Origin of the sequence: Brevibacterium antiquum CNRZ 918 (assembly GCF_900169145.1) — a bacterium.
GTDB classification, from domain to species: Bacteria; Actinomycetota; Actinomycetes; order Actinomycetales; family Brevibacteriaceae; genus Brevibacterium; species Brevibacterium koreense.
In genome coordinates this window covers 1-57,671 of record NZ_FXZD01000003.1, presented here as the reverse complement: position 1 = coordinate 57,671, position 57,671 = coordinate 1, and the positions used below count along the sequence as shown (strand labels likewise).

Sequence of the window (57,671 nt, the reverse complement as noted above, 5' to 3'; positions counted from 1 at the left end):
CAGCCGCGCCGTCACCAAGCGTCACATTCTCGTTCATTGAAAATTGTCTCGCCTTGTGTCAGTGATCAGGGGCACACTGAGGGGACGAATACGGCAAGGAGGCCCAGGTGCCAGAACTACAGACCGACGTCGCGATCGTCGGAGCGGGCCCAGCAGGACTGCTGCTGGCCCACATGCTCCATAATGCGGGCATCGACTCAGTCGTCATCGACAATCGCAGCCGCGAGGACATCGCCCATACCCACCGGGCCGGCATTCTCGAAGCCGGTTCCGTGCGCATGCTCGAGGCCGAGGGCATCGAATCGCGCGTGCACACCGCCGGTCACCGGCACGACGGAATCGACATCCGCGTCGACGGCATCAGCCACTCCCTCGACTTCCCGGACCTGGTCGGTGAATCCGTGTGGCTCTACCCGCAGAACGAAATCTTCGTCGACCTCTCCGCAGCCCGGTCCCGCACCGGACGCCCCACCTTCTACTCGGTCACTGACACCCGCCTCGGCGATATCGAGACCGAGCGTCCCTGGGTATCTGCAACGACCGAAGACGGTGAGGAACTGAGAGTCGAGGCTCGTTACGTCGTCGGTGCCGACGGATCTCGCGGACCCAGCCGAGCCATGATCCCGGCCGACACCAAGCAGCGGTTCTTCCACGAATACCCCTTCGCCTGGTTCGGCATCCTCTGCGAGGCCCCGCCCAGTCACGAAGTCCTCATCTACTCCCGCTCCGAACGCGGTTTCGCGCTGATCTCCCAGCGCAGCGAGTCCGTCCAGCGCATGTACTTCCAGACCTCCCCCGACACCGAGGTGGCCGAGTGGTCGGATGAGCGCATCTGGTCAGAGCTGCAGGCCCGGGTCGACGGACCCGATGGCTTTGAACTGAAGACCGGACCGATCATCGACAAGAACATCCTGCCCTTCCGGTCTGCCGTGACCGAGCCGATGCAGCACGGTTCCCTGTTCCTCGCCGGCGACAGTGCGCACACGGTCCCACCGACCGGCGCGAAGGGCCTCAACCTCGCCTTCGCCGACGTGTCCCTGCTCGCCCCGGCACTGATCTCGGCCCTGCGGGACTCCGACGCCGAGGCGCTGGCCGGGTATTCGCAGACCGCGACGAAACGCGTGTGGAAGGCGCAGAACTTCTCCTACCAGATGACCCGGATGCTCCACTCGGATCCCAGCCAGGATGACTTCGAAGCTCGGCGCAGCCTCGGCGAGCTCAATTCGATCCTCGAATCCGAGCACGGCAGACGCTACCTCGCCGAGTGCTACACGGGGTGGCCGAAGGGCTGAGGTGATGTTCCCCCGACGAAGCGGGGACCACTGATATCTACGAATATTCAGACTGCCACGAATGTGCAGACTGCAGAGAGAAAGGTTCGACAATGGGTGCACAGAAGCGCTCCGGCCCGGACGATGCCGCCGAATCGCAGGCCACGCTGTCTGCCGAGATCGACGCGATCCACGCCGATCATGCTGGCACCGTCGCCGCCGGCAAGTCCCCCGAGACGCAGCCACGACTGAACTACCCGCCCTACCGCTCGTCACTGCTGCGCCACCCGACGAAGGACCTCCGGCACACTGACCCGGAGACCATCGAGCTCTGCTCCCCCGCCTTCGGCCACCGCGACTTAGCGAACCTCGAGTCCGATCTCACGCTTCAGGCCGGCGGCGAACCGATCGGCGAGCGCATCAAGGTCACGGGTCGTGTCCTCGACGGCAGCGGTCGACCCGTGCGCAACCAGCTCGTTGAGATCTGGCAGGCCAATTCCGCCGGACGCTACATCCACAAGCGTGACCAGCACCCGGCGCCGATCGACCCGAACTTCACGGGCGTCGGACGCACCCTGACCGGTGAGGACGGCTCGTACTCGTTCACGACGATCAAGCCGGGACCCTACCCGTGGAAGAACCACCACAATGCGTGGCGGCCGGCGCACATCCACTTCTCGCTCTTCGGCTCCGAATTCACCCAGCGCATGATCACCCAGATGTACTTCCCGAACGATCCGCTGTTCGCACTCGACCCGATCTATCAGTCGATCACGGATCCAAAGGCCCGCGACCGTCTCGTCGCGACTTACAACCACGACATCACCGAACACGAATTCCTCATGGGCTACAACTGGGACATCGTGCTCACCGGTGGCAACCGCACCTGGATGGAAGAAGAGGACGATGACTGAGCCAAGCTCCACCACCGATCTCACCGCGACACCGGGCCAGACCGTCGGGCCGTTCTACGGCTATGCGCTGCCGTGGCCTGGCGACAACGAACTCGTTCCCCCGGGCACGGCCAGTGCCGTACAGCTGCATGGATTCGTCTACGACGGAGCCGGAACTCCCGTTCCCGATGCGATCCTCGAGATCTGGCAGCCCGATGACAACGGCGTGATCTCCCGTGCGAACGGCTCCCTGCGCCGTGACGGCTTCACCTTCACCGGTTTCGGTCGCAACGCCGCCGATCCAGAGGGGCGCTTCGTCTTCTCGACAGTCAACCCCGGCGCCAGCGAGGCAGGCAAGGCACCGTTCATCAGTGTCGTCATCTTCGCCCGTGGGCTGTTGAACAGGCTCTTCACCAGGGTCTATCTCCCCGAGGACACCAAGGCACTCGCAGCCGATCCCCTGCTGTCCTCCCTCGAACCGGACGACAGAAATCGGCTCATCGCGACTCGTGGGGCTGACGGATCACTGCGTTTCGACATACGGTTGCAGGGTGAGGACGAGACTCCGTTCCTGCGGTTCCCCGGTCACGAGGCCTGAAACCAGCCACGAAGACTCGAGATATCGCGGCACAGCCCCGTCGTCGAATGCGACAATCGCCGTTGGAGAGGACCACACAATGACTGACACCGCTGCCCATACGCGCCTGCTGTTCGCCCCGGGCGATCTGCGAGGCGCCGAGGCCATCGACGACGTCGCACTCGTGTCCGCGCTCGGCGACGTGGAGTCCGCATGGGTCAATGCTCAGGCGCATGCCGGACTGATCTCCGCACATGCCCGCACCGAGGCGGTGACCGGGATCGAAGCGACCAGCCGGTCGCTGCTGGCCGACACCTCCGAACTCGAGGCTCTGGCCGCAGGCTCCGAACCGGGCGGCAACCCGGTCATCCCCTTCCTCCAAGCGGTCCGATCGCGGCTCGGACATGACGCCTCCCGTGCACTGCACAAGGGCCTGACCAGTCAGGACGTCATGGACTCTGCCCTCGGGCTGCTCATGTCCCGTGTCGCTCGCCAGACCCATGCGCGGCTCGACGTCATCGCCGAGTTGCTCGTCGATCTCTCCGACGCCCACGCCTCGACCATCTGTCTGGCCCGCACGCTGACCCAACCAGCGCTGCCGACGACCTTCGGGCTCAAGGTTGCGGCCTGGGCGGCAGAAGTCCAGGAGGTCCAGAGCCTCACTCCGCGCATCGACTATGTCCAGGTCGGGGGCGCGGCCGGAACCAGGGCCGCGATTCGGGAGTTCGCCGGGGCTGCGACCGAGACGCTGCTGCGTGAGTTCCACGTGCAGCTGCGCGGACCCGACGCCGCACTCGCCAGCATCCCCGTGCCCTGGCATACGGACCGCGTCCGGGTCCTCAACTGGGCCTCCCACCTCACCCAATGCGTGACCGTGGGCGCCTCGATCGCCCGTGATGTGCTCATCGGAACTCGCCCCGAGGTGGGCGAAATGGCCCTGGCGTCAACCGGTGGCTCTTCGGCGATGCCCCAGAAGCTCAACCCCACCTTGGCGGTGCTCCTCCACCGCAACGGCATGCGCGTTCCCGGGCTCATGGCAACGCTGACGTCGACCGCAGCAGAAGCGATCGAAGAGCGCTCCGACGGTGCCTGGCACGCCGAATGGCCGGCACTGTCCGAGCTCATGGGCCTGGCCGTGTCCTCCCTCAGCATGCTCCAGAGGATGATCGAGGGCCTCAGCGTCAACCCCGAAGCAATGCGAAACAACGTCAACGCTGCCAGTCCCGGCATCTTCGCTGAGAGACTCAGCATCTCCTTCGGCGAACGTCTGACGAAGGCGGAGATACAGGAGGTCATCGCCGACGGCGGTGACCCAGCGGCTGCGCTCAAGACGGCGCTGGACCAGCACCCCGTGAGCCAGGAAGGCACAGACGGTCAAGGCAGCACTGCCGACATCGACTTGGATGGGTTCTTCTCTCCGGAGAACTACCTCGGCGATGCCGAAGACATCCGCCTGGCCATCATCGCCACCATCAACGGACCCGAGCCCGTATCGCCGGGCCTCCTTCCCAACACCGCCAGAAAGTGACCTGACGTGGAACTCACCGCAACCGTCCTCGCCGCTCCGACTGTCCCCGTCCACTCGTACGCTCGAGTCCTCGTCGTCCTCCCCTCGCTGGGCACATCGGTGAGCGCGCTGTGGCAGTCGGCGGCGACTCACCTCGTCGGTGTGGCTCCGGAGACGACGGTCATCGGCATCGATCTGCCCGGCCACGGCCGTTCGGCACCGATCGACGTCCCCGCGGGGACGTCCGAGGTCCCACGGCTGACGATGAGCGATCTCGCCGAGGCGGTCCTGGCCACCATCGACCGCGTGCTGCCCGACGTGATCGGGTCCAGTGACCGAGACGATGCCCGAATTGTGCTGGCCGGCGACTCGATCGGCGCAGCCATCGCACTCCAGCTGGCCCTCGATCATGGCGATCGCTTCGATCGCGCCGCGGTGTTCTGCACCGGGGCGAAGATCGGTGAGGCCAATGCTTGGGAGGAGCGTGCGGAGGTCGTCGCGACCTCGGGCACGCCGACGCAGGTCATCGGTTCGGCCCAGCGCTGGTTCGGGGAGGGCTTCATAGATCGCGAACCCGAGGCATCGGCTGCACTGCTGCATTCGCTCCAGGATGCCGATCGGTTCTCCTATGCTGCGCTCTGCCACGCCCTGGCAACCTTCGACGTTCGCTCGCGACTGCCGGAGATCACTCTGCCGGTCCTCGCCGTTGCGGGGTCAGAGGATCAGCCGACCCCGCCGACCAAACTGGTGGAGATCGCCAACGGAGTCTCGGGCGCCCTGCTCGAGGTCATCGAGGGCGCCGCCCACCTCGTGCCGGCCGAAGCCCCCGCGGTCACCGCGGGACTGCTGCGTGACTTCATGGGTGGAAACGCCTTGGGTGGCAAGGGCACGGGCGAGCCGGACTCGGGCGCCGCCTCGGCGGATCTGCCCACCGCCTCCGGTCCACGCGACGCCAGTCGAGACGAGGTCCACGACGCGGGCATGACGGTGCGCCGACAGGTCCTCTCCGACGCCCACGTCGACCGGGCGAATGCGAAGGTCGATGACTTCACTGCCGACTTCCAGGACCTCATCACCCGCTATGCCTGGGGCGAGATCTGGACCCGTCCGGGCCTCGAGAAGCGCATGCGATCGGCGATCACGCTGACCGCAATGATCGCCGGCGGTCACGAGGCCGAACTCGCAATGCACGTCAAGGCCGCTGTGCGCAACGGCCTCAGCCGTGACGAGATCAAGGAAGTCCTGTTGCAATCGGCCATCTACTGCTCGGTGCCGAGTGCGAATACGGCGTTCTCGGTGGCCTCGCAGGCACTGAGGGAGATAGATGAGGAAGGCTGACGCCACATGAGTGACTCACCGATCCTGCGGGCGCTGTACGAATCGTCACATTGAGACTGCGGGGCTACCGGTTGCCGTCGATGAGCAATAGGCTTGACCGGTCGCGGTCAATAGCCCGGTCGCAGCTCCAACATCGGGCTTCTCCGCGGTCCCAATCTTTCATCCCCTACGAAGGGACTCCATGAGCGACGCTCCGGTGCCACGCCGAGTCTACAAATTCGCCGTCTTCGCCCTGGCGATCGGCGCATTCGCAATCGGTGTCACCGAGTTCGCCACCATGGGTCTGCTGCCCCACATCGCCCGCGAGCTCGGCATCACCGTGCCCCAGGCGGGCCACGCCGTGTCGTTCTACGCCATCGGCGTCGTCGTCGGCGCACCACTGATCACCACGATCGCCGCGCACATGGATCGCAAGAACCTGCTGCTGTGCCTCATGGGATTCTTCGCACTCGGCAATGTCGCCTCGATGCTCGCCCCCGACGCCACCCTGTTCAACATCGCCCGCTTCGCCAGCGGACTTCCTCACGGCGCCTACCTGGGCATCGGCGCCATCGTCGCCTCATCGCTCGCGCCCCCGAACCGTCGCGGTCGAGCGATGGCACGCGTCATGCTGGGGCTGACGATCGCGAACATCGTCGGCGTCCCCATCGCCACGGCACTGGGCAACCTGCTCGGCTGGCGCAGCGCTTATGCATTGGTCGCCGCGCTCGGGATCCTCACCGTCATCATGGTCGCGGTCGGCGTGCCCCGAGTGAAGCTCGGAGCTGCCCCGTCAGCCCGCGGCGAGATGCGGGCCCTGGCACGTCCGCAGATCATCCTCACCCTCGTCGCAGGCTCCGTGGGCTTCGGCGGCATGTTCGCCGTCTACACCTACATCGCCCCGACCATGACCGACATTGCCGGCGTACCCGAGACCGCGATCCCCTGGGTGCTGGCCGTCTACGGTCTCGGCATGACCGCCGGTTCCCTCATCGCGGGACCGCTGGTCGACAAATCCATCGAACGCTCGGGCATCGGCGGCATGATCCTCTCCGCCCTCGTGCTCTCCACCTTTGGTGCCTTCACCCATATCGCGGCCGTTGCGATCATCGCGCTCTTCTTCATCGGCATCGCCGGGTCGATGATCACGACCTCGCTGCAGATGCGTCTGCTGCGCGACTCCCACGACGCACCGAGTCTGTCGGCGGCAATGAACCATGCCGCATTCAACCTCGCCAATGCCCTCGGCGCCTGGCTCGGTGGCATCGTCATCACTGCGGGCCTGGGTTACCGCGCCCCCGCCTGGGTGGGAGTCGGCCTGTGCCTGGCCGGCCTCATCGTGCTCATCATCGCGATCGTCCTCCGCCGAGGCGGCACCTCGGAAACCTCGGGCCGGAACGCAGTCGAGGTCTGAGGCCCAGCAGCCTTCGCGAAACACAGGCACAATCGAACACGCTCCTCGGCAAAGACCATCCGATGGTGACCATTCTCCGTCGACGAAATACGATGGGGGCATGGATCACCCTGCGCGGCACCGCTATCGAGCCCTCACCCATCGTCCCGTGTCGGCAGTGGCGGTCCTCGCCGTCTTGGCCGTCCTCGCGCTGCTGGCCCTGACCGCGTGCGGATCTGCTGAGTCCGCTGACGATTCAGCGGGCTCGAACGCCGGAGCATCGGAATCGGCCGGCTCTTCCGCCTGCCAATACCCGGCCGATTCCGCACCAGCGGCGAAGGACGTCGAGCCTCCCAAGGAGTCTCCTCAGACCAGCGGCAAGGTCGCTGCCACAGTGTCAACGACTGCTGGTGATCTGTCCGTAAGCCTCGATGCCGACGGCGCACCCTGTACCGTGAATAGCTTCCTGTCCTTGGCTGATCAGAAGTACTTCGATGACACCGACTGCCACCGACTGACCACCGAGGGCATCTTCGTCCTCCAATGCGGTGACCCATCGGGCACTGGCAGCGGCGGACCCGGCTACACCTTCGCCGATGAGGTCGACGGCTCCGAGAAGTACCCGGCCGGCACATTAGCAATGGCCAACGCCGGCCCCGATACGAATGGATCGCAGTTCTTCGTCGTCTATGACGACAGCTCGCTGCCGCCGGACTACACCGTGTTCGGATCACTCGACGCAGCCAGCACGAAGTCCGTTGCCGACATCGCGGCCAAGGGCACAGAATCCGGTGCCAGCGATGGCGCCCCCAAGGAAGCAGTGACCATCACCGGCGTCACCGTCGAATAGGCGAAGGCTCGGACTCCTCAGGAATCAGAACATGCCCTAGGATCAGGATGAGGACAACCGGACCAGGGAGGATGACCATGGCACTTCCACCGCAGCTGCGGCCGTTGATCGGCACCTGGCGAGGCACCGGATCGGGGCACTACCCGACGATCGACGCCTTCAGCTACAGCGAAGAACTGGTGTTCAGCGACGTCGCCAAACCCTTCCTGGTCTACCAACAGCGCACCTGGTCGCCCGAGGGCAAGCCCATGCACATGGAAACGGGATTCCTGCGCAGCCCCACTGCAACGACCGTCGAATTCGTTCTGGCCCAACCGACCGGTCATGCCGAACTGGCCGAAGGCACTCTGTCGGCCGTTGAGGGCGGGCTCTTCCTCGACCTCCGGTCCCCACAGCTTCTCGTGAGCACCTCGGCGAAGACCGTAGAGGCAACCGCACGGACCTACCGAATCACGGACGACCGCCTGTCCGTCGACTTCTCCATGGCCGCAGTGGGTGTCGTGATGACCCACCATCTCCACTCGGACCTGGTCAAAGCCGAGGACTGACGAGTTCTCCGGGCAAGTGCCCCCACAATGAGACTCAACACTACGATTTGGCAACGACCGACGCAGTGGGCTCAGGGTAGTCACGTGTGTGACTTATAACACTGTACGATCTCTTTCAGACGTTGCTCAGAACTTCGGTTGGGCAGCGACACCTGTTACGTGACATCGATGTCACCGACTCTTCTGGAGGAACAATGAAACGACGCTTGACTATGGCCACGGTGGCCATCGGCGCCATGCTTGCCCTGTCCGCGTGCAGCGGCGGCGACGATTCGGAACCGGCAGCGACCGCCGAGGGCGGCGTGCCCCTTGTCAAAGAAGGCCAGCTGACTACCTGCACCCACCTGTCGTATCAACCGTTCCAGTTCGAAAAAGACGGAAAGGTCGTCGGCTTCGATGTCGACATCGTCGACGCCGTGGCAAAGAAGCTCGGCGTCGAGCAGGAGATTGTCAACGTCCCCTTCGAACCGATCACTGCTGGAGCCTCGTTTGCTCAGGATCAATGCGACGTTGCCGCGGCTGCCATGACCATCACCCCGGAGCGCGAAGAGGCCATCGACTTCTCCGATCCGTACTTCGCCGCCAATCAAGCGATTCTGACCAATGATGACAAAACAGCGAAGGATGCTGACGCGCTCAAGGGCTTCAAAATCGGCGCCCAAGCAGGCACCACCGGCCTCGACTATGCAACCGAGAACTTCAAGGACGCAGAAGTCATCACCTACGAGGACCTGCCACTGTCCCTCGAAGCTTTGAAGAACGGTCAAGCCGATGCTGTCATCAATGACAACGGAGTCCTCTACGACTACGCCGCGAACAATGACGGTTTCGCCGTCGGCTTCGACATTGACACCGGTGAGCACTACGGCATCGGCATGAAGAAGGGCAATGCCGAGATGAAGAAGGCCGTAGACGAGACACTCAAAGAGATCAAAGACAACGGCGAATACGACAAAATCTACGAGAAGTGGTTCGGCGACGCTCCCAAGTGATCGCTATTCGGGCGGTCGACCTCGGCTTTCTGGCCGGATCGGCCGCCCGTTGCCCTGAGCACATCCGTCACCGTACGCCACCACCGTTGAAGGACCCCACATGTCGACTACCCCAGAAAGGGAGGACGGTAGCCCGACCGGCTCGACCACTCCTCGCACCACCCCCAAAGCGAAGATGAGCAAACGGCAGAAGGCCAAGGTCTCGCGCGCCATCCAATACGCGATCCTCATCGTCATAGTCATAGTCGTCGCAGCTCTGGCCGACTGGCCCACACTCATCGACACCTTCGGCCGGGTCGACCTTGCGATCGGAATGTTTCCCGACGTCATCACCAAGGCCCTGAAGAACACCGTCATCTTCACCCTCCTCGGCTTCATTCTCGGCCTGGCGATCGCCATCGTGCTCGCCCTCATGCGTCTGTCTTCGGTCGGTGTCTACCGTTGGCTGGCCTTCGTCTACACCGAATTCTTCCGCGGACTGCCGGCCCTCGTCGTCTTCCTTGTCATGGGATTTGGACTGCCCCTGGCGTTCCGGGGCTTTAATCTGCCGCAGCTCGTCATCATCATGATCGCCCTCGCACTCGTGTCGTCGGCCTATATGGCCGAGACCATCCGTGCCGGCATCCAGGCTGTGCCGAAGGGGCAGGTTGAAGCGGCACGGTCATTGGGTATGTCGTCCTCACGGGCGATGGTCACGATCGTCCTGCCGCAGGCGATGCGCATCATCCTGCCGCCGCTGACCAATGAACTCATCCTGCTGACCAAGGACTCCTCGCTGGCCTACATCCTCGGTTCCTCGGTCGATGGACGTGAGCTGACCGCGCTGGCACGGGCAGAGATCGTCAACACAGCAAACCTCACTCCGTTCATCGTTGTCGCAGTCTGCTATCTCATCATCACGATCCCGCTGTCGTATCTGTCACGGGTCCTCGAACGCAAATACGGTTCCGCCGAGCCAGGAGTGAAGTAATGACCACCTCGATCATCTCGATCCAGAACCTCAAGAAGAGCTTCGGGTCGAATCAGGTCCTCACCGACATCAACCTCGAGGTCGACAAGGGCGAGGTCGTCTGCGTGGTCGGGCCCTCGGGCTCCGGCAAATCCACAATGCTGCGCTGCATCAACACCTTGGAGACGCCGACCGGCGGCTCGATCGTCGTCGATGGAATGGACATGACCGACCTTGACCTCGACATCGATGCCGCCCGGACTCGCATCGGCATGGTGTTCCAGTCCTTCAACCTCTTCGGGCATCTCACCGTGCGTGAGAATCTCACGGTGGCCCAGCTCAAGGTGCTGGGGCGCTCGAAGGCCGAGGCCGATCAGGTCGCCGAGGAGAACCTGGCGAAGGTGGGTCTGTCTGAGAAGATCGACGCCAAGCCTGCTTCTCTCTCCGGTGGGCAGCAGCAGCGCGTAGCCATCGCTCGGGCGTTGAGCATGGACCCCGACGTCATGCTCTTCGACGAGCCCACCTCCGCACTCGACCCCGAGACCGTGGGCGATGTCCTTCAGGTCATGCGCAACCTCGCCGAGGCGGGAATGACCATGGTCGTCGTCACTCACGAGATGGAGTTCGCCCGGCAGGTCGCCGATCGCGTCCTCTTCATGGACGGCGGATACGTCGTCGAATCCGGCCCGGCCAAGGAGGTCATCGGCAATCCGCAGGAGCAGCGGACGAAGGACTTCCTCGCCCGTGTGCTCAACCCGGGTCAGCTGGGATAGCTCAGTGAGCCCTGGTAGCTCAGCTTCGCCGAGGGGACCACTTAGCCTCGAAGGGCTACGCTATAGCCTCACCCATCAGTGATAAGTAGTCCGCTCGGCGAGGCGGCGCCGCTCGGCGAGCAAGCTGACTGAGCGACCCTCAGCTCTTCGCCTCGAGCACATCCTTGGGGAGGATGACCCGGTAGCCCAGGCGGGGGTCGTAGCCGTGGATCTCTCGGGTGTCGAGGGCGGACATGAAGTCGAGCACCTCGGCGGTGATGACCTGCCCGGGCACCAGCACCGGGAATCCCGGCGGGTAGGGGGTGACGAACCCGGCAGAGACCGGCACATCACCGGCTTCGACGCGGCGCCCCAGCTCTTCAGGGAGGACATGCTCGACGTTGCCGCGGCGCATTCCCGCGTAGTATGCCGTGCGCAGGTCACCGTCAGGCAGCTGCTTCGACGGATCCTCAGCCGGCACCTCGGCGGCATAGGCAGGAGCGAATGCGCTGAAGTCGGGCAGCGGCGGCATGATGACCGCCGGCTCGTTCAATGCCTCCTGGGCCTCGATCTCGTGTGGGTTGCTGAACTTCCCGGCGAGCTTGACGAGGACTTCGATGAGGTAGGCGATGGCCGAACGCGAGGTGCCGATGTTCGTCATGAACAGCACGGTGTTGCGGCTCGTCTTGTTGACCTGGATGCCGTAGCGGTCCATGAGGTGTTCGTGCTTGAATGTGTCCCCATCGACTCCGGTGCCGCTGATCTCGACGGTGATGCGGCTGGGATCGACGACGAATTCATCGCTCGCCCACGCCTTCCAGAAGGTTGCCAAGCCGTCACGCAACGGCATCGTCCGTTCGGTCTGGCGATACTGCTCGGGAATGAGGTCGGCGGCAGTGAGCACCTTGAAGGTCTTCTTCAGCAGCGGGTGACGCGAAACCGCGGAAGCCAGGCTCATCGCCAGGTCGAGCTGCTTTTGGACGAGCGCGAACCCTTCCATCTCGACCTGCCTGCGCCCCAGGTCCAAGGAAGCGAGGATCTGATAGTTCGGTGAGGTCGAGGTATGCGTCATGTAGGCCTCGTGGAATGCCTCTTCGGCGCCGTAAGCGAAGTCCTGATCGTAGACGTGGATCATCGATCCCTGCCGCAGAGCAGTCAGAGTCTTGTGCGTCGACTGGGTCGCATACACGCGGATCCGCGAATCCGGTGGCGGCAGCAGCGTCTCATTCAGCCACACCTCGTCGGATGCCGGCGCACCGGTCTCCTCATCGAAGAGACGCTTCTGCTGGTCCCGGTACGCCGTGGCGTGGGCGTCCGAGGCCAGCCGGTCCTCAAGGTGTTCGGCCGCGACCATGGCGGTGCGCTTGCGGGTGACCGGGTGGAAGCGGGCGAAGGCGAACCAGGCTTCGTCCCAGAGGAACACGAGGTCGTTCTTGATCGCCAGGCACTCGGCCATGACCTTCTCCGGATCGTAGACGATGCCGTCGAAGGTGCAGTTGGTCAGGGTGATCATCCGCACCTCGTCGAGGCGGCCGGCGGCCCGGTAGTCCAGCAGGAGCTGCTTGATCCGGTTGAGCGGCACGGCACCGTAGAAGGCGACGTCATTGAGCGGGTACGCCTCGAGGTACGCGGCTCTGGCGCCTGTGAGCATAAGCGCATGGTGGTGCGATTTATGGCAGTTGCGGTCGACCATGACGACCTCATCGGGTGCCACTACGGCCTGGTGGACGATCTTGTTCGCCGTCGACGTTCCGTTCGTGACGAAGTAGGTCCGCTTCGCACCGAAGGCTCGGGCAGCCAGAGACTGGGCCTTCTTGATGGTCCCGACCGGTGCGAGCAGTGAGTCCAGCTCACCCGAGGTGGCGCTGGTCTCTGCGAGCAGCAGGTTGAGCCCGTAGAAGTCGACGAAGTCGCTGATCCACTTCGAGCCCACGACCGAACCTCCGCGGGAGACCGGCAGGGCGTGGAACACACCGGCAGGCCGGCGCGCATGCTCCCGGATGGCGGTGAAGAACGGCGTGTCGTAGAGGTGCTGGACGCGGCGCAGCAGCGACAGGTGCAGTTCGAACTGGTCCTCACGGCGGAAGACGCGCCGGAACCGATGGGTCAGCGCACCGGCCAGGCTCTCGATGTGGGCGCCGGCCATGAGGTAGAGGTCGAGCTCCGGGCGCAGACCGGCCAGGGTGTCGGCCAGTCGCAGCACACGACGAACCGAGTTGAGCGGGCTCATCGGCGTCGTCGGGGAGGTCGCTGTGCCCTCGTGGGCGAGCGCGACTGTGCTGCGCAGGTCCCGGCTGAGCACCTGTCGGGTCCGGTCGGTGAACCCGGGGCGGATGACGCAGGCCAGCAGGTTCGGGTTCGTCAGTGCTGCGACGACCGCATCATCTGCGGTCGGGACGATGACGTAGTCGTAGATGAACTGGTCGGAGGTATTGCGCAGCTTGAGCAGGTCGGTGTGCAGCTCATCGCGGCCGCCTTCGGTGGTCTCATCGACGATGAGGACCTCGAACCGGGGGCGGGAATCCTGCCGGTCCTTGTGTTCGGCGCGCTCATCCTCATTGAGGTGCTCATCCTCGGCGACGTCTGGGACCGTTGTCCCACGCAGACGGTTGACCGCACGCGTGATCATGTCGTGAGCCCGATCGAACTCACCGTTGGAGAGCAGCTCGGCGATGTCCTCGACATAGCGCTGACCGAATCCGCCCCAGTACAGTTCGATCGTCTTCAGCGACCGCAGCGACCGCCAGACCTCACCGTCGGCAGCGATCATCGAGAAGTCCCCACCGCTGATGGCCAGGCGCTTGATCGCGAACTTCAGGTACTCCCAGGCATCCGATCGCAGCCGCCACGTGCTTGCCGGCATTCCCGGGTCACGTTCGAGTTTGGACTTCTGCGGACGAGACCGGAACCCACTCGCCGAAGCGTCAGAGTCCAATCGCTTGCGCGGTGCGCCTCCGGCGGCGGACGGCCCAGGCGTGAACGATGCCTGTCCCGAATATTCGTCGGAGTCGATGCCGGTCATACTTGAGCCTCCTGGCGATGAAGTATCTCGTAGTCGAGTGATCCCTGCGGAATCCGTTGTGCCAAGATCATACGGCCTTGCACAGCCAAATTGTTCGACAGTCCACCCACATGAGACAAAAGAATGATAAGCATGAAGCCATGGACAACTCCGCGCCACTCTCCGCCGGCCATCTCCTCGTCAAGGAGCTCGAAGCCCACGGTGTCCAGCGTTCCTACCTGGTCCCCGGCGAGTCCTACCTCGACGTGCTCGATGGCCTCCATGATTCGACTATCACCCCCATCGTCTGCCGTCAGGAGGGCGGGGCCGGCTACATGGCCGTCGCCGAGGGCCGCATGACCGGCATTCCCGGAATCGCCATGGTGACGCGTGGTCCGGGTGCCTCGAACGTCATGGTCTCCGTCCACACCGCCTACCAGGACGCCACACCCCTCGTCGTCTTCGTGGGCCTCATCCCCACCGCGCAGCGTGGTCGCGAATCCTTCCAGGAGTTCGATCTGGGCGGCTGGTTTTCCACGACGACGAAGAAGGTGCTGACCCTCGACGACCCGGATAAGGCCGCCGAGGTGGTCGCCGACGCCATGCACACCGCCGTGACCGGGCGGCCGGGACCCGTCGTCGTGGGCCTGCCCGAGGAAGTGCTTACTCAGGCGAGCGGCGGTCGGGTTCTGCCGCCCCGCACACACGGCTCCGCGGCGCCGTATGCCGGTGACGTCACCGAGCTGCGAGCCCGCATCCTGCAGGCCGATCGTCCCGTGCTCATCATCGGCGGCGAGGATTGGTCGCCGGCGACCTCACGAAGGATCGCGCAATGGTCGCACGACCGCGGCCTCGGCGTGATCGGGACCTTCCGCGCCTACGACGGCATCGACCACGACTCACCCAACTTCCTGGGTATTCTCGGCTTCGGTGCCTCCGCCGTGGCCAAGAGGACCTTCGCCGAGGCTGACCTGCACATCTTCCTCGGCTGTGTCCGCACCGATGTGGCCACCGACTCCTTCACGATCGGCACCGACGCGAAGACCGTCGTCATCGGCCCCGACGCCGACGCCCACGGGCATTTCGGCAGCCTCGACCAACACATCATCACCCCAGTCAACAGATTCGCCCAGGCACTGTTCACCGCCGACGGAAGTCGCGCGTACTCGGTGTCCTCCGACGGTTCCATCGACGAGCCCGCGGCCGGCGACGAGCACCTGACCTCGAATGACGAGCCGGTGTCGTTGCCCGATTGGATCCTCGATGCCCGCGTAGAACTCGAGGACTGGCGCTCACCGATCACCACCTCGGCGGACTCTGGCTCTGGTGCGGGTTCTGGCTCTGGTGCTGCCGGTGAGGGCTTCGTCGACATGGATGAGGCCTTCGTCCATGTGAAGGAGCTGCTGCCGGACAATGCGATCATCACCTACGGGGCCGGGAACTTCTCGGGCTGGGCTACCAGATTCCTGCCCACGCACGGCTTCCCCTCGGCGCTGGGGCCGCGGAACGGGTCGATGGGCTTCGGCCTCCCGGCTGCCGTTGCCGCTGGGCTCGTTCATCCCGAGCGGGCCGTGTTCTGCATCGCCGGGGATGGAGACTTCCTGATGAATGGTCAGGAGCTAGCGACCGCCGCGCAGTATGGGGTGAACCTCACCGTCGTCGTCAACGACAACTCCGTCTACGGAACGATCCGCGGCCATCAGGACCGCGAATATCCGGGCCGTGCGACGGCAACAGCCCTGCGCAGCCCGGACTTCGCTGCCCTGGCCACAGCCTTCGGCGGCCTCGGACTGACCGTCGAGCGCACAGAGGACTTCCGGGACGCCTTTGCCAAGGCTCTTGCGTATGAGGGCCCGGCCCTCGTCCGCTGCCTCACGGACCCCACGATCCGCGGAGCCCGGGTGTGAGCGCGCACGCCGTCCCCGGACTCGCCGCTGCCATGAAATACGACGCTGAACGCCGAACCCGACGCTGAAAAGGTGAACCAATGAACATCGACGCGATCTTCACCGATCTCGACGCCCACACGCTCGACCCGACGCGTCCGCGTGCGCAGAAGATCGGCGTCTTCGCCGGACGCATCATCGGCTTCGACGAGGAACTCGACGGCGTCAGCGCGGATCGGGTCGAGTCCTTAGGCGGGGCCACCGTTCTGCCGGGCTTCAATGACGTCCACTGCCACACCGCGTGGTTCGGACTCACCCTGGCATCGATCGACGTCACAGCACTGCCCGGCGGGCTGCCCGATGTCTACGCCGCACTCGAGCGGGCGGCCGCGACGACGCCGGCAGGCGAATGGATCAACGCCACCGGCTACGGCCACCGCGACTACGACGGGCAGTACCCGGAGCTGTCCCGCCTTGACGAGATCACCGGCGACCGCCCGCTGTTCATGCGCCAGACCTCCGGGCATGCCGCGATCGTCAACACCGAGGCGATGCGCCGTGCCGGCATCCTCGAGCCCGGGTTCGCCGACCCCGTCGGCGGCAAGGTCGTCACCGATTCTGCCGGCCACCCCACAGGACTGCTCGAGGAGACGGCGCAGGAGCTCGTGCAGAACCTCATCCGCCCCTACTCACTCGATACGATCGTCGAGGCCCTGGACCTGGCGACCGCGTACTACGCGAAGGAGGGCATCACCTCGTTCGGAGACTGCGGCATCGCCTACGGGTGGATCGGTCACTCCCCGATCGAAATCACCGCCTATCTGCGCGCCCGCGAAGAGGGCAAGCTGCGTGCCCGCGCCCAGCTTCTGCCGCAGGCTGACGGTCTCCACGAGATCGCTGCGAACTCCGCCGATGGCTTCGGAATCGGCCTCGATGCGGGAGTCCGCACCGGCCTCGGCGATGACCTCGTCGCGCTGGGACCGGTCAAGTTCTTCATGGACGGAGCGATGAGCGGAGAGACTGCGGCGCTGCGGGAGAACTACACGGGCAGGGATCACGCCGGATACCTCCAGGCCGATGCTGAGGTGCTGCGCAAGCAGATCCTCGACGCCTATGCCTCCGGCTGGTCAGTCGCCGTGCACGCGATCGGTGACGCCGCGGTGGATGCGGCCGTGGCGAACATCGTCGATGCCCAAGCCAGGTACGGTCGCCGGGCCGTTCCCAACCGGATCGAGCACGCTGGCCTCGTCCACGACGAGCATCTGCGCACTCTGGCCGACAACGGCATCGCCGTCACCCCGCAGGCGGCGTTCGCCGAGGCGATCGGCGACGGGATGAACGACTCGATGGGCCCCGAACGTCGACCGCTGCTCTACCGGGGGAAGTCCTTCGTCGATGCCGGCGTGCTGATGGCAGGCAGCTCGGATCGTCCCTGCGCCGATGGGAATGTGCTGCGCGGGATCGAAGCCTACGTGACCCGGGCGACCCGCGATGGCGACATCATGGGTTCGGCCGACGAGTGCCTCACCCCCGATGAGGCGATCGCCGCCTACACCTCGGTCGCGGCCGAGGCTTCCGGCCAGGGTGCGGACAAGGGAACGCTGACCCGCGGGAAGCTCGCGGACTTCGTGGCGCTGGGTGCTCACCCCGCCGAGGTGGCACCGACCGAGATCTCACAGATCCCGGTCCGCGCCACCGTCCTCGGCGGCAAGTTCACCCACGACGCCCGCTAAAACTACCTGACGGCGGCCCAGCAACCTCGCGCCAGGTTGCTGGGCCGCCGTCAGGTGCTTCTGGAGGGGATCAGCGGGAGAAGTCGAGGTCGGTGAGCACCTTCTCGAAGACACCCAAACCGGTTTCGAGATCTTCGTCGCTGATGTTGATGGGCGGGACCACGTGGAGGCGGTGGTAGTTGCTGAAGGGCACCACGCCGAGTTCTTTGAGAGAGGACACCACCGAGGCGACCTCGGGCGAGCCTCCGCCGTAGGGTGCCAGCGGCTCACGGGACTCCTTGTCCCAGACGAGCTCGATGGCCCAGAAGGCACCGACCCCGCGGACCTCACCAACGTGTTTCGAGTTCTCGGCGATCTGGCGCAGCCTGGGTCCGATGACCTCCTCACCGATGCGCTGGGCATGCTCGATCATGCCCTCGTCGTCCATTGCCTTCATCGTCGCCACTGCTGCTGCGCAGGCCAGTGGGTGGCCGGAGTAGGTCAGTCCGCCAGGATAGGCCTTCTGCGCGAATGAACCGTAGATCGCCTCATTCATGATCACTCCGCCCAAGGGCACATAGCCGGAGTTCACACCCTTGGCGAAGGTGATGATGTCGGGGACGACGTCGAAGTGTTCGAAGGCGAACCACTTGCCGCTGCGTCCGAATCCGGCCATCACCTCGTCGGCGATGTAGATGATCTCGTGCTTGTCGCACAGGGCGCGGACCCCCTGCATGTACTCACTGCCCGGCAGCATGATGCCGGCGGTGCCGGGAATGGTCTCGAGGATGATCGCGGCGATCGTCGACGGGCCCTCGAGCTCGATGGTGCGCTCGAGGTGACGCAGGGCGCGCTCAGTCTCCTCTGCCTCTGTTGTGGCCGAGAATTCAGTCCGGTAGAGGAAAGGACCGAAGAAGTGGACGACGCCGGAGTCTCCGCGATCGTTCGACCAGCGGCGCGGATCACCGGTGACGTTGACGGCCGTCTCGGTGCCACCGTGGTACGAACGGTAACGGGAGAGGACCTTGTGCTTGCCGGTGTGCAGCCGGGCCATGCGGATCGCGTGCTCGTTGGCATCAGCCCCGCCATTGGTGAAGAACACATGGTCAAGTCCGGCCGGGGTGCGGTCGGTGATGAGGCGGGCCGCCTCCGACCGCGCAGCGTTGACGTGGGCCGGGCTGATCGTGCACAGCAGGTCGGCCTGGTCCTTGATCGCCTGGACGACCGTCGGATGCTGGTGGCCGATGTTGGTGTTGACGAGCTGTGAGGAGAAGTCGAGGAACGACTGCCCCTGGCCATCGACGATGGTCGACCCCGAGGCCCTGGAGACTGTCATCGGATCGATGAGCTCTTGAGCCGACCACGAATGGAAGACGTGTGCCCGATCGAGTTCATAGGCCCGGGCAGATTCGTCCTTGATCGCTGAGATCTCACTGTCGCTGAGCTGTTGCACAACACATCACCCTTTCACCGTTGTTCAGGTTTGTCCGCTCATCGTAGATCAGATTCCGACGAAACGGTCCGCGTCAGTGTCGTTGGGTAGAGTGACTGGCATGCCCTACCGGACCATCGCCACCGCTGCCGAGGCCGAGATCGAGATCAAGAAGTCGCGATTCATCGGATTCCTCGCACCGGTCGCCGATGAAGCAGAGGCCAGGGAGGTCATCGCGAAGCGGCGGAATGCCCATCCCAAGGCCAGGCATCACTGCACGGCGTTCGTGCTCGATCCCGATTCGCGCACACAGCGCTTCAGCGATGATGGTGAACCGGCGGGCACGGCCGGGGCACCGATCCTCGACGTCGTCTCCGGTCACCGGCTGACCTTTGTCGTCGCGGTCGTGACCAGGTATTTCGGGGGAACTCTGCTGGGTGCAGGAGGACTCGTCCGGGCCTACGGCCAGGCCACCTCGGCGGCGTTGGAGACGGCACGAGTCGTGACGAAGCATGAACTGGTGCCGGTGCGCGCCGACGTGGACTACGCCCAGGCCAACGCCCTGGATCGGGCAGCTGGGAACAGAGGCTGGACGACGCGGTCACAGTACGGTGCAACAGTGGAGATCGACATGATGGTCCCCGTCGCCGAGGTGGATGCGGCCCTGGCGATGTATGCAGACGTCACCGCCGGGCAGGCAGAACCCGCCGTCGGTGACGTCGAATGGGCGTGATCAGTACTGGGCGTGATCAGTACTGGGCTGATCAGTCCAGCGCTGCGATCTTCCCGACCTGTGCATTGGTCAGCATGACGAGATCTTCGGGACGGATCTCGATTTCGAGGCCACGACGGCCTGCCGAGACGAAGACCGAGGAATGCTCGAGTGCGGTGCGGTCGATGACGACCGGCACAGCATGGCGCTGCCCGAACGGGGAGACTCCGCCCACCGGATAGCCGGTGCGACGTTCGGTCTCGGCCACGCCTGACAGCTGGGCCTTCTTCGCGCCACGCGCGGACGCGAGACCCTTGAGGTCAAGCTGCCCGGAAACGGGAACCAGAGCGGTGACGGGTGCGCCGTCAACCTGGATCATGAGGGTCTTGAATACCTGGTCGGAGCCGACGCCGAGCTTGTCGGCGGCTTCAGTTCCGTAACGGCGGGTGCTCGGATCGTGATCGAAGCTGTGCAGGGTGTAATCGATGCCTGCCAGATTGAGTACACGGACGGCCGGGGTAGCCGCGCTTGTCGGTTTGGATGCCACTGTCATAAAGGGGTCGTGCCTCCTGCCCGTAAATCTGCGAGGACACGCGGAGCATTTCTGCCCGGGGCTGAGCGCCCCCTGTGTTCCCGCGTCGATACGGACGGAATGTTGTATCGAATGCTGATGGGTACCCGCCCACAATAAGCGAAGTCCAGGCTCAAGCGCCAATCAATGACGCACGATGAAAGGACTGACACCACCTACGACCTGGAGTGACGCTGGTCTTTGTGGTCAACTGCGAAAGGTCGCAGGCCTCAACCCCAGCCGAGCTCGTGGAGCCGCTCGTCATCGATTCCGTAGAAGTGTGCGATCTCGTGGACGATGGTGATGACGATCTCGCGCCGCAGGTGGTCACGGTCATCAGCGAATGCAATGAGGTTGTCGCGGTAGAGGAAGATGTTGTCCGGCAGCTCCAGTCCGGAGATTCCTCGCTCCCCCACCGGTGTTCCCTCGTAGAGTCCCAGCAGATGCGTGTTTTCGTCCTCAGGCCGGTCTTCGACGAAGAGAGCGACATTGTCGAGCTCATCGGTGACGCCCGTGGGAAGCTGGTCGAGCGCCTCGTCAAGGATCATTTCGAACTCTTCTGCACTGAGGTCTTCCATGATCACCAGCCTAACGGGATGACCTTCGAAGGGACTGCGGGCGACCCTCCCACCGTCGCCTGGATCAGTGTGACCGAGGACACTCGATATCGGTTTGCACTCTGCGAAATGGTTGGGATAAGCTTAACGTCGTTGCCCCGGGGAATCCGAGGACAACCTGGGCCCCCATCGTCTAGAGGCCTAGGACACCGCCCTTTCACGGCGGCGACACGGGTTCGAATCCCGTTGGGGGTACGGTGTAGGATTGAAAAGTCCGACATCGGATCAGATGCAACACGTTAGGCCCTGTAGCGCAGTTGGTTAGCGCGCCGCCCTGTCACGGCGGAGGTCGCCGGTTCGAGTCCGGTCAGGGTCGCGGAGCACAAGGCTCTTCTTCGGAAGGGCCTTTGTTTCTCTCAACATGCTTCGGCATGTTGGCGGCCTGGCTCTGTAGCTCAGTTGGTAGAGCGTTCGACTGAAAATCGAAAGGTCACCGGATCGACGCCGGTCGGAGCCACCACGCAAGAAGAACCCCCAGATTTCTCCGGAGATCTGGGGGTTCTTCTATTTACTGACCGGTAACCTTGCTCTAACGTGGACTGAGGTATCGACCATTCGCTTGAAGCCTCAGCCTGGGAGTTTTGGCTGAAGCCATGATGCAAAGGAGCAGTCACATGAAACGTGGAACCCAAATTGCCGGTGCACGAGTGCTGATCACCGGGGCTGGCAGCGGAATCGGACGCTTGATGGCTCTGGATTCTGCAGCCCGTGGCGCCGCGGAGATTCTGATCTGGGACCTCTCGGAAGAACGCGGACAGAGCGTTCGCGATGAGATCGTGGCGACCGGATCGCACGCCCGTTCATTTGCCGTCAATGTGGGCGACTCCGACCAGGTGGCAGACGCTGCGGAAGAAGCCGGACCGGTCGATGTCGTCATCAACTGCGCGGGAATCGTCACCGGCAAGAAGCTGCTCGAAACCGACGAGGACGCGATCCGACGCGTCTACGACGTCAACACCCTCGCCCTGTACTGGGTGACACGCGCCTTCCTGCCCGGAATGCTCAAACGTGACCGCGGCACCATCGTCACCATTTCCAGCGCCGCGGGACTCACCGGGGTGGCCCGGCAGACCGACTACTCGGCAAGCAAGTTCGCGGCCGTGGGCTTCACCGAGTCTCTGCGCGCAGAGCTGCGGGCCGATGGCAGCAATGTGAGAACGCTCCTCGTCTGCCCCTTCTACATCAACACCGGCATGTTCGAAGGTGTGACCACCAAATTCCCCCGCCTGCTGCCGATTCTCGAGGAGACGGAGGTCGCGGACAAGGTCATCAACTCCGTCGAGTCCGGGCGTGAGCAGCTTGTCATGCCCCCGTTCGTTCGTTTCGTGCCAGGTGTGCGACTGCTGCCCACACGGGTCTTCGATCAGGTGATGGACTTCCTCGGCGTCAACAAGACCATGGATCACTTCACTGGCCGGCGGCCCGTGACTGCAGGGCCGGACACTGCTTCACCGGCCTCGGAGCTCAATGATGCCGACCCAGTCCGCGCTCGGCGCTGACACCGGACGCTACTTCCGGCCGGCACGAAGGCCTGGGTGGACAATGAGAGAAGGCGCATCGACACCAAGGTCGATGGGACACCCAGGCAGCTGAGAAGGAGGGCGTCATGGCCGTCACCGATCTGGTCCTCGAAGGTGGAGGAGCCAAACTTCCCGGCCTCGTCGGCGCGGTCAATGCCCTGAGCTCCGCCGACTACTCCATCCACCGCATCGCGGGAACCTCGGCCGGCGCGGTCGTCGGAGCGCTGACCACCGCAGGCATCGCGCCGGAGAGGCTCATCGAGACGATCCTCAGCAAGGACTTCACCGACTTCGAAGACCTCAGCCCGGCCTTCCGTTTCGTGCCGTGGCTCGGCAAGGTCCAGGGGCTCCTGTTCCACAAGGGCATGTATCTCGGCACCGCCCTCCACGACTTCCTTGCCGGCATCCTCGCCGCGCAGGGCATCCGCACCTGGGGAGACCTTCGCCTGCATGACCCCCACAGTGCACTGCCGCCGGAGCGGCAGTATCGCCTCGTGGTCATCGTCTCCGATGTCTCTCGCGGTCGCATGCTGCGACTGCCTTGGGACTACCGATCGGCGCTCGGTGTCGACCCGGATTCTCAGTCTGTCGCCGAGGCAGTCTGCGCCTCGGCCGCAACTCCGTTCTTCTTCCGACCCCGATCTCTGCGAGCAGATCCGCGAATAGCCGGTGGCGCCACGGTGCTCGGGGCGGACGGCGGACTGCTGTCGAACTTCCCCGTCGACATCTTCGACCGGAAGGATCAACAGCCTGCACGTTGGCCCACGTTGGGTGTGATGCTCTCTGCCAGGGCGACGGCCGAAACCCAATGGCGTCCCAATGCGAACACCTACCAATATGGCCTCTCGCTCCTGTCGACCATGATCAACGCCCATGACCGGCGCCATATCGATGAGCCTTCTGTCACCGATCGAACGATCTTCGTCGACACTGCGTCCCAGAGCAGCACCGATTTCACCCTGACACGAGAGGACAAGCTCGATCTCATTCGCTCCGGAGAGACTGCAGCACACGAGTTCCTCAGCACATGGGACTGGCAGACGTGGAAGGAACGCTACGACCGCCGGTGATCGCAGCGGCGTTCACGAAATCCGGGCGAGCCAGGACACCTGCGCGCAGGCCCCTGCTCGTGCAACAATGTGGGCGTCGACAGACAGAAGCATCGACCACCACCGAAGGAGCGATCATGAGCGACAATCCCACCGATCCGACACAGTGGCCAGACGAACCCGAGATGGGGGCGCCTGTGATGGATGATCCCACTCTCGAAGAACCCACCGCCGACGAGCTCGATGACCCGGAGCTCAACGCTGCCGAAGCCGAAGCCGATGACGTCGACACCGCACTCGATGCCGACGTCGAATCCGATGCGGAAGCCTCCCCGCTCGTCGAGCCAGGGGCCGACGGCCCCGAGGGAACCGGCATCGAAGGTGCCGACGATGCTCTCCTCGAAGACTCGGGCGAGGACGACGAGCTCGATGCTCCGGACATCTCCGGTGAGTTCTCCACGGACTCCACCACCGCCGCAGAACTGGGCAACCGCCCCGGCGATGAGATGGTCTCCGAAGACGAAGACGAGGCTGAAGTCGCCGAGCTCGCCGGCGATGACCTCGACGTCGACGCGCTCGCCGGCGATGATCTCGACGCGCTCGCTGATGGCGGCGGCGAAGACTGAGCTGCTGGAGCTAGTCGCCCAGTTCGGAGACCGTCCGGTAGGACAGCACGTTCGCTGTCTGCGCCGGGCGGTCTCCGCTCAGCCCACTCAGCGAGTGCAATGCCGCTGAGATCGCGGTTCGGTAGAGCAGCGATCCGGTACTGATCCTGGCCACCCCCACCTCGGCGAACTCATCGCGGAAGAAGCGCGGACTGGCCAGCACATTGACCGGGAGCGGACAGGCCTCGACGATCCGCCCGATAGTCTCCAGGTCAAGATCCCCGGGCACGAAGATCCCATCGGCCCCGGAATCGACATAGCGGCGCATCCGCTCAAGGGTGCCGCCGAGGTTGTCCTGCCCAGTCCAGTACGTGTCGATGCGCGCGTTGACGAACAGATCAGGAACCGCCCCCTTGATCGCGCTGACCTTGTCGGCGAGTGCCCCGGGCTCGACGAGCTGGCCGCGAGCGGAATCTTCGATGTTGATTCCGTCGACGTCGAAGCTGCCCCGCAGAGTCTCGACGACGGGACCCGGTTCGTCGCTGTACCCGTCCTCGAAATCGCAGGTGAGCAGCGTTTCAGGCAAGGCCTGTGAGATGTTCCCGATCAAACCGGCCATGGCGGTCAGGGTTTCACGGTCCTCATCGGCGGCCCCGATGCCGGCTGCCACACCAAGGCTGGTCGTGCCGACGGCCGGGTGCCCCGCCTCGGCGAACAATCGGGCACTTGCGACGTCCCAGGCACAGGGCAGAAGGAACGGCTCCCCTGGCCGGTGCAGTTGGTGGAATGACTGGCGGCGGGAGGGCTGACGGTCGGAGGCAGGGATCTGATCGTTCATACCCCCATGTTAGGACGCCCGCGGTTCAGCAAGGACCGAATCGTGCTGAGTTCGCTCTTCGTTCCAGGCCAAGGGGGTGCTGGTCGAGGGGGTGCTGGTCGAAGGGGTGGCTCAGGCGGCCGAGAGTGTTCTCTTGACCCCGACAATCGTAGCGAGCACCAGACCGAGGATTCCCGCCATGAAGGCGGGGGCGCCGTAGCCGCCCCAGCTGGATATGGCGGTACCGACATAGGCAATGAGCAGCGACGCTGACACCCACACCATCATCCGTTCTGACTCCCGGAAGATCAGCTGAGAGTTCTCCTGAGTCACGACGACCGGGAAATTGAGAACCTGCGGCCGCGTCGACAACCAGGCCGTTGCGCAGATGAGGGCGCAGAGCAGACCGCCGATGACGAACACCGTCCAGCTCGGACCATAGCCGTCAGCCTCGCCCGCAAGGTTGAAATGAGTCGGAATCAGATCAGGCAGCAGCGGGTAGCTGGCAAGCAGTATTGCGGAAAGGACTGCAGTCGCGATCAGCGTCGCGCGTCGGATCCACCTGGTCACGGTTCCGGTCTCGAATGTCGTCGCATAGCTCTGCTGCCCCACCATGCGATGATCGTACCTCCTCCGCGCGGGCTCCTTTGGGCTCCGCCTCCCGCAGTGGCATAGGGTGGACAGCGATCACACGGGCAGCGGACGCTAAGGAGCAGTCATGACAGACATGACGGTGGAGAACTCGGCGGCCGACCGCCTCGAGTCCGCACTGACGGGGCGCATCGACCGTCCGGCGATGGACACGATCGCCCATCTTGCGCACCAGGTGCCCCTGCCCGAGCTGACCCGCCTCGTCCACACCAGCACACCGCTGCAGTCGGCGGTCCTCTTCCGCATCCTGGACAAGGATGAGGCACTCGCCGTGTTCGAGAATCTTCCGCCGGGCTACCAGGCGGAACTCATCCAGAACCTCCGCGAACCAGAGGTCGCCCACATCGTCGAGGGCCTCGACCCCGACGACCGTGCCGAACTCTTCGGCGAACTCCCCGCCAACGTCGCCCGCCAACTGATGAGCGGCCTCGATGCCGAGGAACGCGAAATGACCACCGCAGTCCTCGGGTACCCGAAGGCTGCGATCGGCCGGTACATGTCCCCGGAGGTCCTCAGCCTCCACGAGGACTGGACCGCCGCCGAAGCGATGGAAGTCGTCCGAGCCCGCATCGACGGCCCCGAGACCGTCTACCTCCTCCCCGTCGTCGGCTACGGACGTGTCCTCTTGGGTGTTGTGTCCTTGCGTAACCTCATCGCTGCCGACGCCGAAGATCTCGTCGCGGACTTGGTGCGAGAGTCGATCAGCACGCAGGCGCTGACCAACCGTGAGGTCGCCTCCCGCCAGTTCCTCTCCCACCGGCTGATTGCAATGCCCGTCGTGGACAAGGAGGACCGCCTCGTCGGGATCCTGACCATGGACGACGTCCTCGACATCGTCGACGAAGAGGACGCCGAGGACATCGCCCGCTCCAGCGGTTCCGAGCCGCTGGACCGGTCCTACCTCTCGTCGACCATCTTCCGCCTGGTCAAGAGCCGCATCGTCTGGCTGCTGGTCCTCGCACTGTCGGCGATCCTCACGGTCCAGGTCCTCGAGGTCTATGAGGACCGGCTCGACCAGGTCGTCATCCTCGCCCTCTTCATCCCTCTGCTCACCGGTACGGGAGGCAACACCGGCAACCAGGCCGCAACGACCGTGACCCGTGCGCTGGCCGTGGGAGAGGTGAGGATCCGCGACCTGGGGAGAGTCATCTGGCGCGAACTGCGCGTCGGGGCGATGCTGGGAGCCGTACTCGGCCTCTTGGGCTTCGTCGTCGCAGGCCTCGTCTACGGGTGGGCGATCGGCCTGGTCATCGGACTCACCCTGCTGTCGGTGTGAATAATGGCCGCAACCGTGGGCGGGCTGATGCCGATCATCGCGAAGCGAATCGGCGCCGACCCGGCGGTGTTCTCCAACCCATTCATCTCCACCTTCTGCGACGCCACCGGCCTGATCATCTACTTCACCATTGCGACGACGGTCCTGGGACTGAGCTGAGGAATGTCAGTCGCAGGGTGCTCAGCTCAGGCGGACCAGGCCGACCACAGCTGGGCATAACGGCCACCAGCGGCGACCAACTCCTCGTGAGTGCCCTCTTCGACGATCCGTCCATGCGCCATGACGAGAACGCGGTCCGCGGTCTCGGCCTGGCTGAGACAGTGGGCGACGACGAGGGCCCCACGCCCGGCCACTGCAGCACGGGCAGAGGCTTCGAGCACGTGAGCGCCGGCGGATCCTGCCTCGGCGCTCGCTTCGTCAAGGATCGCGAAGTCAGGGTCTGCGAGCACCAGGCGAGCCAACGCGATCGACTGGTCCGCGACCGCGCTCAAGCGGGTCCCGCCGTCACCAACCTCGGTCTCCAGTCCTGTGGACAGTTCGCCGGCCCAGCCAGCCCCGACCCTGGTCAACGCCGCAGCGATCTGTTCGTCTGTGGCGTCCGGGACCGGCAGCGCCACATTCTCACGCAGGGTGCCATTGAAGGTGTGGACCTCCTGCGAGACCATGCTGATGTGTGAGCGCAGCACTGACTCCGGCAGCGCAGTCAGTTCCACTCCCCCCGCCGAGGCGGCTGTGCCCGAATCGAGTCCGGCCCACCCGCACGAGAGCGCAGAGAGGCCCGCCGCGATCCGCGCGAGCGTTGACTTCCCTGCTCCCGTGGTGCCGACAACGGCGACAACTTCGCCCGGTTCGAGGCGCAGGCTCACACCCTTGAGGACATGATTGCTCGACCCGGGATCTTCGTCGTAGGTGAACCACAGGTTCTCCAGCACGAGAGCAGGCCGGTTGATGGAAACGTCGCCCGACCGCCTCGGCGACGTTGATGCCTCGTCAATGACGCCGACCATACGAGTCAGCGAGGCTCCGGCGGATTGGATCTGGTCGAAGAGCCCGACCAGAGCACCGATGGGATTGAACAGACGGTGGAAGACGAGTGCCGCGGTAGTCACGGCACCGGCCGTGGTCTGGCCGGAGAAGACCAGGACGAATCCGGCGATGAGGAGCAGGGACAGGACGACAGCCTCGGCGCGGTTATTGCGTGAGAAGGCGCGGGTGAGGAAACTGAACACTCCGATCGACAGGTCCCGGGCCTGCCCCGAGGCAGCATCGATGCGGTCCAGCTCCCCTGCCTCGGCGCGGTAGGCACGCAGGGTTCGGGCACCGGTGAGACCGCCGAGGAGGCGTCCGGCACGCCTGCCGAACGCGGCGCGTTCCTCCTTGTAGATCGGTTCCGACCTGGGCAGATACCAGCGCAGGGTGAGCCAGTACATCGGCACTGCAACGAGACCCACGAGGCCCAGGCGCCAGTCGATCGCGGCCAGACCTATGGCAGAGACAATGACGATGAGAAGTGATTCGACGATGAGCGGCAGCACTTGCGCGGCGGCCTCGCTGATCTTGCGGGAATCATCGGCGACCCTGGAGACCAGATCACCTGTGCCTGTGGATTCGACGCGCTGAGATTGCAGGCTCAGTGCGGATTCGACGACCTGTGTGCGCAGGTCACCGACGATGGGCATCGCGATATGGGCCAGCGCCCACGCCCCGATCCAGGTGCCCAACGCCATGACGACACCGGCGATGGCCACAGCGATCGCGCACTCGATGACGACGTCTGAACCGGCCCCAGCTGGGAGTTCGTCGACGAGACGACCGATCGCCCATGGTCCCACGAGCCCGGCACCGGCGTTGGCGATCCCGGCGAGAACGAGCAGGACGAGCCAGCCCCACCGTAAGCGAAGCAACGGGGCCAGATGCGCGAACGAGCGGCGCCTGGAGGCAATCGACAGGGTGGTGTGGGCGGCCTGCTCGGCAGATGCGCTCATCGGGTCACCGCGTTGCGGTAGGCCTCGGCGGATGCGCCTGCGGCGGACTCGTCTGCGGCGACGAGGAGCTCGGCGTGCTTTCCGCTGAGGACAGGCCCTGCAGCAGGGACGAACACGACGGAGTCGGCTGCTGCGAGAAAGGCTGGGGAGCTGGTGAGAATGATCGTGGCGGCGTTCCCGCGTGAGCTGCGCAGATCGTGGAGTCGGTCTGCTATGCGTGCTTCGGTGACGGCATCGACCGCGGTGGTCGGCTCGTGGAGGACGAGGACCTGAGGATCGGCATGGAGGGCGCGGGCCAGGGCCACTCTTTGGCGTTGCCCGCCGGACAGGTTGCCGCCGAGTTCCTGGATTCGGTGGTCGAGCCCGGTGTCGACGAGGCCAAGGAGCTCATCAACGCCCGAGGCGGTGAGCACCTCGGGCGCCACAGGGGCATCGCCTGCGCCGAGGATCATGGTGATGTTGGAGCGGATCGTGCCTTCGAACAGGTCGACTGTGTGCGGTGAAACGAGCATCTGGCCCAGCCCGGTGCTGCGGGCATGGCCAGCCAGAGCCGTGATCAGCGCGGTCTCTGTCTCGGCTTGTTCGACGACAATGGCGGTCAGGGAGCCGAATTGAGTGGTGAAGTCGACCGTGCGCCCCTCCCCTGCCGCCCAGCCCCGGACGCTGATCTTCTCGTCGTCGATGTCGATGGTTGCTGCGGGTGCGGTCGTCGGCGCTGCTCCGGCGCCGTCGATGTCGGTCAGCAGCTGAGAGATCCGCTGGGCGGCTCCATGGGATTGGGCGAAGAGACCGACGATCTCGGCCAGGGCGCGCATCGGTTCGGTGAGGAACGCGGTCATGCCGAGGATGCCGATGAGTGCGCCGACGCTGAGCTGTCCGTCGATGAGGCGCAGACCGGCGACGATGAGGACGATCGCGAGCACGAGAGACATGACGAGGGCACCGAGCCCCGCGAGCCGCCCAGTTCGCTCACCGGTGGCGATGCCGGCGTTCGCGGCTTCATCTGAGGTGTGTCGGTAGCGGCCCACGGCCCAGGGTTCTCCGCCCATGGCCTTGATCACGCGCAGACCGTGCATCAGGTCCGAGGCTGATCTGCCGGCTCGCGCCACGGCTTCGAGCTGGGCGTTGGCCTTCGCAGACACCGAGCGGCCGGGCAGTGCCACGATGATCAGCCCGATGGGTACGGCGATGAGCACGACGAGGCCGGTCACAGGGTCCGCGATGAGAAGGAAGACGGCGGCCGTGATCATGCCCAGCACCGAGGCGATGCCGCGTCCGGCCTGGGCGAAGGACTGTGCCGCCGTGTCAGCGTCGGCCGAGGCGATTGACAGGACTTCGCCGGAGGCGCGGTCCGGTGGCAGGTTCGCCGAGGTGAGTGCGGCGTGGGTGATCTCGACGCGCAGGGCGTGTGCTTCGTGTTCGCGGGCAGAATTGCAGAATCGGGCACCGAAGCGGTAGCCGAGGCTGAGCACGGTGAACAGCAGACCGATGCCGACGATGGAGACGATGAGTGCCGGGACGGACAGCGGGATAATCGCGACGTCGACGACGATGCCGATGGCGACCGGGACCAGCGCTTCGCAGACCTGCCACAGCGACATGGTGATGGCTCCGGGCACGAGCAGTCGGAGGCGCCGCCGAGCGGCTCTGCGGAGGAGAATCGAACCTGATGAGGGAGTCGTCGGCACGAAGGTTACCCTAACATCTTCTGGTGGGTCTACGATGGCGCCTATGACATCAGCAATCGAGTACAGCCTCCCCTCGATGACCGGTCGCACGGTCATCATCACCGGAGCGAACAGCGGAATCGGCCGAGTTGCCGCTCGGGTGCTGGCGGGCAGGGGCGCTCACGTCGTCCTGGCCGTGCGCAACCTCGACAAGGGCGAAGCGGCAGCAGCGACCATGCCGGGCAGCACCGACGTCCGCCTGCTCGACCTTGCTGACCTCGACTCGGTCCGGTCCTTCGCCGCCGCCTTCACCGACCCGATCGACATCCTCATCAACAACGCGGGAATCATGATCCCGCCGCTGTCGCACACCGTAGACGGATTCGAGTCCCAGTTCGGAACGAACCACCTCGGCCATTTCGCGCTCACCAACCTGCTGCTCCCGCAGATCCGCGACCGCGTCGTCACCCTCTCTTCCCTGGCCCATAAGTCGGGATACATCGAATTCGACGATCTCGATTGGACGCGCAGACCCTACAAGGCGATGGCCGCCTACGGGCAGTCCAAACTCGCCAATCTGCTCTTCACCTCGGAGCTCCAACGTCGGCTCTCGGAGAAGTCATCGCCGGTCATTGCGACCGCGGCGCATCCGGGGCTGGCGACGACGAACCTGTTCAAGGCCGGTGACGGCAATCGGCTGCGCGCAGCCGTCAGTCGGACCTTCATCGGACTGATCGGTCAGAACGAACAGGAAGGCGCGCGCCCGACGCTCTGCGCCGCAGTCGCCGACATCCCGGGCGACAGTTTCGTGGGACCGAAATCTCTGTTCGAGGTCCGCGGAGCACCGGGATTCGCCTCACGTGCGCCAGGAGCCAAGAACGCCGAGGTGGCTCGTCGTCTGTGGACCGTGTCCGAAGAGCTGACCGAGGTGACGTTCCCGCTGCCTGCACCATGAGGACCCGCACAGTGACAGCCAATTCAGTGACGATATGACTGTGCTGCGCAATGTCCGACTCGTCGATCCCGCAACCGAGGGTTCTGCCTCGCCCGATACCTGGTCCCGGGCCTCATCGACACGCACGTCCACCTCGGCGAACGATCAAGGCTGATCGATGCCGTCCGTGCGGGCCTGACGACCGTCGTCGACCTCGGGACGCACCCAGATTCGCTTGTCGACGGGTTGCGCTCCGACGCCGAATTGCCCGCGATCCTCAGTGCCGGCTCAGCCGCCTCGGCGCCGGGCAGCACCCAGATCGAGATGATGGGATTCCCCGCCGAGTCCGCGGTCACGGGTCCGGCCGATGCCGAGAGATTCCTCGATTGGCGGGTGGACAACGATGCCGACCTCATCAAGATCATCGTCGAGGATCCTGCTGCCACCGAGGTTCCGGCGCTGAGCATCGAGTCGCTGGCTGCTCTGGTCGAGGGGGCACATGCGCGTGGGCTGCTGACCGTGGCACACGTCGTCACCGCCGCAGCCTTCGACCGCGGTCTCGACGCCGGCGTCGACGTCCTCACCCATGCCCCACTCGACCGAGCGCTGGCACCGCACACCCTTGAGCGGATGCGGGACCAGGGCACTGCCGTCTCCCCCACGCTCGTGATGATGCGGGCGATGGCCGACGCCCGCCTCGGCGATCACGCCGACGCCGCCTTTGCGGTCGCACTCGACAATGTTCGCGCCATGCTCGATACGGGGATCACCGTCATCGTCGGGATGACGAGGGCAGAGGCGATTCGTGCGGTCACGTCCTCCGCCGCCGAGGTGTGGGTGGCGGGAGTCTCGCGACACCGGTCCTAGGTGTGGCCGTTCCAGTCCAGCTCTTATCTGAACGCCTGCTCACCGGTGATGTGACGGCCGAGGATGAGAGTGTGCACCTCATCGGTGCCCTCGTAGGTGCGCACGGATTCGAGATTGTTCGCATGTCGCAGCGGTGAGTAGTCAAGGGTGATCCCGTTGCCGCCGAGCATTGTGCGCGCCTCGCGGCAGATCGCGATGGCCTCGCGGCAGTTGTTGAGCTTGCCCACCGAGATCTGAACCGGGTCGAGATTCCCCGCGTCCTTGAGACGCCCTGTCTGCACGGCCACGAGAATCCCCTTCTGGATCTCGAGGACCATATTCACGAGCTTCTCCTGCGAGATCTGGTATCCAGCCAACGGCTTGTCGAACTGGAGGCGCTCCTGCGCATACTTCAGCGCCACCTCGTAGGAATCACGGGCAGCGCCCATCGCACCCCACATGATTCCGTAGCGGGCCTCGTTGAGGCAGGAGAACGGACCCTTCAGCCCTCTGACCTCAGGAAGGATGGCATCTTCCGGGAGGACGACCTCGTCGAGGGTGATGTCGCATTGGATCGAGGCGCGCATCGACAGCTTCTGCTCAATCGGGGTTGCCGTGAAGCCTTCGGTCTCGGTGGGGACGAGGAAGCCGCGGATCCCGTCGTCGGTCGCGGCCCAGATGACGGCGACGTCAGCAATCGAGGCCAGTCCGATCCACCGCTTGGCGCCGTTGAGAATCCAAGAGCCATCGTCACTGCGGGTCGCGGTGGTGGCCATGGATGCGGGATCGGAGCCAGCAGTGGGCTCGGTCAGGCCGAAGCAGCCGATGAGTTCACCCTTGGCCATCCCCGGCAGGTACCGGTTCTTCTGGTCTTCGGAGCCGAATTTGTGGATCGCGGACATCGCGAGTGATCCCTGAACGGAGACGAAGGTGCGCAGTCCCGAATCGCCGGCTTCGAGTTCGAGGGCGGCGATGCCGTATTCGACGGCGGAGCGGCCGGGGCATCCGTAGCCGTGCAGGTGCATGCCCAACAGACCGAGGTCGCCCATCTCGCGCACGATCTCGACCGGGAATACCGCGTTCTCGTACCACTCGGCGATGTTCGGGCGGATCCGTGCGTCGACGAAAGCACGGACCTTGTCGCGGAGTTCGATCTCGGTTTCGCTGAAGAGGCCATCGAGGTTGAGGAGGTCGGAGGGATTCGTCGTGGTCATGTCATGCTCCAGCGGTTGTCGGGTCAGAGGTGATCGGGCGCTGCGGATGTCGTCCGTGATGCCGCGATTCCAACATTGCCACCTGGATTACCCAGAGTCCAAGAGATAATATCGAACATATTGATGCGTTTTTATTATCAGTAGAAAGTGATCGAGATGGATCTGCGCCATTTCTCAGCCTTCATCGCCGTGGCACAAGAGCTCCACTTCGGGCGTGCTGCTGAGAAGCTCCACATCGCCCAGCCGGCCCTCAGCCAGATGATCCGCTCACTCGAGGCAGAGCTTGATGCGCCCCTATTCGAGCGGACCACCCGGCGAGTCAGGCTCACCCCCTCGGGCGAAGCCCTGCTCGAACCGGCTCACGCGATCCGAGATCAGGTCGAGGGAGCCCGTCGAATCGCCCGTTCGGCGCAGGAAGGAATTGTTGGGCGAGTGCGCATCGGCTTCGGCGGCACGAGCGGCTATTCGATCCTGTCACTGCTCGCACGAGAAGTGGCCGAGAGACAACCGGGAATCGAACTTGAGCTGCATCCTCAGATGTACTGCGGAGAAGCCGCTCTCGCGCTGCGCGACGGGGTCGCCGATCTGGCTGTTATCTCACCCCCAGCGTCGGCAGGCATCGCCGTCCACGTCATCCGGCAGGAGAGGGTCATGGTCGCGGTTCCCACCCGCCACGAACTCGCCGGTTGGGACTCTGTGTCCATGGCGGACCTGGAAGAGCAGCCGTTCATCACCTATGCGCCCTCACATGGTTCGCAGGTGCGCGAGGCGATGATGCGGCTGGCCGACCAGGCCGGCTTCCTCCCGCGCATCGCGCAGGAGGCACCGGACCCGTACAGTCTGCTCGCACTCGTCGGCGCTCAGGTCGGGATCTCGATCGTCGTCGAGTCCTCGAACCATATCCGCATCGACGGAGTCACCTATGTTCGGCTCGCCGAGGGTGGAGACGCGTTCACCCTGGCACTCGGCTGGCGCCGCAACAATCCCTCGAAGGCCCTGACCCGAGTCGTCGAGATCGTGCAGGAGATCCTGCCCGAGGCGGTGCCGCCGGAAGCGGAGTGACGTGCCGGCGCCGCGTGCCTCGTGAAAGACTGAGGACATGACGGCTTCTCGGGACTATCGGAATTACGCAGCGAAGATGCACGCGTACGCATCCACGGACACCGATATGGAAGTCGATGCTCGCTTCGTCGATATGATCGCCGCCAGATCCTCGCGCATTCTCGACATTGGGTGCGGCATCGGAAACGCCGTCAACGGGCTTCGCTCCCGAAACCATCGGGCGTTCGGCATCGACCCCACACCTGAGGTGCTCCATGTTGCCCACGACCTCTTCGATTCGACGTGGTTCCGCTCGATGCGCGCAACAGATGCCTCTGCACAGGCATTGTCAGCAGAAGGTCTTCCGGCGAAATACGACGTCATTCTCATGTCCGGAAACGTCCCGGCATTCCTCACAGCGGACGAGCTGGCGGAGACCTTCAACCGGGCGAAGGACCTTCTGGCGCCAGGGGGCTATCTCATCATCGGAACAAGCACTCATGCTCGAGGAGGCCCCGCGGACCAAGACGCATGCGCGTCGGTGACCGGACTTCATTTGAAGCACCGATACGCCGACTGGCATCTGGGACAATTCCGCAGTGAGTGCCTGTGGTCCGTCAGCGTCTATTCACACTCTGGTTCGCGGCCACCTGCCGACGGGCCTGATGGGATCTTCATCCTCGGCCACTGATCCTCCCCGACGGCACCGAGGTTGTGAATGCGGCCCTCGGGTCGGGGAGGTTCAGGTGAGGGGAGCCGTTATCACCAGCTGATCACATGCGGAACGCTGACGTGCTTGAGTCCCTCGAGGCCGAACTCGAGTCCGAACCCGGACTTCTTCACACCGCCGAACGGAACGCGCGGATCCACGGCACCGTGTTTGTTGATCCACGTCGAACCCGCCTCCAGGCGAGTCGCAACCTTCTTGCACTCCTCGAGGTCGCTGCCCCACACCGAGGCCCCGAGCCCGACTTCGAGCTCATTGGCCCAGCCGATGGCCTGTTCCAGATCCGTGTATTTGATGATCGGCAGAACCGGACCGAACTGCTCCTCGGCGACCAGCGGGTTGTCGTTGTCGATGTCGGCAACCAGCGTCGTCGGGTAGAAGTAGCCTGGCTGGTCAGCAACCGGATCGCCGCCCATGAGCACACGGGCTCCCCCGTCTTTGGCCGCCTGGACGAGTTTGGCGACGATGTCGTACTGCTGCTTGTTCTGCAGCGGTCCGAGAACGTTGTTCTCATCCAAACCCACACCCATCGGTGACTGGGATGCCACCTCGGCGAGGGCATCGCAGACCTGGTCGTAGAGGGATTCGGGCACGTAGAGGCGCTTCATCGCCGCACAGGTCTGGCCGGTGTTGATGAACGCACCCCAGAACAGGTCACCGGCGATCGCCGCCGGATCGGCATCCTCGAGCACGATGCCCGCATCGTTGCCGCCCAGTTCCAGTGTCAGGCGGGCAAGAGTGTCCGCGGCCGAGCGCATGATGGCCTGCCCTGTCTTCGTCGACCCGGTGAACATGATCTTGTCGACTTGCGTATGCTCCGTCAGCGCGGCACCGACGGATCCGTCGCCGGGGACGACGGAGAGCACATCGGCCGGCAGCGCCTGATTGACCACGGCTACGAGCGCCTGGACGGACAACGGCGTGTATTCAGACGGTTTGAGGACGACCGTGTTGCCCATCTTCAGCGAGGGCGCGAACTGCCACACAGAGATCATCATCGGCCAGTTCCAAGGCCCCACAGCACCGACGACGCCGACGGGTCCGTAGTGGAGTTCGGCGTGGGTCTCTCCGTCATCGACGAGGACTTCGGGCTCGAGCTCGAAAGCGGCATTGGCCCGCAGCCACGCGGCACAGGCGCCGACCTCGAAACGGGCATTGGGCCCGTTGAGCGGCTTACCCTGCTCCCTTGAGAGCAGCTCCGCCAGCGCCTCGGCGGAGGCCTCGACGGCATCGGCAGCCTGGTTGAGCAGTTCGCTGCGCTCCTGCGATGTCCGTGCGGCCCAGCCCGCCTGGACCTTGCCCGCGGCAGCAACTGCGGTGTCGATATCGGCAACGCTGCCTTCACGGGTACGACCGACGACCTCGCCGGTGGCGGGGTCGAGCAGTTCGCGGCCGTTGGGGTCCTCGATGGTCGACAGCAGTCCTGCGAAAGTGGTGAGGTCGGTGCTCATGATTCTCCTTTATCTGAGGTGGAACGGGTGATCGAGAGGTGGGTGGTGTTCATGGAGTGCTCAAGTGGCAACCTCATCCCAGGCTTCCACCTGTGCCGATGCCAGCATAGAGTTGTGGGCGCCTCGACCGGAGGACGAAGGCCCAGACAGTGCCGATGATGCCGGGCACGAGGACGATGGCAGGCAGCAGCCAGGAGAGCACCGAGGTGCCTTCCAAGCCGATGAGGACATTGAAGTTGATGACGATGGAGACAAAGAGCACAAACAGTCCGATGGCGGAGAGCCCAGGGGCGATCACCCTGGTCCACAGCGAGTATTCGTGCTTATGGGAGCGTAGGAACCCGATCACCGCGAGCGCAGTCAGCCCCATGAGGAGGACGAGCCCGAATGCCCCCATGTTCGTCAGCCAGGTGAACAGGGTGACGACGGGGAAAAGCGGATCATCGCTGCCGGAACCGACGGCCGCGAAGATGAGGATGACGATGAGGCCCAGCCCCGACTGAGTCAGGGAACCAGCGACGGGTGCACCCGTGCGGCGTGAGGTTCTGGCCAGGAGGGTCGGCAGGACCCGGTCACGTCCGAGTGCAAAGAAGTAGCGGGCCACGATGTTGTGGAATGCCACCAGAGCCGCGATCAGCGAGGTGAGGAAGAGCAGGTTGGCCAGGTCGACGAACCACACCGGCACATGTTCACCGAGGAAGACGAACATCAGGTCGGGACCGAACTCCTGGGACCGTCCCACAACGTTCGAAGCACCCTCTGCCATGGTCATGGCCCAGGCCGAGAACGCGTAGAAGACGGCGATGATGCTCACCGCAATGATCGTTGCTCGACCTGCCGTGCGCTTGGGGTCCTTGACCTCTTCGTTGTAGATCGCGCCTGATTCGAAGCCCATGAATGCAGCGATCGAAAAGGCCAGTGCGGCGCCGACTCCCGGAGCGAAGAGCTGATCCGGCAGCATCCCGTCTGCGGTGATGCCTTCAGGGCTGTGGGCGAATCCGATGATGTCGAAGACGATGACGACGAGGAACTCTGTGCCGACGATGACGCCGAGGACCTTGGCGGAGAAATCAACCCGGCTCACCCCCATGAGCCCGACGATCACCCAGGCGATGAGTGCGCAGATCCACCAGCTCAGCTGCAGACCGAACAGCGAATCGAGGAAGGAGGAGAAGACGAAGCCGAACATCCCGGCGATGCCGATCTGCATCGAGTTGTAGGCGACTAAGGCCGTGAGTGCGGCGCCCATGCCCACGGGCTTTCCCAACCCTTTGGAGATATAGGCGAAGAAGGCACCCGCATTGTGCACGTGCCGGCTCATCGCCGCATACCCGATGGCGAACAGGATGAGGATGATGCCGAGGACGACGAACGACAGCGGGATCCCCAACAGCCCGGTGACCGCGAAGTTGCTGGGCACACCGCCGGCGACCACGGTCAGGGGCGCCGAGGCGGCAATGATCATGAAGACAAGGGCGACGGTGCCGATGCGACGCGATTCCAGGCCCGCGCCTGCTTGCAGTGTTGTTCCCGCAGAGTGCGGTTGTGCGCTTTTCACATCCATGTGATCCACCTAACGAATTGGCTGTAACGTCAGGCTCTCGCGTCAGGGGCGGCCCTGTCTTGGCTCTGGGGGCAGGAGTCTTGACTTTCGGTGCAGTCAGCTCAGCGAGCCGCGACGGAATGCGGCCGGGGGCGATCCCACGACGCTGCGGAAGAGTCGGGAGAAGTGGGCAGGATCGCTCAGGCCCCACCGGGCTCCGATCGCGGCGACCGGCACCTGAGACTGCTGGGCATCAGCGAGGTCTTGGCGGCAGCGATCGATCCGGCGCCGACGAATCTCGCCGGAGACCGTTTCACCGCTGCCTTCGAATACCTGGTGCAGGGCACGTACCGACACGAAGTGTGCGGCGGCGATCGTCGAGGGTGAGAGCTGTGGGTCGGCGAGATTGGCATCGATGAACCGGGTCACCTCCGACCAGAGGCGTTGCCTCTCCCCGGTGCCTCCGCAGTCTCCGCGAGCTCATCGGCCATGACGGTGGTGAGCAGGTCGACGACATTGCCCGCCAACCTGATCCCGACCGACCGGCTCAGTGTGGGCAGCATGGCCCCGGCCTGAGTGATGATCTGGGTGGCCACGGCTCCGAGCTGATGCTCGGCGCCGATCGAGGTGGCAGTGAGCTGGCCGACGGTGCCGGTGGGCAGATTGACTCGCGACTGCGGAAACATCATGACGTAGGACGAGAAGTCGCAGTCGAAGCTCAGGGTATAGGGGCGAGAGGTGTCATAGATCGCCAAAGATCCGGGTGCCAGTGACACTTCTCGACCGTCTTGGATGAGCAGCCCGTGCCCTTTGAGCTGGAGTGAGACCTTGTAGTAGCTGCTCGGGCTCAGGGCCGAGCCATGGGCCTTCGCGTCGCGGGCGATGAGATTCGGTGTTCGCAGCACCGCGTGAGGGTTGGCGCTGATATGGGACATGACGACGGAATCGTAGTCGCGGGCGCTGATCGCTCCCCGGAAGCCGCCGCGGCGCTGGGGTTCGGTGTCCAGCGGCACGAATGAGTCCGAGACGAGCGCTTGCCACCCGTCGAAGTCTGAGGCTGTGCTCTCAAGTAACATCTTCGTCCTTCTCAGAAGCAACCGATCGTCGACCTCTGTGTCGGCGATCGCTTGGCGCTCACTCTATCCTCAACCAGTCAGGGAGTCACGGGTGTTTGCGGATTTACCGACCGAATGGTCATTTTCGTCCGACTGCTCGGCCGACATGCGGTCGATCACATAGTCGAGCTGGCCGCGGAAACCGGCGAAGTCGAACGATTCGCCACCGATGATCGCGGTGGTCTGAGCACCGAGCAGATACGTGAGAAGAACATCGGCGGCGGGCTCCAGGACCACCTCGGCGGCCAATTCTCCAGCGTCATCGGCCTGACGAAGCCATCCGAGGATCCACCTCCGCCACAGGGCCACGGTGTCCCGGGTGATACGAGCATGGTCGGGGCTCTGCGCCACCTCAGCAAGGAAGGACAGAACGACGCGGGCTTCGTCGTGGAGCTCGGGCGTGACGGGAAGGACCTCGCGAGCGAAGGCACGCAATGCCGCAATGCCGCGCAAGCCCACTGTGGAGAGTTCGACACGACGGTTCGTAGCCTCGTAGACGAAGAGGTATGTGGCGGCGAGCAGGTCCGATTTTGAGGCGAAGTAGGACTTGATCGCACCATTGGCGTATCCGGCTTCGGCAGCGATATCACGCATCGTCGCCCCGGCCAGCCCCTGCCGGACAACGATGCGCAGGGTCGCTTCGACGAGCTCGCGACGGCGCTGATCGTGGTCGACGATCTTGGGCATGCATCCTCCGGTTCGCCTCAACGGCCACTCTTGACTTTAATTTCTACAAGTGTAGATTATTGCGTGAGTCAGAACACATATACAACGCTGCAAAGGTGCACACATGTCCTGCCATTCTGCTTCTGCCGACCCCTCCACCCCGAGCACCCCCACCCCATTCACACTGCCCACCGAGGCAGAGATCTCGACCGTCACCACGGTGCTGCGCGAGGCCGGCCACTTTCCCGCCGAGGCGCGCATGACCTACGTCGGACTGCTCGATCCCGTCCGTGGCCAGGCCCAGCATGCCGCCGAGGCGGATCGTCGTTTCCGTGCCTTCGTCCTCAACAAATCCGCTGGCACAGCCCTCGACATCATCGTCTCCGCGACCCATTCGAGACTCGATTCCGTCGCTGAGGTGGACTCCACCACGCAGGGCGAGTTCCCTGTCATGGAAGAGGAGTTCGAGCTCGTCGAGGAGGTTCTGGCTGCCGATCCCACATGGCAGGAGATCCTTGCTCGTCGCGGTCTGCCCGTCGAACAGGTTCGTGTCGCACCGCTGTCGGCTGGTGTCTTCGAGTACCCGGAGGAGTCGGGGCGGCGCATCCTGCGCGGGCTTGCCTTCCACCAGCAGCACGAGAGTGATTCCGCCTGGGCACACCCGATCGACGGCCTCGTCGCCTATGTCGATGTCACGAACAGAACCGTCGATCAGATCCTCGACCTCGAAGACATCCCGGTGCCGTCTGAGCACGGCAACTACACCGATCCTCAACTGACCGGTCCGGTGCGCACCACGCAGAAGTCGATCGAGATCACCCAGCCGGAAGGTCCGAGCTTCACCGTGTCCGAGGGCAATCACATCGAATGGGAGAAGTGGTCGCTCGACGTCGGCTTCGACATGCGTGAGGGCCTCATCCTGCACAACATCGCCTTCACCGAGGGCGGGGCCACCCGCACGATCCTCGACCGGGCGGCGATCGCGGAGATGGTCGTGCCCTACGGCGACCCTTCACCCGTGCGGTCCTGGCAGAACTACTTCGACACCGGCGAATACCTCGTCGGGCAATGGGCGAACTCGCTGGAACTGGGGTGTGACTGCCTCGGTGACATCACCTACCTGTCGCCGTGGGTGGCGAACAACCTCGGCGAAGCGCGGCAGATCAAGAACGGCATCTGCATGCACGAAGAGGACGCCTCGATCCTGGCCAAGCATTCGGATCTGTGGTCGGATGTGGCCTATACACGGCGCAATCGTCGTTTCGTGATCTCCTTCTTCACCACCGTCGGCAACTACGACTACGGCTTCTACTGGTACCTCTACCTCGACGGCACGATCGAGTTCGAGGCGAAGGCGACCGGTGTCGTCTTCACCTCGGCGCTGCCGAACGGCTCGAGTGACTTCGCCTCGCAGATCGCTCCCGGCCTGGGCGCACCGTTCCATCAGCATCTCTTCGGGGCACGCCTCGACTTCGCACTCGACGGCGGCAAGTGCCGCGTCGAGGAAGAGGACGTCGTGCGCCTGCCGACCTCGGAGACCAACCCGCGCGGCAACGCCTTCAGCCGCAAGCGCACCATTCTCGGCACTGAGCAGCAGGCTCAGCGGGATGCGGACCAGTCGGTGGCCAGGACCTGGGTGGTGTCGAACCCGGAGTCTCTCAACCGCCTCGGCGAACCCGTCGGATACAAGCTCCATCCAACGGGACTGCCGACTCTGCTCGCGGCAGAGGACTCCTCGATCCACCGTCGGGCGGCGTTCGCCTCGAAGGCACTGTGGGTCTCGCAGTATCACCAGGACGAGCGCTACCCGACCGGTGATTTCCCGAACCAGCACCCCGGGCATGCGGGTCTGCCGGCGTGGACTGCCGCCGATCGCAACGTCGACGGTGAGGACATCGTCCTGTGGCACAGCTTCGGTCTCACGCACTTCCCCAGGGTCGAGGACTGGCCGATCATGCCTGTGGACACGGTCGGATTCAAGCTGCGGCCGGAAGGATTCTTCGACCGCTCCCCCGTCCTCGATGTCCCGGCACCGGCGTCGGGAGGGCACGGAGACTGCTGCGAGGAATGAGACGCCTCGGCAGCGAAGACAGGCTCTCGCCGAAGTACTGATACAACTGGTAGCAGAACGCAACCGCCCAGTCTGATCAGGAGCACTCGCATGACGGCCCTTTCCCTCGAGACGCACGGACGAACTCTGTGCTCGCGCCTCGGCTCCAAGCGCTGATGCCCTCGCTGCGCAGATTAGGCAGGACCGGAGCGTTCTGGACCTCTGCCTCGGTGCTGGCGCTTGTGCTGTGGTCAAGTGGGGCGCCGAGTGTTCTCTACCCGATCTACGCTCAGAAGTGGGAACTGAGCTCGGCGGTCGTGACTCTGGTGTTCGCGTCCTACCAGCTCGCGCTGATCGTCGTTCTCCCGCTGTTCGGCAATCTCTCCGATCAGTTCGGGCGACGCCTCGTGATGATCTGGGGCGTGGCTCTGATCGCGTCGTCTGCCATCGTCTTCGCCATCGCCCCGAACGTCGGGTTCCTGTTTCTGGGCCGCGTGCTCCAGGGCGCGGGTTCGGGGCTGGCGATGGGCGCCGCGACGGCGTCATTGGTCGAAAACAACACGACGGGCAATTCCAGACTCGCCAGTTCTCTGGCGACCGTGTCGACCGCCGCCGGGCTCACCCTGGCCCTCGTCCTCAGCGGCGTGTTGGCTCGCTTCGCACCCATGCCCCTGTTCTGGAGCTACATTCTCCTGCTGGCGCTGACCGTCATCGCCATGATCACACTTGCCCTGACCCCTCACGACCGCCCCACCCACACACACAGATGGCGACCTCAAGCTCCGCGGCTTCTTCCCGAACTGCGCTTAAGCTTCTCGATCGCGACCCTGTCCGTGGCACTGGCCTACTGTGCAGGAGCGATCTTCCTCTCGCTGGGGGCACACATAATCGGTCAGTTCGCCGGCACCTCCGACGCAGCACTGGCAGGACTGCTGCTGGGATGCTCTTCGGCGACCATCGGCGTCACCGGCCTGTTCCTCTCCCGTCTCCGACCGCACGTTTCACTGCTGGTCGGAACACTCCTGACGATCGTCAGCCTGGCTCTCATGGCCGCAGCAGCGGCGTTCGGCTCGATCGGACTCTTTCTTGCCTGGTGCATCGTGGGCGGGGTGGCCTACTCGTTCACGTTCACAGGCGGGCTGGGTGTGATCAACCAAGCTGCGCCGGTGCGCCACCGTGGCTCGACGCTGTCCCTGCTCTACCTGGTCGCCTATATCCTGCAGGCCGCCACTGCGATCGGCATGGGCGCACTCGCCACGGCCAGCACGCTGGGTACAGCGGTGGGAGTTGCCGCTGCGACGATCACAGGCTTCTGCCTAGTGGTCCTGGTTCTCAGCTTCGTCGACGCACGGGCTCGCCGCAGGAAGTCGAAATCGTCGACGTCGCAGGTTGAGAGGGCGGAGCACTCCCGATGCCCACAGGCACCCAATTGACCCTGCGTGCACGGTTGAGGACTCGGCTTGCGTCTGCGCGCAGAGTCCCACCCCGCCCCATTACCGCACAGTGAGGCAGGTCACTAGTCTGGCGTCATGAATGCCACCGAACTTCCCACCGAACACTTCGACTATGTGGTCGTCGGAGCCGGATCCTCCGGGTGCGTCATCGCTCGCCGGCTCATCGACGCAGGCAAGAAAGTGTGCCTCATCGAGGCCGGTGGGGACGAGACGAACCCGAACATCGACCACCTGAACACCTTGGGTCTGCTGTGGCATTCGGCCCAGGACTGGGACTATTACACGACCCCGCAGCCGGGTGCGATGAATCGGAAGATCCACCTGCCGCGCGGCAAAGTCCTGGGCGGCTCCAATGCCCTCAACGCCGTCATCTGGGTCCGTGGCGACGCCTGGGACTACGAGCAGTGGGTTCAATCAGGCTGCCCCGGCTGGTCCTGGGACGAGGTTCTGCCCGTGTTCAAAGCCATCGAGACCTATGACGGTGAGATCACGGACAGCCGCGGCACCGACGGCCCCATGGATGTGCGCATCGGCTACGAGCGCAACCCCATCCAGGAAGACATGGTCACAGCCGGTGAGCAGACCGGCCTGACCTACAACCCGGACTACAACTCCGGCAGCGTCGAAGGCATCTCCCGGATCCAACTCAACGTCCGCGACGGCAAACGGCTGAACACGTGGCGGGCATACCTCAAGCCCCGCCTCGGCGATGGGAATCTCACGATCCTGACCTCGACACATGCTCGACGTCTCCTCATCGATGACAAGCAGGTCACGGGCGTCGAGGTCGACTTCCGCGGACGGGTGGGGACACTGTCGGCCCACGAAATCATCCTCACATCTGGGGCACTGGCTTCACCGGAACTGCTCATGCGCAGCGGGATCGGCCCCGCCGACGAGCTGTGCGAGGTCGACATCGAGCCCGTCCACAACCTGCCCGGCGTGGGCAAGAACCTGCAGGATCACTGGCTGTCCCCGGTCATCTTCACCACCGAATCCCAGCCGGTGCCGATGGGTGAGGTCGCCCCCGCCGAGGTGCATCTGTTTGCGAAATCCGATCCGGACCTTCCGGTGCCCGACACCCAGCCCCTGTTCTTCTCGGTACCGATGTATGCCCAGGATTCCGCACCGAATGTGCAGTCGGGACCGGACAACGGCTTCACCCTGCAGGGCGGTCTCGTCCGACCGGCCAGTCGCGGCGAGGTCACGCTGAGTGGACCGAACCCGCAGGACCCGAGCCTGGTCAACCCGAACGTCCTGTCCGAACAGGTCGATGTCGACGCCCTCGTGGCCTCGGTCAGGCAGTGCCGTGAGATCGGACGCGCGAAGGCGTTGTCCCACTGGCAGCCCACCGAGATCTTTCCCGGTCCCGAGGTGAGCGACGACGAGCTCGAAGACTATGTGCGCGGCTCGGTCGTGACCTACCACCACCAGGTCGGCACGTGCCGGATGGGACAGGACGAGACATCCGTCGTCGACCCGTCCACGTTCAAGGTCCACGGGTTGGAAGGTCTGCGCATCGCCGACGCCTCGATCATGCCGCAGATACCCACCGGCAACACCAACGCCCCGACGATCATGATCGCCGAGCGCGCAGCCGCCGCCCTCGTCGGTTCCCCACTCGAGGGAATCACCGCCCCCTGACTTACCCAACTGCTACCTGACGGCGGCCCAGCTACCTGGCGCCAGGTTGCTGGGCCGCCGTCAGGTAGCAGTTGAGGGCTGGTAGTCTTCGATTTTGTCGGCCGGCCTGCGAGCGAGAGGGTGTGTGAGTGAACGAGGACACCGATTCACCTGTGGCCACGCAGCAGCTGCTGGTCACCATCGGGGCCGGGCTCCTCGCGAGCGGGATCTCCTCCGTCGACGTCGAGGACGCTCTGTCTGGTCTCGCACGCACCCTGGGCATCAGCAGACTCCGTGTCGCTGCTCTTCCCCGTGGCCTGTTCCTCACCTCCGGTTCCGGAGATTCCACAAAGTTCGAACGCATCGGCCCTGACCTGCGATTCGATCAGACGGCGAAGCTGCTCGACATCGTTGACGCCCTGCGCGCCCGCAGGCTTACGGTCAACGCAGCCACACGGATGATCGAATCCAAGGTCCACGCTGCACCGCCGCGCTGGCCCGGTTGGCTCTCCCGACTCGGCGCCGTCCCCATCGGCATCGGGCTGTGCCTGCTGCTCGAACCCGGACTGGTCAATCTGGCCTTCGCAGCTTTCGGCTCACTCATCGTCGCCGGCATCCTCGCTCTCAACGGCCGCTGGCCCAATCTCAATCCGTTGCTGCCGGTGAGTTCGGCATTCATCGTCTCCGTCATCGTGCTCATCGGCTACCGACTCGACTGGCTGGAGAGTCCCCTGCGCACGATCATCGCAACTCTCGCGCTGCTTCTGCCGGGCAGTGCCGTGGTCACCGGTCTGACAGAGATCTCAGCCGGAGCACTCTCGGCTGGCAGTTCACGGCTCGTCTCGGCCACAGTGCAGCTGGCGATGTTCATCGCGGGAGTCGCCGGTGCGGCAGCGATCACCGGCACCGGAGCTCAGGCCCTGCGGAACTCTCAGCTCGCCGATTCGACCTGGCAGCTCTCCGCCCTCGGCGTCCTTGCCGCCACCATCGGCCTCATCATCTACCTCTACACCCCACTCGAACACACCGTGCCGATCGTTCTCACAATCGCAGCGGCCGCACTGGCGCAGCTGGGCGTCGGAGCCGAGTTCGGGGCGGCAGCGGGCGGTCTCGCCGGGGCGCTGACCGCCTCACTCGTGGCCGTCATCCTCTCCCGCCTGCCGCGTGGACCGATCTGGCGCATCAGCTTCGTTCCGGCATTCCTCGTCGTCGCACCCGGTTCGTTCGGCCTGCTCAACGCCTCGCAGCTCGAGTTCGGCGAGGGCAGCGGGGTTGCGGGCAGTCTGCTCGCGGCGGGCGCGACGTTCTTCTCCATCGCCATCGGCACAGTCATCGGTGCCGCGATCGCCCATTCCGTCGAACCGCGGGACGAGATCGTCGCCTGACACACTCCTGGTCGGCAGGGTCGGATCATCGTCGGTCGGCCGGGACAACCGTCTGGCGGCACCGGCCGGGACCGCTTCTGTTCAGGCGAAGGGCTCCGAAGCCTGATCGAGGCGCACGATTTCCTCGGGACTGAGTTCGAGATCCGGGGCCGCCATGAGGGCATCGAGTTGTTCCGGCGCGCGCGCCGAGACGATCGGGGCGCTCACGCCCTTGGCCAGCAGCCAGGCGAGCGCGACCGTGGCCGGTGCCGCGTCGTGGGCTTCGGCGACCGCGACCAGCTCATCGACGACCTTGAGGCCCTCGGCGTTGAAGTACCCCTTGACCATGCCGCCTCGGCTCGCGCCCTCCAGATCGGCCTCGGTGCGATATTTGCCGGTGAGGAATCCGGCAGCCAGGCTGAAGTAGGTGAAGACGCCGAGGTGGTGCTCCTGCGCCAACGGCTGAAGCTCGACCTCGTAGTCGCGGCGGCTGACGAGACTGTACTGGGGCTGGATCGCCACGGGCTCGGCGAGGTTCTCCCGCTTGGCCACGGCCAGCCATTCGGCGAGCCTGTCATTCGAATAGTTGGACACGGCGACGTACCGGGCCTTACCGGCGCTCACGATCTCGTCGAAGACTCGGGCCACCTCGGCGATGGGGGTCACCTCATCATCACGGTGGGCGTAGTAGACGTCGACGTGATCGGTCTGGAGACGTTCGAGGGAAGCGTCGATGGCGGTGCGGATATATTCGGGATCCTGCGTCGTGTGGTCGGGATGGTCGCCGACCTTCGTGGCGATGACGACCTGGTCGCGGATGTCGCGGGCGGCGAGCCACGTGCCGATGATGGTCTCGGACTCATGGCCGGTGTTGCCCGGCACCCACGCCGGGTAGGACTCGGCGGTGTCGAGGAAGTTGCCTCCTGCGGCGACGAAGGCGTCGAGAACGGCATGAGATCTGGCTTCGTCAGCGGTCCAGCCGAAGGTGTTCGTGCCCAGGTTGATGGGGAAGATGGTCAGGTCGGTGCCGGGGATGTGTACCTGCTGCGTCATGATGCTCCTGTGTCTGGGCGGCCTGAGAATTTCGGACGGCGGTTCACGCGGTGGTTGGCACGTGCTCGCCTGCCTGGTGCAACGACGAGCCCGGCAGGAAAATTTCGAGCATCGGTGAGGTCAGCTCTTCGAGCACCCGACTATTTGAGCAGCCTGTCCATTCTGCGGTCGCTCAGCTTCTTCTCACCTGTCTGGCAACCGGGGCAGTACTGCAGGGACTTGTCAGCATAGGAGACCTCCGCGATGGTCGAACCGCACACCAGGCAGTTCTCGCCAGCCCGGCCGTGGACCTGCAGTCCGCGTTTCTTCGCCGCCTTGACCTTCGCCGGGGGCAGATCGATGAGGGAGTCTCGGGCCTGGCCGAGGACCTTGCGCATCGTCTCCAGCAGTGCAGGAGCATCGACACCGCTGGCCGGGGCGAAGGGGGAGAGCTTGGCCGCATGGAGGATCTCGTCGGAGTAGGCATTGCCGATGCCGGCGATGAGCTCCTGATCCTCGAGCACGGTCTTGATCCGTGAGGTCGAGTCAGCGAGTGCCGCCGCGAACTGGTCCTCCTCGATGGTCAGCGCATCGGGTCCGGCGTTGCCGATGGCGGGCACCTCGGTGCGGTCGCTGACGAGGGACACCGAAGCGTTCTTCTTCGTTCCCGCTTCGCTCAGGTCGAAGCCGGCACCGGAGGCCAGGTGGATGCGCAGGCCCAGCGGCCCCTTGCCCATCTTGACGGGACCGGCGGGTACGTCCTCATGCCAGACCAGCCAGCCAGCGCGGGCGAAACGGCAGACCAGGTCAAGTCCGTCGAACTCGACGATGAGGGCCTTGCCGACCCGGGAGAGCCCGCTGATCTCCAACCCGCTGACCGCCTCCAACGGCGGATCGGCCGACTTGAGGATGCTCAGTTCGCCGACGTCGGTCCGGGTGATGAAGTCACCGACGACTTTCGAGCGCAGGAACGAAACAAGTGCGTCGACCTCGGGCAATTCCGGCATGAGCCCAGTATGCGCCCCCGCGCGCGAAGAGGCACCACACCGCTCTTGTGAGTTCCCTGCACGAGAGCTAACGTGGACAGACCACGTGAGAGCGTGCACCACCAGCAATTCGACCACTTCCTAAGGAGGGTGACAATGGCTGAGAACGTCGCTCAGAAGCTCATCGGCTCACATCTGGAATCCGGGACGCTTGAGCCCGGAAATGAGATCGGGGTCCGCATCGATCAGACGCTGACTCAGGACGCGACGGGAACGCTGGTGATGCTCGAGCTCGAGGCGCTGGGCATCGACCGGATCCGCACGGAGACCTCTGTCCAGTACGTCGATCACAACCTTCTGCAGACCGATGAGAAGAACCCGGAAGACCACATGTTCCTGCGCTCTGCCGCGCAGCGATTCGGCCTCTGGTTCTCCCCCGCAGGCAACGGCGTCTCCCACCCGGTCCACCAGTCGCGGTTCGGCAAACCGGGTGCCACCCTCATCGGCTCCGACTCCCACACCTGCGCGGCCGGCGCCTTGGGAATGCTGGCCATCGGCGTCGGCGGTCTCGAAATCGCGATGTCCATGGTCGGCGAACCCCTCTACATCAGCGCACCCCAGGTCATGGGCGTCGAGCTCACCGGCACGCTGCCGCCGTGGGTCTCGGCCAAGGACGTCATCCTCGAGATGCTGCGCCGTCACGGCGTCAAGGGCGGGGTCGGAAAGATCATCGAATACCACGGCGAAGGCCTCAAGAACCTCACCGCCATGGACCGGCACGTGATCGCGAACATGGGCGCCGAGCTCGGAGCCACGGCCACGGTATTCCCCGCTGACGACGCGGTCCGGGACTTCCTCGAAGCCAGCGACCGGGGCGAGGACTTCACCCGAATCGAAGCCGACGCAGGCGCGCAGTACGACCTCCACGACTCCATCGACCTCTCCCAGCTCGAACCACTCATCGCCGCTCCCTCATCGCCGGGCAATGTCCGCACCGTGCGCGAAGCCGCTGGTGAGGATGTCTTCCAGGTCGTCATCGGCTCCTCGGCGAACCCTGGCCTGCGCGACTTCGCCGTCGTCGCCGAGACGCTTGAAGGTCGGCACATCCACGAGCAGATCTCACTCGACGTCAACCCGACATCGCGGGAGATCCTCGCCGACCTCATCGGCGGCGGCTGGCTGACCTCACTGGTGGCATCTGGTGCCCGGATCCACCAGTCGGGCTGCATGGGCTGCATCGGTATGGGACAGGCACCGGCCGTGGGCCGCAACAGTCTGCGCACCATGCCGCGGAACTTCCCCGGGCGTTCGGGCACCGACGAGGACGCCGTGTGGCTGTGCTCGCCGGAGACCGCCGTGGCCGCAGCGCTGACGGGCAAGATCACCGACCCGCGTGACCTGGGCATCGACTACCCGCAGGTCAAACTGCCGGAGAAGTTCTCAGCCAATCGGTCGATGCTGGTTCCGCCGCTGCCGCTTCAGGAGGCGCGCGAAGTGGAGCTGGTCAAGGGCTCGAACATCTCGACCCTGCCCGAGTTCGATCCCCTGCCGGGCGACATCGATCTCGAGATCATGCTCAAGGTCGGCGACAATGTGTCCACCGACGAGATCATGCCCGCCGGCTCTCGCGTCCTGCCCTACCGGAGCAACATTCCCAAGATCTCCGAATTCGTCTACATCCAGGTCGACGACACCTACGCCACACGAGCCGTCGAACACGAGGGCGGACACGCGATCGTCGGCGGTGAGAACTACGGCCAAGGTTCATCCCGTGAGCACGCCGTGATCGCACCCCGCTACCTGGGGCTGCGGGTCGTCGTCGCGAAGTCGCTGGCCCGCATCCACTGGCAGAACCTCGCGAACTTCGGCGTTCTGGCGCTCGAGTTCAGCGATGAGAGCGACTACGAGAATCTGTCCCAAGGTGATGTCCTCGAGTTCCGGGGCCTGCGCGACGAGCTGGCTGAGGGGAAGACAGTGAGCGCGAAGGTGGGCGGACGAACCTTCGAATTCCGTCACACGCTCGCCCCTCGGCAGGTCGAGATGGTCCTCGCCGGCGGTCGCATCGCCCAGCGCGCCCAGCAGGAAGCCGCAGACAAGAGCTGAGGCCGCACGTTCTCAGGGCTCAGCGAGGAAGCCCCTGAGCAGCGAGGCGGTGCCGTCGAGGTGCTCGGCCATCGCCGTTCGCGCACCGAGGGGGTCACCGACGAGGATCGCGGTGTGGATCCGCTGATGCTGCTCATGGGAATGGGCCAGGTTGGGCTCGATCATCGGGATCCGCTCAAGCAGCTTGTTCGCCCGAGTCCGGCTCTCGACCATCGAACGCACCAGGCTCGGTGAGCCTGTCATCTGGGCCCAGGTCAGGTGCAGTTGGGAGTCCAGGCGCCTGTACTCGGCCATGCTCGACTGTCTGCTCGTCTCCATCGCCGCCACCAGCTGGCCGCGTTGGGCAGCGGTGAGATCCTGGCCGGCTGCCACCTCGGCGACGCCCATCTCGATGACGCGTCGCCAGGTCAGGGTGTCCTCGACTTCGACGACGGAGAACCCGGCGTCGTCTGCCGCGGGACTTCCCCACCCACCACCGGAAGCTGCGCCTTGGACTGCACCGGTTGCGGGAGTTCGCGAGACGAACGTTCCTCCGCCCCGACCTCGGCGGACGTTGACCCAGCCGGCGGTCTGCAGCTCGGAGATCGCCTCGCGCAGGGTCGCACGGGAGACGCCGAGCTGTTCGGCGAGCTCACGTTCGGGTGGGAAACGCTGTCCAGGCGGGATGATCCCGAGTCGCACGATCTGGAGCAGACACTCGATCGTCTCCTCGAAGATGTTGCCTGAGCGTGCCGGAGCGATCGCCCGCAGCGCTGTGACCTGGGCTTGCGGTGTCTGCGATACGTTGTCCCCCAGCGCCTTGGCCACGTTGCGCCGTGGCTCGTCAGCTCCACCGGACACGCTCATGTCGGCGCCCCTGCCCTACTTCGTCTCATGCGTTCACGATCTCATAGCGGAGTCGTGTAGGCGTTGGTCAGTCCCCCGTCGACGGTGAACGACTGGGCGGTGACGAACGAGGCATCATCGCTGGCCAGGAAGGCCACAGCCGCAGCCATCTCGTCAGGCTCACCGAAGCGCCCCATCGGCACATGCACCAAACGCCGGGCGGCCATCTCAGGGTCATTGGCGAACAGCTCTCGGAGCAGCTCGGTGTTCACCGGTCCGGGGCACAGGGCGTTGACGCGGATGCCTTCCTTCGCGAACTCCACACCGAGTTCCCGCGACATGGCCAGCACCCCGCCCTTCGACGCGGTGTAGGAGATCTGCGAGCTGGCCGATCCCATCAGTGCCACGAACGAAGCAGTGTTGATGATTGAGCCGCGCCCCTGCCTGCGCATCTGCTTCAGAGCCGCCTTCGAGCACAGGTACACCGAGGTCAGATTGATGTCCTGGACCGCGCGCCACACATCGAGACCGGTCTCCGTGATCGAGGCGTCCGCCGGCGGGGAGACTCCCGCGTTGTTGAAGGCGACATCCACACTGCCGAAGGTGTCGAAGGCCGTTTGGAACAGGTTCTCCACCTGGTCCGCATCGGTGACGTCGGTGGACACGAAGAGGCCTCCCACCGCCTTCGCAGCGGCTTCGCCAGAGTCTGCGTTGGTGTCGGCGATGACGACGTTGGCCCCTTCAGAGGCGAGGCGCTTCGCGGTTGCCAGACCGATGCCGCTGGCCCCTCCGGTGACGACGGCGGTCCGCCCCGGGAGACGCCGGCAGATGATTCGGGCGGAGTCCCTGGCTGCTGTCTCGTTCATATTCTGTCCTTTGCCCAGTGGTGGTGAGAGTCGAATCGGCCGGAGCGCCAAAGCTTCGGCGCCCTGTCTTACGGTCAGTCCGTGGCGATGAAGAGGTTCTTCGTCTCCGTGAACGAGTCCATCGCGTGAGGGCCGAGTTCGCGGCCGATGCCGGAGCGTTTGAACCCACCGAACGGGGTCGAATAGCGCACCGCGGAATGGGAGTTCAGCGACAACGCCCCCGAGTCGACCCCGCGAGCAACCCGCAGTCCCCGGCCGACGTCGCGGGTCCAGATCGATCCTGACAGGCCGTAGGGCGAGTCGTTGGCCATGGTGATCGCCTCCGCTTCGTCGCTGAAGCGCTGCACGGTCACGACGGGCCCGAACACCTCGTCGGTGACGATGCGATCACGCGGCGTTTTCGGGAGCACGACAGTCGGCGCCATCCAGTAGCCAGCACCACTGGGGGCACTGCCGGTGAACGCGATGTCGACGCCCTCGAGGAATCCGGCCACGCTCTCGCGGTGGCCGCGCGAGATGAGCGGGCCCATCTCTGCCTCCTCGAGGCTGGGGTCGGTGACGACAACTCCGGACACCGCAGGTTCGAGAAGTTCCATGAAGCGCTCGAAGACAGAGTCGTGGACGAGGATGCGCGAGCGCGCGCAGCAGTCCTGGCCGGCATTGTCGAAGACTCCATAGGGCGCGGTGGCCGCGGCGAGCTCAAGGTCCGCGTCACCGAAGACGATGTTCGCGGACTTTCCGCCCAGCTCCAGCGTCGTCCGCTTCATCGTCTTGGCCGCATCGGCCATGATCGTCTCGCCCACCGCGGTGGATCCGGTGAACACGATCTTCGCGACCCGTGGGTCCTCGGTGAAGGTCTGGCCGACGACGGATCCCTTGCCGGGGATGACGTGGAAGACATCGGCGGGAATCCCCGCCTGCAGAGCCAGTTCGCCGAGGCGGATCGCCGTCAGCGGGGTCAGCTCGGCGGGTTTGAGGACCACCGTGTTGCCCGCGGCGAGCGCGGGTGCGAAACCCCATCCGGCGATCGGCATGGGAAAGTTCCACGGCACGATGATTCCGACGACCCCGAGCGGTTCGTTGAACGTGATGTTCACTCCCCCTGCCACGGGAATCTGATCGCCGAGGTGGCGCTCGACTCCACCGGCGAAGTAGTTGAGGACGTCGCGGACGTTTCCGGCCTCGCCCCGGGCGTTGGAGATCGTGTGTCCGGCCTCGGCGACCTCGAGCGCGGCGAGGTTCTCACTATCCTCGTCGACGGCGCGGGCGAAGGCGCGCAGCAGTTCCGCGCGTTCGGCCGGGTCCGTTGCCCGCCACCGGCCGAAGGCATCTGCCGCCCGGCCGATCGCGTCCTTCGTCGATTCGGCACTGTGGGCATCGACTGAGGTGATGAGTGCCTCGGTCGCAGGGTTGATCACTTCGGTCATCGGTGGGCCTCCGTTGGTGTCTGCAGTGTCGTGGTCGTCGTTGTCTTCACGCGGCAGGCGGCAGCCTCGACGAGGCCGGTGAACAGGCGCAGATCCTCAAGGGTCTCCTCCGGGTGCCATTGCACCGCGAGCATCGAACCGTCTGGAGTCTCGAGGGCCTCGATGCAGCCGTCGTCGGAGCGTGCGCTCACGATCAGTCCAGCGCCGAGGTCGTCGATGGCCTGGTGATGGTGGCACCTGACCGTGGCCTCGGTTCCGATCAGGCCGGCCACGGCGGTATCAGGTGTCGTCGCCACCTCCACCTCGGCGAATTCGTCCTTCTTCTCAGCCTCGTGGGCACCGTAGCCATCGAGGTCGGGCAGGTGCTGATGCAGGGTTCCACCGTGGACGGTGTTGACGATCTGGGCGCCGCGGCAGATCGCGAACACCGGCACGTTCGCGGTGCGGGCGTGCCGGTACAGGGTGGTCTCGAAGGAATCGCGACGCACGTTGGGAACCTGGGTGCGGGGGTGGGCCCGCGCTTCGTAGAGTCCGGGGTCGACGTCGTCGCCGCCGGTGAGGATGAGGCCGTCGAGTTCGGCCACCTCGCTCAGAGCCCAGGGACCTTCAGGGGGCAGGAGGACGGCGCGGCCGCCGGCTCGGGTCACGGCGGTGACGTAGACGCTGGGCAGGAACGCCGCGTCCCGGTCCCAGACTCCGAACTGGCCGCGGCCATAATAGGTGGGCAGTCCGATGAGCGGGCGGCGCGTCGGCGGGTCGAGGTCCGCTCGTACCGGGGTCGGGTCAGAGTCGCTCGAAGCCACGCCGGACCTCCCAATCGGTGACTGCGGCGTCGAAAGCCGCCATCTCGACTTCACCGGCGTGGGTGTAGTGGTTCACGACCTCGTCGCCGAAGGCATGGCGGGCGATATCGGAGGATTCGAAGGCGGCGACAGCGTCGTGGAGGCGGCGCGGAATGCTCGGCGCGTCCTGGGTGTAGGCGTTGCCGGCGAGGGCTTCGGGCAGTTCGAGTTCGTTCTCGATTCCGTGGATTCCGGCTGCGATGAGGGCTGCGCTCGCAAGGTAGGGGTTGGCGTCTGCGCCGGGAACGCGCTGTTCGAAGCGCAGCGCCGGCCCGTGACCGACGATGCGCACGGCACAGGTTCGGTTGTCCCATCCCCAGCCCACCGCGGTGGGGGCGAAGGAGCCGTCGGCGAAGCGTTTGTAGGAATTGATGTTCGGGGCATAAAGGTAGGTGAAGTCGTGCTGGGTGGCAACGACACCGGCGACGAAGTGCTTCATCGTCTCTGACATCTGCGTGCCGTGGCCGGTAGGGAAGACCGGGGTGCCTGCGGAGTCGCACAGGCTCATGTGGATGTGGCAGGAGCTGCCTTCGCGGTCGTTGGGTTTGGCCATGAAGGTCACCGACTTGCCCTCTTGGTCTGCGATCTCCTTCGCACCGAGCTTGTAGACGACGTGGTTGTCGCAGGTGGCGAGCATGTCGGTGTAGTGGAAGCCGACCTCAAGCTGACCGAGGTTGCATTCGCCCTTCGCGCTTTCGGTGTAGAGTCCGGCGCCGTCCATCTCGTTGCGCAGTCTGCGCAGATAGCCTTCGACCTGGCCGGTGCCGAAGAGGGAGTAGTCGATGTTGTAGGTGCTGGCGGCTTGAAGGTTGCGGTAGTCGCCTGCCATCGCCTCGCGGTAGCCGGTGTTGTAGAGGGCGAATTCGAGTTCTGTGGCACCGATGGGGCTATAGCCCAGTTTCTCGAGTCGCTCCAGTTGGGCCTTGAGGACCTGTCGTGGGGAGACGCTCAGCGGTGAGCCGTCGACGAAGGCCAGATCGCATTGAACCATCACAGTCGCCGGGTGCCAGGGGATGCGGCGCAGGGTCGAATAGTCGGGGACGAACATGAGGTCGCCGTAGCCGCGTTCCCAGGAGGTGAGTTCGTACCCGTCGATGGTGTTCATCTCGACGTCGGTGGCCATCATGTAGTTGCAGCCTTCGGTGCCGCTGTCCAACACTTCGTCGAGGAAGAAGCGGCCCGTGATCCTCTTGCCTTGGAGTCGGCCCTGTATGTCCGTGGCGGCGACGAGCACCGTGTCGACACGGCCGGCGGCGATGTCTGCCTGCAGCTGCTCCAGGGTCATATCTGATGAAGTCACGTTCATGATTCCTCTTCTCGGTAGCCCAACTCGACGATGTGTTCGCATCCTTGCGACGGGCTGCATCCCTGCGGTGGTCACGCATCGTTGCGGGGGTGGTGCTGTGCGGCAGTAGCGGCTTGCGACGGTTCAGGAAGACTCTCTCAAATAAGGTATGCCACCGAACCATTTACGCGCAATAGCTGGGCCAAAATTGTCGACGATCTCGCCCTGATGCCTGCACAAATACCTATTGACAAACCATTTGCACGGTGACAAGCTCAACGTCAGAACAGAGTTGTGAACTGCATCACGCACTATTTTCGTGACTTCCGCACCCATTCCACAATCGCGTTCCAGACGGACGTGCACGCGGTATCTGTGCCTGGTCAACGGCCGGATTCCGTTGATGACGATCGGTCAGCGACGACCGATCCGGATCCTCAGGCGGGGCCGTTCCGGTTCGGCCCGACGATCCGAGCCGGCCAGCCAGCCAGCGGAAGCAATCATTTCGAGAAGAACGGTGTTCTCCATGAGCAATGAATCCTCTCCACCCAACGATCCGGCATCCGAGCCGACGCCGCACGATGGCACAGGCGATCCCGACGCTGCGGCCCCGGCACTCAGCGCTGACGAGGCCGGTCTTGCCGAACTCGGGTACAAGCAGGAGCTCAAGCGCGGCATGTCGGGCTTCGGCAACTTCGCGGTCTCCTTCTCCATCATCTCGATCCTCGCCGGCTGCATCACCTCCTACAGCATTGCGCTCGGATCGGGCGGCCCGGCCGCGATCACGATCGGCTGGCCGCTGGTCGGCATCTTCGTCCTCTGCGTGGCACTGGCCATGGCTGAAGTCTGTTCAAAGTACCCGACGGCGGGTGGGCTGTACTTCTGGGCCGGCCGCCTGGCTAAACGCAACAAGCGGCATTGGGCCTGGTACGTGGGATGGTTCAACTTCCTCGGCGAGGTGGCCGTGACTGCAGCCATCGACTTCGGCGCGGCGACAACCATGATGGCCTTCGCGGCACTGACCTTCGGAGTCGTGCCCACGGCCCTCAACACGTTCCTCCTGTTCCTCGTCATCATCACCTTGCATGGTCTGCTCAACACCTTCGGCGTCAACCTGGTCAATCTGCTCTCCGGCGTCTCCGCCTGGTGGCACATCGTCGGTGTGCTCGTCATCGTCGCCGCCCTGTGGATCATGCCCACGAAGCATCAGTCGTTCAGCTGGACCATGACGGCCTGGCACAACGAAACCGGGTTCACGTTCATGCCGTTCGTCTTGAATCGCTCCGGGGATAATAGAGGCAGGGAGATTGGAAGAAGGAGATTCTCTCATGCCAGTGAAATACACCGATGAGCTCAAAGCTCGTGCCGTCGAGCTCGTCATGCATGCCCAGGCCGATCCTGAGACCGCGAGCGGGGCAATCACCCGCGTCGCGAACGAACTCGGCCTGAGCAAGGAGACCCTGCGAGTTTGGGTGCGCAAGCACAAGGACTCCGGCAGAGCCACGCCGACGGAGTCGGTCGACCTTGAGGCCGAAAACCGTCGACTGCGCGCCGAGTTGACCGAAGCGAAACGGGCAAACGAGATACTTCGCCGGGCGTCCTTAGATTCAAATCGTCAAGGCAACACCTCTGGTTTTCGGGTGGTGAGGTCGTGCTGGGCCTCGAGCGGTGTTCGGAAGCTCAAACACTTTCGGGGTCGGGTGTTGAGCTCATGAGCAATGACGTCG

General features: G+C 64.6%; 49 protein-coding genes, 3 tRNA genes and 1 pseudogene. 32 read left to right on the top strand and 21 right to left on the bottom strand.

Features of this window, described 5'->3' with window-relative positions; genetic code table 11:
* Positions 1-107: 107 nt before the first annotated feature.
* The 11 genes from BANT918_RS05375 to BANT918_RS05325 all read left to right on the top strand — a co-directional run bounded on the left by BANT918_RS05375 (position 108) and on the right by BANT918_RS05325 (position 11,070).
* The gene (locus BANT918_RS05375; RefSeq protein WP_101619290.1) at positions 108-1,292 is read left to right on the top strand and encodes a 4-hydroxybenzoate 3-monooxygenase; all 1,185 of its coding nucleotides are present in this window, start codon (positions 108-110) and stop codon (positions 1,290-1,292) included.
* A 92-nt stretch (positions 1,293-1,384) separates the two neighbouring features.
* Positions 1,385-2,185 (top strand): protocatechuate 3,4-dioxygenase subunit beta, encoded by an 801-nt coding sequence (gene pcaH / locus BANT918_RS05370; RefSeq protein WP_101619289.1) that lies wholly within the window; start codon positions 1,385-1,387, stop codon positions 2,183-2,185.
* Positions 2,178-2,762 carry a protocatechuate 3,4-dioxygenase subunit alpha gene (gene pcaG / locus BANT918_RS05365; protein ID WP_101619288.1) on the top strand — a complete coding sequence of 195 codons (585 nt, stop codon included), beginning with the start codon at positions 2,178-2,180 and terminating at the stop codon, positions 2,760-2,762. Before pcaH ends, pcaG begins: the two co-directional genes overlap by 8 nt.
* 79 nt (positions 2,763-2,841) lie before the next feature.
* Complete coding sequence (locus BANT918_RS05360) at positions 2,842-4,269, top strand: lyase family protein (protein ID WP_101619287.1); 1,428 nt, start codon at positions 2,842-2,844, stop codon at positions 4,267-4,269.
* 6 nt (positions 4,270-4,275) lie between these two features.
* Entirely contained in the window at positions 4,276-5,586 is a 1,311-nt protein-coding gene (pcaC, locus tag BANT918_RS18065; RefSeq protein WP_101619286.1) for a 4-carboxymuconolactone decarboxylase, read from the top strand.
* Positions 5,587-5,767: 181 nt separating this feature from the next.
* The gene (locus BANT918_RS05350) at positions 5,768-6,979 is read left to right on the top strand and encodes an MFS transporter (protein ID WP_101619285.1); all 1,212 of its coding nucleotides are present in this window, start codon (positions 5,768-5,770) and stop codon (positions 6,977-6,979) included.
* 100 nt (positions 6,980-7,079) lie between these two features.
* Positions 7,080-7,808 carry a peptidylprolyl isomerase gene (locus tag BANT918_RS05345; protein ID WP_101619284.1) on the top strand — a complete coding sequence of 243 codons (729 nt, stop codon included), beginning with the start codon at positions 7,080-7,082 and terminating at the stop codon, positions 7,806-7,808.
* 77 nt (positions 7,809-7,885) lie between these two features.
* On the top strand, positions 7,886-8,356 hold the full coding sequence (locus BANT918_RS05340) for an FABP family protein (protein WP_101619539.1): 471 nt from the start codon (positions 7,886-7,888) through the stop codon (positions 8,354-8,356).
* 194 nt (positions 8,357-8,550) lie between these two features.
* The gene (locus tag BANT918_RS05335; RefSeq protein WP_233429272.1) at positions 8,551-9,348 is read left to right on the top strand and encodes a basic amino acid ABC transporter substrate-binding protein; all 798 of its coding nucleotides are present in this window, start codon (positions 8,551-8,553) and stop codon (positions 9,346-9,348) included.
* A 175-nt stretch (positions 9,349-9,523) separates the two neighbouring features.
* On the top strand, positions 9,524-10,318 hold the full coding sequence (locus BANT918_RS05330; RefSeq protein WP_101619538.1) for an amino acid ABC transporter permease: 795 nt from the start codon (positions 9,524-9,526) through the stop codon (positions 10,316-10,318).
* Positions 10,318-11,070: an amino acid ABC transporter ATP-binding protein gene (locus BANT918_RS05325; RefSeq protein WP_101619282.1), complete on the top strand. Its 753-nt coding sequence runs from the start codon at positions 10,318-10,320 to the stop codon at positions 11,068-11,070. Before BANT918_RS05330 ends, BANT918_RS05325 begins: the two co-directional genes overlap by 1 nt.
* Before the next feature lie 139 nt (positions 11,071-11,209).
* Here BANT918_RS05325 and BANT918_RS05320 read toward each other — a convergent pair whose 3' ends face one another.
* Entirely contained in the window at positions 11,210-14,071 is a 2,862-nt protein-coding gene (locus BANT918_RS05320; RefSeq protein ID WP_101619281.1) for an aminotransferase class I/II-fold pyridoxal phosphate-dependent enzyme, read from the bottom strand.
* 140 nt (positions 14,072-14,211) lie between these two features.
* On the opposite strand from BANT918_RS05320, the gene BANT918_RS05315 reads away from it, so the two are divergent.
* The gene (locus BANT918_RS05315) at positions 14,212-15,957 is read left to right on the top strand and encodes a thiamine pyrophosphate-dependent enzyme (RefSeq protein ID WP_101619280.1); all 1,746 of its coding nucleotides are present in this window, start codon (positions 14,212-14,214) and stop codon (positions 15,955-15,957) included.
* Positions 15,958-16,037: 80 nt separating this feature from the next.
* Positions 16,038-17,669, top strand: a complete 1,632-nt coding sequence (locus tag BANT918_RS05310) for an amidohydrolase (RefSeq protein WP_101619279.1) — start codon at positions 16,038-16,040, stop codon at positions 17,667-17,669.
* A 70-nt stretch (positions 17,670-17,739) separates the two neighbouring features.
* Here the strand turns inward: BANT918_RS05310 and BANT918_RS05305 are convergent, their stop codons facing one another.
* Positions 17,740-19,101, bottom strand: a complete 1,362-nt coding sequence (locus tag BANT918_RS05305) for an aspartate aminotransferase family protein (protein WP_101619278.1) — start codon at positions 19,099-19,101, stop codon at positions 17,740-17,742.
* Positions 19,102-19,201: 100 nt separating this feature from the next.
* On the opposite strand from BANT918_RS05305, the gene BANT918_RS05300 reads away from it, so the two are divergent.
* Positions 19,202-19,813, top strand: a complete 612-nt coding sequence (locus tag BANT918_RS05300) for a YigZ family protein (protein WP_101619277.1) — start codon at positions 19,202-19,204, stop codon at positions 19,811-19,813.
* A 31-nt stretch (positions 19,814-19,844) separates the two neighbouring features.
* Here BANT918_RS05300 and ybaK read toward each other — a convergent pair whose 3' ends face one another.
* Both ybaK and BANT918_RS05290 read right to left on the bottom strand, forming a co-directional pair.
* Positions 19,845-20,345, bottom strand: coding sequence for a Cys-tRNA(Pro) deacylase (gene ybaK / locus BANT918_RS05295; protein WP_101619276.1), 501 nt, complete (start codon positions 20,343-20,345; stop codon positions 19,845-19,847).
* 248 nt (positions 20,346-20,593) lie between these two features.
* Complete coding sequence (locus BANT918_RS05290; RefSeq protein ID WP_101619537.1) at positions 20,594-20,941, bottom strand: metallopeptidase family protein; 348 nt, start codon at positions 20,939-20,941, stop codon at positions 20,594-20,596.
* A gap of 161 nt (positions 20,942-21,102) precedes the next feature.
* Between BANT918_RS05290 and BANT918_RS05285 the strand changes: the two genes are divergently transcribed.
* The 6 genes from BANT918_RS05285 (at position 21,103) to BANT918_RS05260 (ending at position 24,175) form a co-directional block, all read left to right on the top strand.
* Positions 21,103-21,175, top strand: a tRNA-Glu gene (locus tag BANT918_RS05285).
* A gap of 47 nt (positions 21,176-21,222) precedes the next feature.
* A tRNA-Asp gene (locus tag BANT918_RS05280) sits at positions 21,223-21,296 on the top strand.
* A 68-nt stretch (positions 21,297-21,364) separates the two neighbouring features.
* Positions 21,365-21,440 (top strand) — tRNA-Phe (locus tag BANT918_RS05275).
* 154 nt (positions 21,441-21,594) lie between these two features.
* A complete protein-coding gene (locus BANT918_RS05270; RefSeq protein ID WP_101619275.1) occupies positions 21,595-22,479 on the top strand; it encodes an SDR family oxidoreductase in 885 nt (294 codons plus the stop codon).
* 107 nt (positions 22,480-22,586) lie between these two features.
* Positions 22,587-23,570: a patatin-like phospholipase family protein gene (locus BANT918_RS05265; protein ID WP_101619274.1), complete on the top strand. Its 984-nt coding sequence runs from the start codon at positions 22,587-22,589 to the stop codon at positions 23,568-23,570.
* Positions 23,571-23,686: 116 nt separating this feature from the next.
* Positions 23,687-24,175 (top strand): hypothetical protein, encoded by a 489-nt coding sequence (locus BANT918_RS05260; protein WP_101619273.1) that lies wholly within the window; start codon positions 23,687-23,689, stop codon positions 24,173-24,175.
* 10 nt (positions 24,176-24,185) lie between these two features.
* On the opposite strand, the gene BANT918_RS05255 is transcribed toward BANT918_RS05260, so the two are convergent.
* On the bottom strand, positions 24,186-24,992 hold the full coding sequence (locus tag BANT918_RS05255) for an isocitrate lyase/PEP mutase family protein (protein WP_101619272.1): 807 nt from the start codon (positions 24,990-24,992) through the stop codon (positions 24,186-24,188).
* Positions 24,993-25,103: 111 nt separating this feature from the next.
* Positions 25,104-25,586 carry a DUF1648 domain-containing protein gene (locus tag BANT918_RS05250; RefSeq protein ID WP_101619271.1) on the bottom strand — a complete coding sequence of 161 codons (483 nt, stop codon included), beginning with the start codon at positions 25,584-25,586 and terminating at the stop codon, positions 25,104-25,106.
* 103 nt (positions 25,587-25,689) lie between these two features.
* Between BANT918_RS05250 and mgtE the strand changes: the two are divergent.
* Positions 25,690-27,057 (top strand): annotated as a pseudogene (mgtE, locus tag BANT918_RS05245) (magnesium transporter).
* A gap of 26 nt (positions 27,058-27,083) precedes the next feature.
* Here the strand turns inward: mgtE and BANT918_RS05240 are convergent.
* Positions 27,084-28,883 carry an ABC transporter ATP-binding protein gene (locus tag BANT918_RS05240; RefSeq protein ID WP_101619270.1) on the bottom strand — a complete coding sequence of 600 codons (1,800 nt, stop codon included), beginning with the start codon at positions 28,881-28,883 and terminating at the stop codon, positions 27,084-27,086.
* The gene (locus tag BANT918_RS05235; RefSeq protein WP_233430365.1) at positions 28,880-30,571 is read right to left on the bottom strand and encodes an ABC transporter transmembrane domain-containing protein; all 1,692 of its coding nucleotides are present in this window, start codon (positions 30,569-30,571) and stop codon (positions 28,880-28,882) included. The genes BANT918_RS05240 and BANT918_RS05235 overlap by 4 nt, the downstream gene beginning before the upstream one ends.
* A 43-nt stretch (positions 30,572-30,614) precedes the next feature.
* Here BANT918_RS05235 and BANT918_RS05230 point away from each other — a divergent pair, with 43 nt between their 5' ends.
* Together BANT918_RS05230 and BANT918_RS05225 are read left to right on the top strand one after the other, a co-directional pair.
* A complete protein-coding gene (locus BANT918_RS05230; RefSeq protein ID WP_205751057.1) occupies positions 30,615-31,505 on the top strand; it encodes an oxidoreductase in 891 nt (296 codons plus the stop codon).
* A 225-nt stretch (positions 31,506-31,730) separates the two neighbouring features.
* The gene (locus tag BANT918_RS05225) at positions 31,731-32,351 is read left to right on the top strand and encodes an amidohydrolase family protein (RefSeq protein ID WP_101619269.1); all 621 of its coding nucleotides are present in this window, start codon (positions 31,731-31,733) and stop codon (positions 32,349-32,351) included.
* Between the two features lie 23 nt (positions 32,352-32,374).
* On the opposite strand, the gene BANT918_RS05220 is transcribed toward BANT918_RS05225, so the two are convergent.
* Positions 32,375-33,544 (bottom strand): acyl-CoA dehydrogenase family protein, encoded by a 1,170-nt coding sequence (locus BANT918_RS05220; protein WP_101619268.1) that lies wholly within the window; start codon positions 33,542-33,544, stop codon positions 32,375-32,377.
* A gap of 156 nt (positions 33,545-33,700) precedes the next feature.
* Here BANT918_RS05220 and BANT918_RS05215 point away from each other — a divergent pair, with 156 nt between their 5' ends.
* Positions 33,701-34,606 carry a LysR family transcriptional regulator gene (locus BANT918_RS05215; RefSeq protein WP_101619535.1) on the top strand — a complete coding sequence of 302 codons (906 nt, stop codon included), beginning with the start codon at positions 33,701-33,703 and terminating at the stop codon, positions 34,604-34,606.
* A gap of 37 nt (positions 34,607-34,643) precedes the next feature.
* Entirely contained in the window at positions 34,644-35,276 is a 633-nt protein-coding gene (locus BANT918_RS05210; RefSeq protein ID WP_101619267.1) for a class I SAM-dependent methyltransferase, read from the top strand.
* Positions 35,277-35,347: 71 nt separating this feature from the next.
* Here BANT918_RS05210 and BANT918_RS05205 read toward each other — a convergent pair whose 3' ends face one another.
* From BANT918_RS05205 to BANT918_RS05190, 5 genes are all read right to left on the bottom strand, one after another.
* The gene (locus BANT918_RS05205; protein WP_101619266.1) at positions 35,348-36,763 is read right to left on the bottom strand and encodes an aldehyde dehydrogenase family protein; all 1,416 of its coding nucleotides are present in this window, start codon (positions 36,761-36,763) and stop codon (positions 35,348-35,350) included.
* A gap of 73 nt (positions 36,764-36,836) precedes the next feature.
* Positions 36,837-38,327, bottom strand: a complete 1,491-nt coding sequence (locus BANT918_RS05200; RefSeq protein ID WP_101619265.1) for an APC family permease — start codon at positions 38,325-38,327, stop codon at positions 36,837-36,839.
* Positions 38,328-38,423: 96 nt separating this feature from the next.
* Positions 38,424-38,735, bottom strand: coding sequence for a helix-turn-helix domain-containing protein (locus BANT918_RS17690; protein WP_233430364.1), 312 nt, complete (start codon positions 38,733-38,735; stop codon positions 38,424-38,426).
* Positions 38,732-39,382: a cupin domain-containing protein gene (locus tag BANT918_RS05195; RefSeq protein WP_233430363.1), complete on the bottom strand. Its 651-nt coding sequence runs from the start codon at positions 39,380-39,382 to the stop codon at positions 38,732-38,734. The genes BANT918_RS17690 and BANT918_RS05195 overlap by 4 nt, the downstream gene beginning before the upstream one ends.
* Positions 39,383-39,451: 69 nt before the next feature.
* The gene (locus BANT918_RS05190; protein WP_101619264.1) at positions 39,452-40,108 is read right to left on the bottom strand and encodes a TetR/AcrR family transcriptional regulator; all 657 of its coding nucleotides are present in this window, start codon (positions 40,106-40,108) and stop codon (positions 39,452-39,454) included.
* Positions 40,109-40,211: 103 nt separating this feature from the next.
* On the opposite strand from BANT918_RS05190, the gene BANT918_RS05185 reads away from it, so the two are divergent.
* The 4 genes from BANT918_RS05185 to BANT918_RS05170 all read left to right on the top strand — a co-directional run bounded on the left by BANT918_RS05185 (position 40,212) and on the right by BANT918_RS05170 (position 46,599).
* Positions 40,212-42,158: a primary-amine oxidase gene (locus BANT918_RS05185; RefSeq protein ID WP_101619263.1), complete on the top strand. Its 1,947-nt coding sequence runs from the start codon at positions 40,212-40,214 to the stop codon at positions 42,156-42,158.
* A gap of 128 nt (positions 42,159-42,286) precedes the next feature.
* Positions 42,287-43,570 (top strand): MFS transporter, encoded by a 1,284-nt coding sequence (locus BANT918_RS05180; RefSeq protein ID WP_233430362.1) that lies wholly within the window; start codon positions 42,287-42,289, stop codon positions 43,568-43,570.
* 96 nt (positions 43,571-43,666) lie between these two features.
* Positions 43,667-45,235 carry a GMC family oxidoreductase gene (locus tag BANT918_RS05175; protein ID WP_101619262.1) on the top strand — a complete coding sequence of 523 codons (1,569 nt, stop codon included), beginning with the start codon at positions 43,667-43,669 and terminating at the stop codon, positions 45,233-45,235.
* A gap of 128 nt (positions 45,236-45,363) precedes the next feature.
* Complete coding sequence (locus BANT918_RS05170) at positions 45,364-46,599, top strand: threonine/serine ThrE exporter family protein (protein WP_101619261.1); 1,236 nt, start codon at positions 45,364-45,366, stop codon at positions 46,597-46,599.
* Positions 46,600-46,680: 81 nt separating this feature from the next.
* Here BANT918_RS05170 and BANT918_RS05165 read toward each other — a convergent pair whose 3' ends face one another.
* Together BANT918_RS05165 and BANT918_RS05160 are read right to left on the bottom strand one after the other, a co-directional pair.
* Positions 46,681-47,631 (bottom strand): aldo/keto reductase, encoded by a 951-nt coding sequence (locus BANT918_RS05165; RefSeq protein WP_101619260.1) that lies wholly within the window; start codon positions 47,629-47,631, stop codon positions 46,681-46,683.
* A 140-nt stretch (positions 47,632-47,771) separates the two neighbouring features.
* A complete protein-coding gene (locus tag BANT918_RS05160) occupies positions 47,772-48,617 on the bottom strand; it encodes a DNA-formamidopyrimidine glycosylase family protein (protein ID WP_101619259.1) in 846 nt (281 codons plus the stop codon).
* A gap of 135 nt (positions 48,618-48,752) precedes the next feature.
* Between BANT918_RS05160 and BANT918_RS05155 the strand changes: the two genes are divergently transcribed.
* Positions 48,753-50,699: an aconitate hydratase gene (locus BANT918_RS05155; RefSeq protein WP_101619258.1), complete on the top strand. Its 1,947-nt coding sequence runs from the start codon at positions 48,753-48,755 to the stop codon at positions 50,697-50,699.
* A 12-nt stretch (positions 50,700-50,711) separates the two neighbouring features.
* Here the strand turns inward: BANT918_RS05155 and BANT918_RS05150 are convergent, their stop codons facing one another.
* From BANT918_RS05150 to BANT918_RS05130, 5 genes are all read right to left on the bottom strand, one after another.
* The gene (locus BANT918_RS05150) at positions 50,712-51,545 is read right to left on the bottom strand and encodes a FadR/GntR family transcriptional regulator (protein ID WP_101619257.1); all 834 of its coding nucleotides are present in this window, start codon (positions 51,543-51,545) and stop codon (positions 50,712-50,714) included.
* Positions 51,546-51,586: 41 nt separating this feature from the next.
* Positions 51,587-52,390, bottom strand: coding sequence for a 3-oxoacyl-ACP reductase (locus BANT918_RS05145; RefSeq protein WP_101619256.1), 804 nt, complete (start codon positions 52,388-52,390; stop codon positions 51,587-51,589).
* A gap of 74 nt (positions 52,391-52,464) precedes the next feature.
* Positions 52,465-53,817, bottom strand: a complete 1,353-nt coding sequence (locus BANT918_RS05140; RefSeq protein WP_101619255.1) for an aldehyde dehydrogenase family protein — start codon at positions 53,815-53,817, stop codon at positions 52,465-52,467.
* Positions 53,814-54,620 carry a gamma-glutamyl-gamma-aminobutyrate hydrolase family protein gene (locus tag BANT918_RS05135; RefSeq protein WP_101619254.1) on the bottom strand — a complete coding sequence of 269 codons (807 nt, stop codon included), beginning with the start codon at positions 54,618-54,620 and terminating at the stop codon, positions 53,814-53,816. Before BANT918_RS05135 ends, BANT918_RS05140 begins: the two co-directional genes overlap by 4 nt.
* Positions 54,601-55,965, bottom strand: coding sequence for a glutamine synthetase family protein (locus BANT918_RS05130; RefSeq protein WP_101619253.1), 1,365 nt, complete (start codon positions 55,963-55,965; stop codon positions 54,601-54,603). The genes BANT918_RS05135 and BANT918_RS05130 overlap by 20 nt, the downstream gene beginning before the upstream one ends.
* 505 nt (positions 55,966-56,470) lie before the next feature.
* On the opposite strand from BANT918_RS05130, the gene BANT918_RS05125 reads away from it, so the two are divergent.
* On the top strand, positions 56,471-57,295 hold the full coding sequence (locus BANT918_RS05125; RefSeq protein WP_233430361.1) for an amino acid permease: 825 nt from the start codon (positions 56,471-56,473) through the stop codon (positions 57,293-57,295).
* A complete protein-coding gene (locus BANT918_RS05120; RefSeq protein ID WP_101619252.1) occupies positions 57,273-57,659 on the top strand; it encodes a transposase in 387 nt (128 codons plus the stop codon). Before BANT918_RS05125 ends, BANT918_RS05120 begins: the two co-directional genes overlap by 23 nt.
* The last annotated feature ends 12 nt before the right edge of the window (positions 57,660-57,671 follow it).

Bases quoted from the DNA above. Each gene is read 5' to 3' on its own strand.
- pcaH (WP_101619289.1), top strand. From the start codon at position 1,385: ATGGGTGCACAGAAGCGCTCCGGCCCGGACGATGCCGCCGAATCGCAG.
- pcaG (WP_101619288.1), top strand. From the start codon at position 2,178: ATGACTGAGCCAAGCTCCACCACCGATCTCACCGCGACACCGGGCCAG.
- BANT918_RS05360 (WP_101619287.1), top strand. From the start codon at position 2,842: ATGACTGACACCGCTGCCCATACGCGCCTGCTGTTCGCCCCGGGCGAT.
- BANT918_RS05350 (WP_101619285.1), top strand. From the start codon at position 5,768: ATGAGCGACGCTCCGGTGCCACGCCGAGTCTACAAATTCGCCGTCTTC.
- BANT918_RS05345 (WP_101619284.1), top strand. From the start codon at position 7,080: ATGGATCACCCTGCGCGGCACCGCTATCGAGCCCTCACCCATCGTCCC.
- BANT918_RS05340 (WP_101619539.1), top strand. From the start codon at position 7,886: ATGGCACTTCCACCGCAGCTGCGGCCGTTGATCGGCACCTGGCGAGGC.
- BANT918_RS05335 (WP_233429272.1), top strand. From the start codon at position 8,551: ATGAAACGACGCTTGACTATGGCCACGGTGGCCATCGGCGCCATGCTT.
- BANT918_RS05330 (WP_101619538.1), top strand. From the start codon at position 9,524: ATGAGCAAACGGCAGAAGGCCAAGGTCTCGCGCGCCATCCAATACGCG.
- BANT918_RS05325 (WP_101619282.1), top strand. From the start codon at position 10,318: ATGACCACCTCGATCATCTCGATCCAGAACCTCAAGAAGAGCTTCGGG.
- BANT918_RS05320 (WP_101619281.1), bottom strand. From the start codon at position 14,071: ATGACCGGCATCGACTCCGACGAATATTCGGGACAGGCATCGTTCACG.
- BANT918_RS05315 (WP_101619280.1), top strand. From the start codon at position 14,212: ATGGACAACTCCGCGCCACTCTCCGCCGGCCATCTCCTCGTCAAGGAG.
- BANT918_RS05310 (WP_101619279.1), top strand. From the start codon at position 16,038: ATGAACATCGACGCGATCTTCACCGATCTCGACGCCCACACGCTCGAC.
- BANT918_RS05300 (WP_101619277.1), top strand. From the start codon at position 19,202: ATGCCCTACCGGACCATCGCCACCGCTGCCGAGGCCGAGATCGAGATC.
- ybaK (WP_101619276.1), bottom strand. From the start codon at position 20,345: ATGACAGTGGCATCCAAACCGACAAGCGCGGCTACCCCGGCCGTCCGT.
- BANT918_RS05290 (WP_101619537.1), bottom strand. From the start codon at position 20,941: ATGGAAGACCTCAGTGCAGAAGAGTTCGAAATGATCCTTGACGAGGCG.
- BANT918_RS05270 (WP_101619275.1), top strand. From the start codon at position 21,595: ATGAAACGTGGAACCCAAATTGCCGGTGCACGAGTGCTGATCACCGGG.
- BANT918_RS05265 (WP_101619274.1), top strand. From the start codon at position 22,587: ATGGCCGTCACCGATCTGGTCCTCGAAGGTGGAGGAGCCAAACTTCCC.
- BANT918_RS05260 (WP_101619273.1), top strand. From the start codon at position 23,687: ATGAGCGACAATCCCACCGATCCGACACAGTGGCCAGACGAACCCGAG.
- BANT918_RS05255 (WP_101619272.1), bottom strand. From the start codon at position 24,992: ATGAACGATCAGATCCCTGCCTCCGACCGTCAGCCCTCCCGCCGCCAG.
- BANT918_RS05250 (WP_101619271.1), bottom strand. From the start codon at position 25,586: ATGGTGGGGCAGCAGAGCTATGCGACGACATTCGAGACCGGAACCGTG.
- BANT918_RS05240 (WP_101619270.1), bottom strand. From the start codon at position 28,883: ATGAGCGCATCTGCCGAGCAGGCCGCCCACACCACCCTGTCGATTGCC.
- BANT918_RS05230 (WP_205751057.1), top strand. From the start codon at position 30,615: ATGACATCAGCAATCGAGTACAGCCTCCCCTCGATGACCGGTCGCACG.
- BANT918_RS05220 (WP_101619268.1), bottom strand. From the start codon at position 33,544: ATGACCACGACGAATCCCTCCGACCTCCTCAACCTCGATGGCCTCTTC.
- BANT918_RS05215 (WP_101619535.1), top strand. From the start codon at position 33,701: ATGGATCTGCGCCATTTCTCAGCCTTCATCGCCGTGGCACAAGAGCTC.
- BANT918_RS05210 (WP_101619267.1), top strand. From the start codon at position 34,644: ATGACGGCTTCTCGGGACTATCGGAATTACGCAGCGAAGATGCACGCG.
- BANT918_RS05205 (WP_101619266.1), bottom strand. From the start codon at position 36,763: ATGAGCACCGACCTCACCACTTTCGCAGGACTGCTGTCGACCATCGAG.
- BANT918_RS05200 (WP_101619265.1), bottom strand. From the start codon at position 38,327: ATGGATGTGAAAAGCGCACAACCGCACTCTGCGGGAACAACACTGCAA.
- BANT918_RS05195 (WP_233430363.1), bottom strand. From the start codon at position 39,382: ATGTTACTTGAGAGCACAGCCTCAGACTTCGACGGGTGGCAAGCGCTC.
- BANT918_RS05190 (WP_101619264.1), bottom strand. From the start codon at position 40,108: ATGCCCAAGATCGTCGACCACGATCAGCGCCGTCGCGAGCTCGTCGAA.
- BANT918_RS05185 (WP_101619263.1), top strand. From the start codon at position 40,212: ATGTCCTGCCATTCTGCTTCTGCCGACCCCTCCACCCCGAGCACCCCC.
- BANT918_RS05175 (WP_101619262.1), top strand. From the start codon at position 43,667: ATGAATGCCACCGAACTTCCCACCGAACACTTCGACTATGTGGTCGTC.
- BANT918_RS05165 (WP_101619260.1), bottom strand. From the start codon at position 47,631: ATGACGCAGCAGGTACACATCCCCGGCACCGACCTGACCATCTTCCCC.
- BANT918_RS05160 (WP_101619259.1), bottom strand. From the start codon at position 48,617: ATGCCGGAATTGCCCGAGGTCGACGCACTTGTTTCGTTCCTGCGCTCG.
- BANT918_RS05155 (WP_101619258.1), top strand. From the start codon at position 48,753: ATGGCTGAGAACGTCGCTCAGAAGCTCATCGGCTCACATCTGGAATCC.
- BANT918_RS05150 (WP_101619257.1), bottom strand. From the start codon at position 51,545: ATGAGCGTGTCCGGTGGAGCTGACGAGCCACGGCGCAACGTGGCCAAG.
- BANT918_RS05145 (WP_101619256.1), bottom strand. From the start codon at position 52,390: ATGAACGAGACAGCAGCCAGGGACTCCGCCCGAATCATCTGCCGGCGT.
- BANT918_RS05140 (WP_101619255.1), bottom strand. From the start codon at position 53,817: ATGACCGAAGTGATCAACCCTGCGACCGAGGCACTCATCACCTCAGTC.
- BANT918_RS05130 (WP_101619253.1), bottom strand. From the start codon at position 55,965: ATGAACGTGACTTCATCAGATATGACCCTGGAGCAGCTGCAGGCAGAC.
- BANT918_RS05125 (WP_233430361.1), top strand. From the start codon at position 56,471: ATGAGCAATGAATCCTCTCCACCCAACGATCCGGCATCCGAGCCGACG.
- BANT918_RS05120 (WP_101619252.1), top strand. From the start codon at position 57,273: ATGCCAGTGAAATACACCGATGAGCTCAAAGCTCGTGCCGTCGAGCTC.